This window comes from Pantoea anthophila (genome assembly GCF_006494375.1).
GTDB classification, from domain to species: Bacteria; Pseudomonadota; Gammaproteobacteria; order Enterobacterales; family Enterobacteriaceae; genus Pantoea; species Pantoea anthophila.
The window spans coordinates 1-56,429 of sequence record NZ_VHIZ01000026.1; the positions used below are offsets into that span (position 1 = coordinate 1).

55 protein-coding genes (1 of these 55 running past the window's edge) are annotated in these 56,429 nt (G+C 56.8%); 21 read left to right on the top strand and 34 right to left on the bottom strand.

What is annotated here, in order from left to right; genetic code table 11:
* Positions 1–218: 218 nt before the first annotated feature.
* Both FJW00_RS04580 and FJW00_RS22710 read right to left on the bottom strand, forming a co-directional pair.
* Entirely contained in the window at positions 219–698 is a 480-nt protein-coding gene (locus FJW00_RS04580; protein ID WP_140923160.1) for an OB-fold protein, read from the bottom strand.
* A 674-nt stretch (positions 699–1,372) separates the two neighbouring features.
* Entirely contained in the window at positions 1,373–1,522 is a 150-nt protein-coding gene (locus FJW00_RS22710; RefSeq protein WP_140923161.1) for a helix-turn-helix domain-containing protein, read from the bottom strand.
* 159 nt (positions 1,523–1,681) lie between these two features.
* On the opposite strand from FJW00_RS22710, the gene FJW00_RS22520 reads away from it, so the two are divergent.
* A complete protein-coding gene (locus FJW00_RS22520; protein WP_258317015.1) occupies positions 1,682–1,909 on the top strand; it encodes a hypothetical protein in 228 nt (75 codons plus the stop codon).
* 423 nt (positions 1,910–2,332) lie between these two features.
* Here the strand turns inward: FJW00_RS22520 and FJW00_RS04600 are convergent, their stop codons facing one another.
* Genes FJW00_RS04600 through copC form a run of 3 tightly spaced genes read right to left on the bottom strand, consistent with a single transcriptional unit; the run spans position 2,333 to position 3,967 of the window.
* Positions 2,333–2,680, bottom strand: coding sequence for a YebY family protein (locus FJW00_RS04600; RefSeq protein ID WP_009089760.1), 348 nt, complete (start codon positions 2,678–2,680; stop codon positions 2,333–2,335).
* Positions 2,681–2,708: 28 nt separating this feature from the next.
* Positions 2,709–3,584 carry a copper homeostasis membrane protein CopD gene (gene copD / locus FJW00_RS04605; protein WP_140923162.1) on the bottom strand — a complete coding sequence of 292 codons (876 nt, stop codon included), beginning with the start codon at positions 3,582–3,584 and terminating at the stop codon, positions 2,709–2,711.
* Positions 3,585–3,589: 5 nt separating this feature from the next.
* Complete coding sequence (gene copC / locus FJW00_RS04610) at positions 3,590–3,967, bottom strand: copper homeostasis periplasmic binding protein CopC (protein WP_140923163.1); 378 nt, start codon at positions 3,965–3,967, stop codon at positions 3,590–3,592.
* 151 nt (positions 3,968–4,118) lie between these two features.
* Between copC and FJW00_RS04615 the strand changes: the two genes are divergently transcribed.
* Together FJW00_RS04615 and exoX are read left to right on the top strand one after the other, a co-directional pair.
* On the top strand, positions 4,119–4,352 hold the full coding sequence (locus tag FJW00_RS04615) for a DNA polymerase III subunit theta (RefSeq protein WP_046101977.1): 234 nt from the start codon (positions 4,119–4,121) through the stop codon (positions 4,350–4,352).
* A complete protein-coding gene (exoX, locus tag FJW00_RS04620) occupies positions 4,349–5,020 on the top strand; it encodes an exodeoxyribonuclease X (protein WP_181161900.1) in 672 nt (223 codons plus the stop codon). The genes FJW00_RS04615 and exoX overlap by 4 nt, the downstream gene beginning before the upstream one ends.
* Here exoX and FJW00_RS04625 read toward each other — a convergent pair.
* Positions 5,014–7,077: a prolyl oligopeptidase family serine peptidase gene (locus tag FJW00_RS04625; protein WP_009089752.1), complete on the bottom strand. Its 2,064-nt coding sequence runs from the start codon at positions 7,075–7,077 to the stop codon at positions 5,014–5,016. The genes exoX and FJW00_RS04625 overlap by 7 nt on opposite strands.
* Before the next feature lie 116 nt (positions 7,078–7,193).
* Complete coding sequence (locus tag FJW00_RS04630) at positions 7,194–7,850, bottom strand: tellurite resistance TerB family protein (protein WP_058957325.1); 657 nt, start codon at positions 7,848–7,850, stop codon at positions 7,194–7,196.
* 167 nt (positions 7,851–8,017) lie between these two features.
* Between FJW00_RS04630 and purT the strand changes: the two genes are divergently transcribed.
* On the top strand, positions 8,018–9,196 hold the full coding sequence (gene purT / locus FJW00_RS04635; protein WP_046101980.1) for a formate-dependent phosphoribosylglycinamide formyltransferase: 1,179 nt from the start codon (positions 8,018–8,020) through the stop codon (positions 9,194–9,196).
* A gap of 34 nt (positions 9,197–9,230) precedes the next feature.
* Here purT and FJW00_RS04640 read toward each other — a convergent pair whose 3' ends face one another.
* Positions 9,231–9,869 (bottom strand): bifunctional 4-hydroxy-2-oxoglutarate aldolase/2-dehydro-3-deoxy-phosphogluconate aldolase, encoded by a 639-nt coding sequence (locus tag FJW00_RS04640; protein ID WP_009089747.1) that lies wholly within the window; start codon positions 9,867–9,869, stop codon positions 9,231–9,233.
* A gap of 212 nt (positions 9,870–10,081) precedes the next feature.
* A complete protein-coding gene (zwf, locus tag FJW00_RS04645; RefSeq protein WP_009089746.1) occupies positions 10,082–11,557 on the bottom strand; it encodes a glucose-6-phosphate dehydrogenase in 1,476 nt (491 codons plus the stop codon).
* A 364-nt stretch (positions 11,558–11,921) separates the two neighbouring features.
* On the opposite strand from zwf, the gene FJW00_RS04650 reads away from it, so the two are divergent.
* From FJW00_RS04650 to FJW00_RS04660, 3 genes are all read left to right on the top strand, one after another.
* Positions 11,922–12,800, top strand: coding sequence for a MurR/RpiR family transcriptional regulator (locus FJW00_RS04650; protein WP_181405350.1), 879 nt, complete (start codon positions 11,922–11,924; stop codon positions 12,798–12,800).
* Positions 12,801–12,907: 107 nt separating this feature from the next.
* On the top strand, positions 12,908–14,350 hold the full coding sequence (gene pyk, locus FJW00_RS04655) for a pyruvate kinase (protein ID WP_009089741.1): 1,443 nt from the start codon (positions 12,908–12,910) through the stop codon (positions 14,348–14,350).
* A gap of 84 nt (positions 14,351–14,434) precedes the next feature.
* Positions 14,435–15,667, top strand: a complete 1,233-nt coding sequence (locus FJW00_RS04660; RefSeq protein WP_140923165.1) for an MFS transporter — start codon at positions 14,435–14,437, stop codon at positions 15,665–15,667.
* 27 nt (positions 15,668–15,694) lie between these two features.
* Here FJW00_RS04660 and lpxM read toward each other — a convergent pair whose 3' ends face one another.
* From lpxM to znuA, 3 genes are all read right to left on the bottom strand, one after another.
* Complete coding sequence (gene lpxM / locus FJW00_RS04665) at positions 15,695–16,669, bottom strand: lauroyl-Kdo(2)-lipid IV(A) myristoyltransferase (RefSeq protein ID WP_111207757.1); 975 nt, start codon at positions 16,667–16,669, stop codon at positions 15,695–15,697.
* Between the two features lie 125 nt (positions 16,670–16,794).
* On the bottom strand, positions 16,795–18,126 hold the full coding sequence (gene mepM / locus FJW00_RS04670) for a murein DD-endopeptidase MepM (RefSeq protein ID WP_046101985.1): 1,332 nt from the start codon (positions 18,124–18,126) through the stop codon (positions 16,795–16,797).
* Between the two features lie 13 nt (positions 18,127–18,139).
* Complete coding sequence (gene znuA / locus FJW00_RS04675) at positions 18,140–19,087, bottom strand: zinc ABC transporter substrate-binding protein ZnuA (protein ID WP_111207756.1); 948 nt, start codon at positions 19,085–19,087, stop codon at positions 18,140–18,142.
* Positions 19,088–19,164: 77 nt separating this feature from the next.
* On the opposite strand from znuA, the gene znuC reads away from it, so the two are divergent.
* Positions 19,165–19,920 (top strand): zinc ABC transporter ATP-binding protein ZnuC, encoded by a 756-nt coding sequence (gene znuC, locus FJW00_RS04680; RefSeq protein ID WP_140923166.1) that lies wholly within the window; start codon positions 19,165–19,167, stop codon positions 19,918–19,920.
* The gene (gene znuB / locus FJW00_RS04685; RefSeq protein ID WP_140923167.1) at positions 19,917–20,702 is read left to right on the top strand and encodes a zinc ABC transporter permease subunit ZnuB; all 786 of its coding nucleotides are present in this window, start codon (positions 19,917–19,919) and stop codon (positions 20,700–20,702) included. Before znuC ends, znuB begins: the two co-directional genes overlap by 4 nt.
* Here the strand turns inward: znuB and ruvB are convergent.
* From ruvB to aspS, 6 genes are all read right to left on the bottom strand, one after another.
* Positions 20,699–21,703, bottom strand: coding sequence for a Holliday junction branch migration DNA helicase RuvB (gene ruvB, locus FJW00_RS04690; RefSeq protein WP_009089728.1), 1,005 nt, complete (start codon positions 21,701–21,703; stop codon positions 20,699–20,701). The two genes, znuB and ruvB, sit on opposite strands and share 4 nt — an antisense overlap.
* An 8-nt stretch (positions 21,704–21,711) precedes the next feature.
* Positions 21,712–22,326 carry a Holliday junction branch migration protein RuvA gene (ruvA, locus tag FJW00_RS04695; RefSeq protein ID WP_046101988.1) on the bottom strand — a complete coding sequence of 205 codons (615 nt, stop codon included), beginning with the start codon at positions 22,324–22,326 and terminating at the stop codon, positions 21,712–21,714.
* Between the two features lie 95 nt (positions 22,327–22,421).
* Positions 22,422–22,949, bottom strand: a complete 528-nt coding sequence (gene ruvC / locus FJW00_RS04700) for a crossover junction endodeoxyribonuclease RuvC (protein ID WP_009089725.1) — start codon at positions 22,947–22,949, stop codon at positions 22,422–22,424.
* A 37-nt stretch (positions 22,950–22,986) separates the two neighbouring features.
* Positions 22,987–23,730 carry a YebC/PmpR family DNA-binding transcriptional regulator gene (locus tag FJW00_RS04705; RefSeq protein WP_009089723.1) on the bottom strand — a complete coding sequence of 248 codons (744 nt, stop codon included), beginning with the start codon at positions 23,728–23,730 and terminating at the stop codon, positions 22,987–22,989.
* Between the two features lie 278 nt (positions 23,731–24,008).
* Positions 24,009–24,440 carry a dihydroneopterin triphosphate diphosphatase gene (gene nudB, locus FJW00_RS04710; protein ID WP_140923168.1) on the bottom strand — a complete coding sequence of 144 codons (432 nt, stop codon included), beginning with the start codon at positions 24,438–24,440 and terminating at the stop codon, positions 24,009–24,011.
* On the bottom strand, positions 24,440–26,218 hold the full coding sequence (aspS, locus tag FJW00_RS04715; protein ID WP_140923169.1) for an aspartate--tRNA ligase: 1,779 nt from the start codon (positions 26,216–26,218) through the stop codon (positions 24,440–24,442). The genes nudB and aspS overlap by 1 nt, the downstream gene beginning before the upstream one ends.
* Positions 26,219–26,429: 211 nt before the next feature.
* Between aspS and FJW00_RS04720 the strand changes: the two genes are divergently transcribed.
* From FJW00_RS04720 to cmoB, 4 genes are all read left to right on the top strand, one after another.
* Entirely contained in the window at positions 26,430–27,251 is an 822-nt protein-coding gene (locus FJW00_RS04720; protein ID WP_009089716.1) for a DUF72 domain-containing protein, read from the top strand.
* Between the two features lie 70 nt (positions 27,252–27,321).
* Positions 27,322–27,717, top strand: a complete 396-nt coding sequence (locus tag FJW00_RS04725) for an MAPEG family protein (RefSeq protein WP_009089714.1) — start codon at positions 27,322–27,324, stop codon at positions 27,715–27,717.
* Between the two features lie 81 nt (positions 27,718–27,798).
* Positions 27,799–28,527, top strand: a complete 729-nt coding sequence (cmoA, locus tag FJW00_RS04730) for a carboxy-S-adenosyl-L-methionine synthase CmoA (protein WP_009089712.1) — start codon at positions 27,799–27,801, stop codon at positions 28,525–28,527.
* Positions 28,524–29,492 (top strand): tRNA 5-methoxyuridine(34)/uridine 5-oxyacetic acid(34) synthase CmoB, encoded by a 969-nt coding sequence (gene cmoB, locus FJW00_RS04735; RefSeq protein ID WP_058957334.1) that lies wholly within the window; start codon positions 28,524–28,526, stop codon positions 29,490–29,492. Before cmoA ends, cmoB begins: the two co-directional genes overlap by 4 nt.
* 4 nt (positions 29,493–29,496) lie before the next feature.
* On the opposite strand, the gene FJW00_RS04740 is transcribed toward cmoB, so the two are convergent.
* A complete protein-coding gene (locus FJW00_RS04740) occupies positions 29,497–30,120 on the bottom strand; it encodes a LysE family translocator (RefSeq protein ID WP_140923170.1) in 624 nt (207 codons plus the stop codon).
* A gap of 145 nt (positions 30,121–30,265) precedes the next feature.
* Here FJW00_RS04740 and FJW00_RS04745 point away from each other — a divergent pair, with 145 nt between their 5' ends.
* Positions 30,266–31,363 (top strand): glycerol dehydrogenase, encoded by a 1,098-nt coding sequence (locus FJW00_RS04745; protein WP_046101995.1) that lies wholly within the window; start codon positions 30,266–30,268, stop codon positions 31,361–31,363.
* Between the two features lie 30 nt (positions 31,364–31,393).
* Here FJW00_RS04745 and FJW00_RS04750 read toward each other — a convergent pair whose 3' ends face one another.
* The gene (locus FJW00_RS04750) at positions 31,394–32,242 is read right to left on the bottom strand and encodes a hypothetical protein (RefSeq protein WP_140923171.1); all 849 of its coding nucleotides are present in this window, start codon (positions 32,240–32,242) and stop codon (positions 31,394–31,396) included.
* A 1,338-nt stretch (positions 32,243–33,580) separates the two neighbouring features.
* A complete protein-coding gene (gene cutC, locus FJW00_RS04760; RefSeq protein WP_111207748.1) occupies positions 33,581–34,333 on the bottom strand; it encodes a copper homeostasis protein CutC in 753 nt (250 codons plus the stop codon).
* Positions 34,334–34,418: 85 nt separating this feature from the next.
* Between cutC and FJW00_RS04765 the strand changes: the two genes are divergently transcribed.
* Entirely contained in the window at positions 34,419–35,564 is a 1,146-nt protein-coding gene (locus tag FJW00_RS04765; RefSeq protein ID WP_140028657.1) for a MalY/PatB family protein, read from the top strand.
* Here FJW00_RS04765 and FJW00_RS04770 read toward each other — a convergent pair.
* Positions 35,561–36,121 carry a VOC family protein gene (locus FJW00_RS04770; RefSeq protein ID WP_140923173.1) on the bottom strand — a complete coding sequence of 187 codons (561 nt, stop codon included), beginning with the start codon at positions 36,119–36,121 and terminating at the stop codon, positions 35,561–35,563. The genes FJW00_RS04765 and FJW00_RS04770 overlap by 4 nt on opposite strands.
* Positions 36,122–36,434: 313 nt before the next feature.
* Here FJW00_RS04770 and FJW00_RS22525 point away from each other — a divergent pair, with 313 nt between their 5' ends.
* From FJW00_RS22525 to FJW00_RS04795, 6 genes are all read left to right on the top strand, one after another.
* Positions 36,435–36,557, top strand: coding sequence for a hypothetical protein (locus tag FJW00_RS22525; RefSeq protein ID WP_009089698.1), 123 nt, complete (start codon positions 36,435–36,437; stop codon positions 36,555–36,557).
* A gap of 211 nt (positions 36,558–36,768) precedes the next feature.
* Positions 36,769–38,499 (top strand): arginine--tRNA ligase, encoded by a 1,731-nt coding sequence (gene argS, locus FJW00_RS04775; RefSeq protein ID WP_140923174.1) that lies wholly within the window; start codon positions 36,769–36,771, stop codon positions 38,497–38,499.
* An 83-nt stretch (positions 38,500–38,582) separates the two neighbouring features.
* On the top strand, positions 38,583–39,500 hold the full coding sequence (locus FJW00_RS04780) for a LysR family transcriptional regulator (protein WP_140923175.1): 918 nt from the start codon (positions 38,583–38,585) through the stop codon (positions 39,498–39,500).
* Between the two features lie 232 nt (positions 39,501–39,732).
* The gene (locus FJW00_RS04785; RefSeq protein WP_140923176.1) at positions 39,733–40,731 is read left to right on the top strand and encodes an aldo/keto reductase; all 999 of its coding nucleotides are present in this window, start codon (positions 39,733–39,735) and stop codon (positions 40,729–40,731) included.
* A gap of 51 nt (positions 40,732–40,782) precedes the next feature.
* Complete coding sequence (locus FJW00_RS04790) at positions 40,783–41,118, top strand: type II toxin-antitoxin system RelE/ParE family toxin (RefSeq protein ID WP_072052719.1); 336 nt, start codon at positions 40,783–40,785, stop codon at positions 41,116–41,118.
* An 84-nt stretch (positions 41,119–41,202) separates the two neighbouring features.
* Positions 41,203–41,535 (top strand): HigA family addiction module antitoxin, encoded by a 333-nt coding sequence (locus FJW00_RS04795; RefSeq protein ID WP_046102057.1) that lies wholly within the window; start codon positions 41,203–41,205, stop codon positions 41,533–41,535.
* A 130-nt stretch (positions 41,536–41,665) separates the two neighbouring features.
* On the opposite strand, the gene flhE is transcribed toward FJW00_RS04795, so the two are convergent.
* From flhE to cheA, 12 genes are all read right to left on the bottom strand, one after another.
* The gene (gene flhE, locus FJW00_RS04800; RefSeq protein ID WP_140923177.1) at positions 41,666–42,058 is read right to left on the bottom strand and encodes a flagellar protein FlhE; all 393 of its coding nucleotides are present in this window, start codon (positions 42,056–42,058) and stop codon (positions 41,666–41,668) included.
* Positions 42,058–44,157 (bottom strand): flagellar biosynthesis protein FlhA, encoded by a 2,100-nt coding sequence (gene flhA, locus FJW00_RS04805; protein ID WP_046102007.1) that lies wholly within the window; start codon positions 44,155–44,157, stop codon positions 42,058–42,060. The genes flhE and flhA overlap by 1 nt, the downstream gene beginning before the upstream one ends.
* Positions 44,150–45,301, bottom strand: a complete 1,152-nt coding sequence (gene flhB, locus FJW00_RS04810; RefSeq protein WP_046102008.1) for a flagellar biosynthesis protein FlhB — start codon at positions 45,299–45,301, stop codon at positions 44,150–44,152. Before flhB ends, flhA begins: the two co-directional genes overlap by 8 nt.
* A gap of 191 nt (positions 45,302–45,492) precedes the next feature.
* Positions 45,493–46,134: a protein phosphatase CheZ gene (gene cheZ / locus FJW00_RS04815; RefSeq protein WP_009089682.1), complete on the bottom strand. Its 642-nt coding sequence runs from the start codon at positions 46,132–46,134 to the stop codon at positions 45,493–45,495.
* A 9-nt stretch (positions 46,135–46,143) separates the two neighbouring features.
* On the bottom strand, positions 46,144–46,533 hold the full coding sequence (cheY, locus tag FJW00_RS04820) for a chemotaxis response regulator CheY (protein WP_003849158.1): 390 nt from the start codon (positions 46,531–46,533) through the stop codon (positions 46,144–46,146).
* A gap of 39 nt (positions 46,534–46,572) precedes the next feature.
* Positions 46,573–47,622: a protein-glutamate methylesterase/protein-glutamine glutaminase gene (locus tag FJW00_RS04825; protein ID WP_140923178.1), complete on the bottom strand. Its 1,050-nt coding sequence runs from the start codon at positions 47,620–47,622 to the stop codon at positions 46,573–46,575.
* Positions 47,622–48,494 (bottom strand): protein-glutamate O-methyltransferase CheR, encoded by an 873-nt coding sequence (gene cheR / locus FJW00_RS04830; RefSeq protein WP_009089677.1) that lies wholly within the window; start codon positions 48,492–48,494, stop codon positions 47,622–47,624. Before cheR ends, FJW00_RS04825 begins: the two co-directional genes overlap by 1 nt.
* 78 nt (positions 48,495–48,572) lie before the next feature.
* On the bottom strand, positions 48,573–50,249 hold the full coding sequence (locus FJW00_RS04835) for a methyl-accepting chemotaxis protein (protein WP_046102009.1): 1,677 nt from the start codon (positions 50,247–50,249) through the stop codon (positions 48,573–48,575).
* A 104-nt stretch (positions 50,250–50,353) separates the two neighbouring features.
* Positions 50,354–51,916: a methyl-accepting chemotaxis protein gene (locus FJW00_RS04840; protein WP_140923179.1), complete on the bottom strand. Its 1,563-nt coding sequence runs from the start codon at positions 51,914–51,916 to the stop codon at positions 50,354–50,356.
* A 243-nt stretch (positions 51,917–52,159) separates the two neighbouring features.
* Positions 52,160–53,833, bottom strand: coding sequence for a methyl-accepting chemotaxis protein (locus FJW00_RS04845; RefSeq protein WP_140923180.1), 1,674 nt, complete (start codon positions 53,831–53,833; stop codon positions 52,160–52,162).
* 162 nt (positions 53,834–53,995) lie between these two features.
* Positions 53,996–54,490 carry a chemotaxis protein CheW gene (cheW, locus tag FJW00_RS04850; protein WP_009089670.1) on the bottom strand — a complete coding sequence of 165 codons (495 nt, stop codon included), beginning with the start codon at positions 54,488–54,490 and terminating at the stop codon, positions 53,996–53,998.
* 23 nt (positions 54,491–54,513) lie between these two features.
* Positions 54,514–56,429, bottom strand: partial view of a chemotaxis protein CheA gene (gene cheA, locus FJW00_RS04855; RefSeq protein ID WP_181161907.1) — the 3' portion only. The gene runs 67 nt beyond the window's last position; only the last 1,916 of its 1,983 coding nucleotides appear in the window; its start codon lies off the right edge, out of view — the gene reads right to left on this strand; the stop codon is at positions 54,514–54,516.

Here is a 56,429-nt window from a genome sequence, read left to right on the forward strand (position 1 = left end):
CCTTTGCTCAGCATTAAAAAAAATACATCCAATTATAAATAAGACGGAGAATAGAATTAAGTTGAAATATAACCTTTGTCGTGTATCGAGTTTTTTGTAAAAGTTAATCACTTTGCATAAAGCTCTTTTAACGCTGCTATCTTCGGACATAACTACTCCATGTCAATTTTATATCAATTAAAAATAGGCGCCATTTAAATAATTAGCGCCTATCTATATTAGTTGAATGAGCAGTTTCGACCTGAAGGTGCTCCGATGATGCGAGACATTTTTTCACAAACGATCACTACCTGCTTGCCTTTTTTTAAAGCTATTGCAGCAGATTTTTGCGAGTCCTTCATTTCAAGTCGTGCGGGCATAAATTCATTATCAGTCTTCAAGCTGATAATAATTGAATCTGTAAAATCTTTGTCGATAGACTGCACAATGCCAGTCATTGCAACAAGTTTACCTTTCAACTGTTCATCAACTGCGACTTCATTTTCTTCATAATCATTGAATAATTTACGAGCTGTCGTCTGATAAATAGGTTTTTGCGGAGGGCTAGTCTTAGCTGGAGGATTTTGTGACACCGATTGTGGTTGATTAGACTCAGTAGAACTTGATGTAGTGTTTCCATCTTCGTTCTTACCCGCGAAGTAACCAATTACCATCAACCCAACAAAAATGTAAAGTATCCACTTCAGTATCTTCTTCATTACTATATCCTTATATCTAAAAATTATTTTTAACGTTTGCACAACTACCCCAAGAGGAGTTACTTCATTAACATTGCATTCAAAGCTTGATGCCTTGCCAACAATGTTAATTTTATTTCCGGGAGCTCTATCGACATAGTAAACATCTAAACCACCGTCAATATCAACAACCTATCTTCCGTTACTAATATTTTCACATCCCAAATCCACAAGCCAAGATTTAGATATTGACTCGATGAATACTGGACCGATTATCTAACCCGAAATGAACGACTTATTGAAATGATAGAATACATTTTCTGTCAGTTTCCCAGCAGACAATTTTATTTTTAAAAACTTTTCTAATTTGAGAGTACTCAGAATTAATGTTTGAGTCACTACGCCTCGGTTCACGTTTTCCCGTAGCCAACCACTCTAAAGAAACGTCCGTGACAATCGCTCAAGTTACAGCCTGATCACCAGGAAATAATTTCGACGCATCCAAATACTAACCGTACCTGATGAAATTTCTCAAAGCTCGCAGAGTTGTTATTGAACGGTATAGCCATAAGCATCAAAAATCTGGCACAATACGGGCCAAGCGCCATTAGCTACAACCTCAAAATAGAGTATTGCTCTTATGGAGGTTTATATTAAATTACAAAGTTTGCATTTGCAAGTTTTCCAAATGCTAATCAACGCAAATCAGCACCAGTATCAATTGCACACTTTATGGTGGCATTACCCGGAACGCTGTCTTTTTGTGTCGAGCCACTTATATTATTTAATGGGATATCAAGAGCAACGGCCAAGTCTTTCTGAGTGTTGATGCCATAAGAATACATCAGCCTTTCGAGAATCTGAGCGCTACTCCCTTCTGTTCAATCATAAAAGAACACCCATAAGTAATGAACAATCATTTATCAAGTCGTATTCACGATCTAAGGCATACTCGCACCACATGAAACACCATAGAAAAAACAACCGCAAGGAGATACTTCGTTATGCATACTGAAAATGCAAACAGTCAGTACGCATTTAATTTAGTGCAATCTCAAGGTTTTATTGCCAATGTCGCAGCGATTTTGATGCCAGCCATCAGCGAAGCAGTAAACGACGCTATAAAGAAGGCTGTCACGCTGACCACATCTCCAACAATGCCCAAACAGGACTTCGCTGCAGCTAACGCATTTGCCTGTCAGTGCTTGAAAAATGGATTGCTAAAGGTGTAGTGCTCCTAGCCCCTATCCCCTCTTTCGCCTACATGCACTTCGCGCACGACCATCTTGAAGATGCGATTCGCTGCAATCCGCTGGCGTTAATGGCAAAAAAATGGCGACACAGAGTGCAGCTGAGTAGAAGAGAATAAAACAGGATGGCGTTTAACTTTTTGGTTTTAATCCAGGATATTGTTTTTAAATACCAGCCAAAAAAAGACCGAATACGATTCCTATATTCGGTCCAGGGAAATGGCTCTCGAGGAGCCGTGCGCTAAAAGTTGGCATTTATGAAGGCGATAACGCCTTGCAACTTAAGATTAGAACAGCGCGGAGGAATTGCCAGCTGAGGCACGGCACAGGGCCATAAACAGGATCAGTTTGTGATCGCAACGGCAAAAAACAGTCGGGCGCAGCGTGATGCTGCACCCGGCAGGCTTACTTACCGCACAGCGCCTGAGTGCGCTCAACAATCGGCTGCAGGCTCATCATCTGGCCCGGATGCGCTTTATCCTCGCTCTGGATCACGCTGATCGGCTGCGCTTTCACCTGATTGCTTTTAAACAGCGCATCCGCTTTGTCGTTCAGCGGGTATTGCATCAGCGTGCTCGGGTTGATGGCAAACATGGCACCGTCTTTCTCGCAGGTCAGCATCACCTCTTCACGATTAAACGGCCACTTATCTTTACCGATCTCAAAGCGGCTGACGGTAATGATTTGTGCCGCCAGCGCCTGGCCGCATACAGATAATAACAGGATTGCGGGGACCACTTTCTTCAGCAACATAACTGCCCTTTTCTCTCTTAAATCACATTCAGGCTGGCGACAGCGTGGCAAACACGCTGACCAGCCCAACCACGCCACACGCCAGCAGCAGTTCGAGCTGTGTCATGCGGATAAATTTTTGCTGGGTGCCGCTACCCGCGACGCGGAAACGCGGCACCAGCCAGTAACGGTTAATCAGCGCCACTCCCACCATCAGGGCCACCAGCAGCACTTTCCCCAGCAACAACAGACTATAGCGGGATGCGTGCCATGTCAGCGGCCAGCCCAGGATCATCAGGCTGTTCACCCCGCCGGTCAGCAGCGTTAACGCGACCGCCAGATGACCGTAGCGCGAAAAGCGCATCATGGTGCGGATCGCATCGGTGCGGCGATCGATCTGGCGCGCTTCACGCATCAGCAGCAGAAGCGGAACAAGTCCCCCCACCCAGAACGCTGCCGCAATCAGGTGCAGCGCATGGTTGATCTGATGCAGCAGGCCAGGCCAGCCTTCCCGCATCGCGGCATGCCCCGTCAGGGCCATACCGGCCAGTTGCAGCACGCCTGCCAGCAGTAAGGCCTGCTGGCGCAGTTGCGCGGTCAGTAACAACGCCGACACGGCGAGCACGCTGAACACGATTTCCCACTGCCACACCGCACCGAAATGGGTGCCCAGCACCGCCAGCCAGATGTCAGGCTGAAGCAGATTGGCGCTGTCGCCACTCATCAGCACATTCTGGCAGGCCAGCATCGCCAGCGCGCTGAGCAGGGCCAGCCACGCACTTCCGTTTACCAGCGGATTAAGTCGCCGCGCCAGTTGTGGACGATAACGTTCTGGTGCCAGCAGCGCGCTGTAGCAGGCGCTGGCGGTCAGCAGCATCACGGCAGCAAAATGGAGCGCACGCAGCGCTGGCCAGAGGGTTATCACGACGCTTACTTCACGCTGAAGCGGTAGCTTCCTGCGGTTTTGTGTCCATCCACCGACAGGACTTGCCAGTTAACCTGATAGCGCCCCGCTTTCAGTGGCTGAGGCAGGCTGACAATCAGCCGATCTTTGTGGCCGGACGCTACGCGCGCCTTCTCCGTCGCAACAGGCTTCTGATGATCGTCAAGCAGCGTAACGCCGCTGAACGCGGGTTCAATCTCTTCAGTGAAAGTCAGCGTCAGCGCATCGGTAGCGGTTGTTACTTCTGCTTTGGCCGCCGGCGTGGAGGCGCGAAGATGGGCATGCGCAGCTGCCAGCGAGCTGAATGCCATCGCACCGGCTGCCACCAGCGTAATAACCATGCGGGAAATGTGTTTTTTCTGCATCAGATCATCCTTTTAGCCGCCGCCAGGGCGATAAACGAGGCAAAAGGATACGCTGCTGCATTTGCACTGTCGAGGCCAGCAATGCGATCCTTAATCCTTGATTCAGACCGGCGAAAACATTACTTTTGCCCCCTGTCATCAGGAGAATATTATGAGCCATAACCTTGCCCTGCTGTCCCAGGACGAGAAAGATAAGTTAAACGTCGATTTAGCGGCTGCGGGCGTGGCGTTTAAAGAGCGCTATAACATGCCGGTGGTTGCTGAGATGGTGGCGCAGGAGCAGCCCGAAGCGCTGCGTGACTGGTTTCGTCAGCGTCTGATGCATTACCGTCAGGCGTCACTGAGCCTGTCACGCCTTCCTTACGAACCGAAGATGAAGCAATGATGTTTCGTGTCATAGATACCGAAACCTGCGGCCTGCAGGGTGGCGTGGTGGAAGTGGCCTCCGTCGATGTGGTCGATGGCCAGATTGTGAATCCGATGAGCGATCTCATCCTGCCTGATCGTCCCATCAGCCGTCAGGCGATGGCCGTGCACCGCATCACCGAAGCGATGGTGGCCGGAAAACCGACCATCGAAGAGGCGATTCCGCGCTACTACGGCAGTGCCTTCTATGTGGCACATAACGCCAGCTTTGACCGCCGGATGCTGCCGGAGATGTTTGGCGAATGGATCTGCACCATGCAGCTGGCGCGTCAGCTCTGGCCGGGCATCAAATATGGCAACCAGGCCCTGCGTCATTCCCTGAAGCTGGATGTTACCCCTCCAGCCGATCTGCATGCGCACCGCGCGCTCTATGACTGCTATGTGACGGCGGCCCTGCTGATCCGCATTATGGAGACTTCGGGCTGGAACGCCTCCGAGATGATTGTGCGCTCACAACCGGCGGCCCAGCGCGACGACATTCTGCCATTCGGCAAATACCGTGGTCAGGCGATTGCGGTGGTGGCGCGCAAGGATCCGGGCTATCTGAAGTGGATGCTGGATAACGTCAGCGATCTGCGCCCGCCACTGCGGCAGGCGCTGCGTAAATACCTGACCGAGCCTCAGTAATCCTCTGCCGGGGGCAGGGTGCCCTGCGCCAGCCCCAGCAGGAAGGCATACTCCATCGCGATCCCTTCATAGGCTTTAAAGCGCCCCGATTTGCCGCCATGTCCGGCATCCATATCGGTGCAGAGCAGCAGCAGATTATTATCGGTTTTCATCGACCTCAGTTTCGCTACCCATTTGGCCGGTTCCCAGTACTGAACCTGCGAATCGTGCAGGCCGGTGGTGACCAGCAGATGCGGATAGGCTTTTGCCTCAATGTTGTCATAGGGGCTGTACTGGCGGATGTAGCGGTAGTACTCCGGATCGCCGGGATTGCCCCACTCATCATATTCGCCGGTCGTCAGCGGGATCGACTCATCGAGCATGGTGGTGACAACATCCACAAAAGGAACCTGCGCCACAACGCCATGGAAGCGCTGCGGTGCCATGTTGATCACCCCGCCCATCAGTAAGCCCCCTGCGCTGCCGCCCATGGCGTAGAGACGTTCCGGATGCCCTATCCCGCGCGCCACCAGCGCATTGGTCACGTCGATGAAATCCGTGAAGCTGTTCATTTTGTTCAGCAGGCGACCGCCGTCATACCACTGCTGCCCCAGCTCCCCGCCGCCGCGCACCTGAATCAGGGCAAACACAAAGCCGCGATCCAGCAGGCTCAGACGGCTGACGCTGAAATCGGCATCCATGCTGCTGCCATAGGCGCCGTAGCCATAGACCAGCATAGGATTCTGGCCGGGCTGGTAGTGTCTGCGATGATAGACCAGCGACACCGGCACTTCGGTGCCATCGCTGACTTTTATCCAGTGGTGCTCGCTTTTGTAATCGTCGGCGTTGAACCCTTTGACCGCGCTCTGCTTCAGGATGCGGCGCTCACCCGTGTCCATATCCAGCTCAAACAGCGTGGTCGGTGTGGTCATTGAGGAGTAGCCGTAGCGCAGTTTGCTGGTGCGCGGCGTCGGATTGTAAGCCAGCCAGGTGACGTAAGTGGGATCGTCAAAGGCGATGCCACTGGTTTCGCCGCTGGCCCAGTTAATCTGGCGCAGGCTGGTCAGGCCGCGCTGCCGCTCTTCAACCACCAGCCAGTCGCGGAACAGCTGGAAATCTTCCATCACCACGTTTTCACGCGCCGGGATGAGAGTCTCCCAGCGGGATTCATCCAGATAACGGCTGCGATAGAGCCCGAAGTTTTCGCCTTCCCGGTTAGACCGGATAAAGAACTGATGCTCGTAGTGATCGATGCTGTATTCATGATCGCGGCGGCGCGGCAGAAACACATGCGGCTGCGCATCGGGGAAATCAGCATCGATCAGCTGAATCTCGCTGGTGTTGGTGCTGTAGAGCGCAATCATGATGAACTGCTTTGAGGTGGTCTTGTGGACGCTCAGATGATAGGTGTCATCCTGCTCTTCATAAACCAGCTGATCATCAGACTGCGGCGATCCCAGCTCGTGTCGCCAGACCTGATAAGAGAGCAGCGTCTGCGGGTGTTTCCGCACGTAGTAGAGCGTGCGGGAGTCGTTACCCCAGGCGAAGCTGGAGGAGGCGTTGCTCAGCACTTCAGGATACCAGCTGCCGCTCTCAAGGTTGCGGAAGCGGATGCCATACTGGCGGCGCGAGAGAAAGTCCTCGGCCAGCGCCATCACGCGGTTGTCGGGGCTGATATGCAGCGCGCCCATGGTGTAAAAGTCGCTGTGTGACGCGCGCTGGTTGGCATCCAGCAGCAGGGTCCACTCCGCCGACTCCTCGCTCGCCGCAGGCTGCCGGTAATAGGCCGGATACTCATTGCCGCTCTGATAGCGACTCTGATAGCGGTAGCCGTTTTTGACATAGGGCACTGAGTGATCTTCCGGTGGCAGCCGGTCGATGATCTCTTTTAATACCCGGTCCTGCAGCGGCTGCTGCGACGACATGACTTTTTTGCCGTAATTATTTTCGGCACGCAGGTAATCAAGCACTTCACTGTTTTCGCGCTTATCGTCGCGCAGCCAGTAATAGTTGTCGACGCGCGTCTCGCCATGCAGCGTCATTTCATGAGGAATTTTTTTTGCAATGGGAGCTTTCATCCATCCGTCTCCGTGAACGTCATGATCTGTAAGCGTAACACTTAAGTGGCGGGAAGCCAGGGGACAGCGAGGAAGCGGCGGCAGGCGGGGCCTCTTCTGAGGCCCGCCAGGAGAAGTTAACTGGCCGGAAGACGGGCTTTTTCGGCCTGGATATCCTGCTGAATGCCGTCGCGGACATCCTGAGGGATTTTCAGCGCGTCACCCAGCGCAGAGAGGTAGCTGCGTTCCATGAAATGATCGACGTCAATGGCGGCGCAGCTGAGGAAATAGAGCTCCAGCGCCTCTTCCTCGTTCTTCACGTCAGCGGCCAGCCACTGCGGATCCAGCGGGCGATTCATCGCTTTCTGGATCAGCTTTTCCGCATCCTGACCGTAGCCGGACTGATGAATATTCTGCTCAATAGCGGCACGCTCCTGATCGTCGATGTGTCCGTCGCTTTTGGCGGCAAACACCAGCGCCGTGACCAGACGCTCAGCGCGCAGATCGACCGGTGTCTGCGACACGCCGAAGTCCGGTTCATTCTGATGCGCGTCGCTGATCCGCTGTTTGTATTTGTTCCACAGTACCGCACCCGCCGCCGCCCCGCCGCCGATAATCAGCGCCTGGCCGCCATATTTCGTCAGCAGTTTGCGGGAAGACTTACTGCTGATCAGCATTGCGGCCAGCCCCCCCAGCGCGCCTGGTGCCAGCATATCGCTCAGGCCTCCGCCCGATTTACCGTCACCGCCCTTCTTCGCCAGTACCGACTGAATCTGTTGCAACCAGTTGTTCATCATCCGCTCCTGTTCACGATGTCAGCCTGCTATCCTGGCGAAAGGGTTGTCAGGAAACGTCAGAGCGGGAAAAGTAAGGCAAATGGCGGCGTTGTATGGACGAAGGGTGAGAACGCAAACGTTTTCGTTTATACTTGCGCGCCAATTTTGACTGCTTAGGTGAATGTATGACAACTCTCGGAACGGCGCTGCGTCCGGCGGCAACACGTGTGATGCTTTTGGGTTCGGGTGAACTGGGTAAAGAGGTGGCGCTGGAGTGTCAGCGTCTGGGTGTGGAAGTGATTGCGGTCGATCGCTACCCGGATGCCCCGGCCATGCACGTGGCGCATCGCAGCCATGTGATCAACATGCTGGATGGTGCGGCCCTGGCTGCGTTAATCGCGCAGGAGAAACCTGACTTTGTGGTGCCGGAAATTGAGGCTATCGCCACGGATACCCTGGTTGAGCTGGAGCAGCAGGGCCAGCGCGTGGTCCCTACAGCCCGTGCCGCACGGCTGACCATGAACCGTGAAGGGATTCGTCGCCTCGCTGCGGAAGAGTTATCCCTGCCGACCTCACGCTATCGCTTTGCCGACAGCAAAGCGCGCTTTGACGAAGCCGCCGCAGAGATTGGCTTTCCGTGCATCGTAAAACCGGTCATGAGCTCCTCCGGCAAAGGCCAGAGCTTTATCCGTGACGCCAGCCAGCTCGACAGCGCCTGGGACTATGCGCAGCAGGGTGGCCGCGCCGGAGCCGGTCGCGTCATCGTAGAGGGCGTGGTTAACTTCGACTTTGAAATCACCCTGCTCACCATCAGTGCCGTTGACGGCATCCATTTCTGTGCGCCGATTGGTCATCGTCAGGAAGATGGCGACTACCGCGAATCCTGGCAGCCGCAGCAGATGAGTGATGTGGCGCTGCAGCGGGCACAGGAGGTTGCCGCGCAGGTGGTCAAGGCGCTGGGTGGCTATGGTCTGTTCGGCGTCGAGCTGTTTGTCTGTGGCGATGAGGTGGTGTTCAGTGAAGTGTCACCGCGTCCCCATGATACCGGCATGGTCACGCTGATTTCGCAGGATCTGTCAGAGTTTGCGCTGCACGTGCGGGCGTTCCTGGGTCTGCCGGTTGGCGCAATTCGTCAGTATGGTCCGTCCGCCTCGGCCGTTATCCTGCCGCAACTGACCAGCCAGAATGTGCAGTTCGTCAACGTCGAAGCGGCGCTGGGTGCCGGTCTGCAATTGCGCCTGTTCGGTAAGCCGGAGATCAGCGGTCAGCGTCGTTTAGGCGTGGCGCTGGCGAGCGGTGAGACGACGGATGAGGCAATTTCGCGTGCCGTTGCCAGCGCAGCAGCGGTGACGGTTCAGGGGTAACAGCGTGCGGTGAGCAGACGCTCACCGCTTCAGCTTACTTCGCGCCTTCAACGGCTTCACGCGCCAGGCGGGTGATGCGATCCCAGTCGCCCGCTTCCAGTGCATCATTCGGCACCAGCCAGGAGCCGCCGATGCAGAGCACGCTTTTCAGCGCCAGATAGTCACGGTAGTTTGCCGGAGAGATCCCGCCAGTCGGGCAGAAACGGACCTGCGGGAAAGGCCCGCCAATGGCCTGCAGCGCTTTGACACCGCCATTCGCCTCGGCCGGGAAAAACTTAAATTCGCGCAGACCGTAGTCCATTCCGGTCATGAGTTCAGAGACGGTGCTGATACCCGGAATCAGGGGAACCGGCCCTTCCACCGCGGCCTTCAGCAGTGATTCCGTAATCCCCGGACTGATAACAAACTGCGCACCGGCATCGGTCACCTGCTGAAGCTGCTGCGGATTGATGACGGTTCCCGCCCCCACAATCGCCTCCGGCACCTCTTTGATCATCGCACGCAACGCCTCCATCGCGACGGGCGTGCGCAGCGTCACTTCCAGCACCCGGACACCGCCCGCCACCAGCGCTTTTGCCATCGGCACGGCATGTTCCAGCTTATTCACGACGATGACCGGCACCACAGGTCCGGTGGTCAGAATCTGTTCAGCACTCATCTTCCAGTTTTTCATCAGTTCCCCTTGATTAATAACACCGGGATAGCAGCCCGGTCACGGAGCCTCGGCTCCTGCCCTGTAATGATGACACTACCATACATGATCGGCTTCCGGAGCGTCCATTACCCTGCTCTCATTTTGAAACGGCAGTTCAGTTTTATCTGCCTGCGCCAGTCGGATGACGGGCAAAAAAAAAGCCCGCGTTGCGGGCTTCTTCATGACGACGATTATTCGAACTCGTTCCAGGAACGGCCATCGCGGGTAATCATCGCGACGGAGGCCACCGGACCCCAGGTGCCAGCCTGATACGGTTTAGACGAGTCACCATCCGCAGCCCAGGCGTTGATGATGGAGTCGACATAGGTCCATGCCGCTTCAACTTCATCGCGACGCACAAACAGCGCCTGAATCCCGCGCATGCTCTCCAGCAGCAGACGCTCATAAGCATCGGCCAGGTGCGACTGGTTAAACGTCTCAGAGTAGCTCAGATCCAGCTTGGTGGTCTGCAGCTTATGCTTGTGGTCGAGACCTGGCACTTTGTTCAGGATTTCGATATCCACCCCTTCGTCCGGCTGCAGACGAATGGTCAGCTTGTTCTGCGGCAGCTCTGAGTAAGAGTCTTTAAAGAGGTTCATCTCAGGGTTTTTGAAATAGACCACGACTTCAGAACATTTGGTTGGCAGACGCTTACCGGTACGCAGGTAGAACGGAACACCCGCCCAGCGCCAGTTGTCGATATCGACGCGAATCGCCACGAAAGTCTCGGTCGCGCTCGATTTGTTGGCACCCTCTTCCTCCAGATAGCCGGGGACTTTTTTACCCTGTACAAAGCCGGAGGTGTACTGACCGCGCACGGTTTTCTCACGCACGTTGGTCTGGTCGATGCGGCGCAGCGAGCGCAGCACTTTAACTTTCTCATCGCGGATGCTGTCTGCGCTGAGATCGGACGGCGGCGACATGGCGATCATGGTCAGGATCTGCAACAGATGGTTCTGGATCATGTCACGCATCTGGCCCGCTTTGTCGAAGTAACCCCAGCGACCTTCGATACCCACCTCTTCGGCCACGGTGATCTGCACGTGGTCAATGGTACGATTGTCCCAGTTGTTCACGAAGATGGAGTTCGCGAAGCGCAGCGCCAGCAGGTTAAGCACCGTCTCTTTGCCCAGATAGTGGTCAATACGGAACACCTGGCTCTCATCGAAGTATTCGCCAACGCTGTCGTTGATCTCCTGTGAGGTTTCCAGTGAAGTGCCAAGCGGCTTCTCCATCACAACACGCGCCGGTTTGGCGTTCAGTTTCGCCGTGCCCAGTCCCTGACAGATGGCACCGAAGGTGCTCGGCGGCATGGCGAAATAGTTGATGGTGGTGCGGTTTTTCTGATCGAGCATCTTGCCCAGTTTAGGGAAGTGCGTGGTGTCGTTGACATCGAGGTTGCAGAAGTCGAGACGGTTGCTGAGTTTATCCCACAGCGCTTCGTCAACTTTCTCCTTCATGAAGGTTTCCAGCGCTTCACGTACCACTTTGGTGTATTCCGCTTTGTCCCACTCAGCACGTCCGACACCAATAATGCGGGTTTCCTCATGGATCTGACCCGCTTTCTCTAACTGGTACAGTGAAGGCAACAGTTTACGGCGTGCAAGATCGCCTTTGGCACCGAAAATCACCAGATCGCATGCCTGGGCTGTTTGTGTTACCGCCATTTTCCTCTCCTCGTTGCAGGATAGTCCGGTGGTGATGCATCCTCTGCCACCGGGTCCAGGTTATTATTTTCTTTCCGCACAATGTACTTTTTTCCCTGCGCCAGGTAAACCAACTCGCCGGGCTAACCGCATTAACTCTGTACCGGATAAGCAAAACCGGTGTGATGACGCGTGCGGATTGTCGGTTTTTTCTGTATCCGGGGGTGTCAGTGAAATTTGCCCGGGGTCAAAGTATCCCAAAAAAAACGCAAATCGGCTTGTCCGTCACTGCGCCCGCCCCCCGCTGACGCGATATAGTCTCTGTTAATCAGCTCTGACGACAGGGATTTCTGAAATTGCTAAAAATGATAATGGTCATCAGCTTATGAACATGCTGGAAAAAATTGAGGTGCAGCTCGCTTCGCTGAGTAAAGCGGAACAGAAAGTCGCCCGGCAGATTCTGGCGGCGCCGCAGGCGGCGATGCACGCCAGCATTGCCACTCTGGCACGCGAAGCCTGCGTCAGTGAGCCCACGGTCAACCGCTTCTGCCACCGTTTAGGCGCACGCGGTTTTCCCGACTTTAAACTGCAGCTGGCGCAAAGCCTGGTGCAGGGCAGCAACTGGGTGAGCCGGGGTGTGGAGGAGGATGACAGTGTGGAGAACTACAGCCACAAAATCTTTGACTCCGCGCTGGCAGGTCTGCAGCGGGTTCGGGATCAGCTGGAGAGTTCGCGGCTGCAGCAGGCGGTCACTCAGCTTGTGCAGGCCGATAAAGTCGCCTTTTTCGGTCTGGGCGCCTCCGCTGTGGTGGCCCATGACGCCTTTACCAAATTCCTGCGCTTTAATATTCCTGTCATCTGGTCTGACGATATTGTGATCCAGCGCATGAGTTGCATAAATAGTCGAGCCGGTGACGTTTTTGTTCTCATTTCACATACTGGGCGCACAAAAAATATGGTAGAACTGGCTCGCCTGGCCCGTGTAAACGGTTCCACCGTTATTGCCATCACCTCTCCCGATTCACCCCTTGCCGATGAAGCCGCCATCGCTTTAGTGCTTGATGTCCCGGAAGATACTGATGTCTATTTGCCGATGGTGTCGCGCCTGGCGCAGTTGACCGTGATCGATGTGTTAGCGACCGGCTTTACCCTTGAACGGGGTGCGCCGTTCCGCGAAAACCTGAAGCGCGTGAAAGAGGCGCTGAAAGCGTCGCGTTACGAAAAGCAGTCTCCAGGGAAAGAGGATGCACCGCAAAAAAATTAACATCACATTTACAATGTGAGTCGTATCACACGCTGTCGATCATATAGAATAGATAACCATGCTGTGTCCACTGATCCGGACACGCTTAAATGTTTACGGAGTCCCCGATGTCAAGACGTCTCAGAAGAACCAAAATCGTTACTACCCTCGGCCCGGCCACCGATCGCGACAACAATCTTGAAAAAATCATCGCGGCGGGCGCGAACGTTGTACGACTCAATTTCTCTCACGGCACGCCAGAAGATCACCAGCTTCGTGCAGATAAAGTGCGTGAGATTGCCGCTAAACTGGGCCGCCACGTTGCGATCCTTGGCGACCTCCAGGGGCCAAAAATCCGTGTTTCGACCTTTAAAGAAGGCAAAGTTTTCCTGAATATCGGCGACCGCTTCCTGCTGGATGCCACCCTGGGTAAAGGGGAAGGCGACAAAGAGCGGGTGGGCATCGACTATAAAGGCCTGCCGGAAGATGTGGTGCCAGGCGATATCCTGCTGCTGGATGATGGCCGCGTGCAGCTCAAAGTGCTGGAAGTTCAGGGCATGAAAGTCTTTACCGAAGTCACCGTGGGTGGCCCGCTGTCGAACAATAAAGGCATCAACAAGCTGGGCGGCGGCCTGTCGGCGGAAGCGCTGACTGAAAAAGATAAGGCGGACATTATTACCGCCGCCAGAATCAAGGTCGATTATCTGGCCGTCTCCTTCCCGCGCTGTGGCGAGGATATGAACCTGGCGCGTCGTCTGGCGCGTGAAGCCGGTTGTGATGCCCGTCTGGTCGCGAAAGTGGAGCGTGCTGAGGCGGTCGCCAGCCAGGAAGCGATGGATGACATCATTCTCGCCTCTGACGTGGTGATGGTGGCCCGTGGCGACCTGGGCGTCGAAATTGGCGACCCGGAACTGGTCGGCATTCAGAAGGCGTTGATTCGCCGCGCCCGCCAGCTTAACCGCACCATCATCACCGCGACACAGATGATGGAGTCGATGATCACCAATCCGATGCCGACCCGTGCCGAAGTCATGGACGTGGCGAACGCCGTACTGGATGGCACCGACGCCGTGATGCTCTCCGCGGAGACCGCCGCAGGCCAGTATCCGGCTGAAACCGTCTCGGCGATGGCGAAAGTCTGCCTGGGCGCGGAAAAGATCCCGAGCGTTAACGTCTCCAAACACCGTCTGGACGTGCAGTTCGATAACATCGAAGAAGCGATTGCGATGTCATCCATGTACGCCGCGAACCATCTGCAGGGCGTAACCGCGATCATCACCATGACCGAGTCGGGCCGTACGCCGTTGATGACCTCGCGCATCACCTCAGGCCTGCCGATTTTTGCCATGTCACGCCATGAGCGCACGCTGAACCTCACCGCGCTCTATCGCGGCGTCACCCCGGTCTACTTCGACAGCAACAACGACGGTGTGGCTGCGGCACACGATGCCGTCAATCTGCTGCGTGACAAAGGTTTCCTGGTATCCGGCGATCTGGTCATCGTGACGCAGGGTGATGTGATGGGTGCCACCGGCACGACCAATACCAGCCGCGTGCTGCGCGTGGATTAATTAAGCCCGGATTGACATTGTCAGTGTAGAATCAGTAACGCGACTGCCAGCCAGTCGCGTTTTCTTTTCTGACAAGGAGGCCAGATGGCCCGTTTTCACCCCATCAGCCAGCTGACCGGCCGGATTCTGCTTTTCCCTCTGGCATTAGTGCTGTTTGAGTTTGCCACCTATATTGCTCACGACATGATCCAGCCGGGCATGCTGATCGTCACCAGCGAATTTGCTGTCGGCCCGGAGTGGGTCTCCACCTCACTGACCGCCTACCTGATTGGCGGCGTGGTACTGCAATGGCTGCTTGGTCCGCTCTCTGATAAGTTTGGCCGCCGCCCGGTGATGCTCGCCGGCATCCTGTTTTTTGCCATCGCCTGTATCCTGACCAACTGGGTCAGCTCCATTGAGGAATTTGTCAGCCTGCGCTTTATTCAGGGCATCAGCCTCTGCTTTATTGGTGCAGTGGGTTATGCCGCGATTCAGGAAGCCTTTGATGAGGCGCTGGCGGTGCGCATGATGGCGCTGATGGCCAACGTGGCGCTGCTGGCTCCCCTGGCCGGCCCGCTGGCTGGTGCAGCCTGGCTGACCGTCGGCAGCTGGCGCAGCATGTTCTGGCTGTTTGCCGCCTGCAGCCTGGTGGCGTTCGCGGTGCTGTGGCGGGTCATGCCCGAAACTGCGGGCGACCGCAGTCACTCTATCGCCCTGCCCAGTCTGGCGCGCAACTATGGCCGGCTGATGAAGGATCGGCTGGTGATGTCCGGTTCTTTTGCCATCGGCATGGTCTTTATCCCGATCCTCACCTGGGTTGCCCTCTCGCCGGTGATCCTGATGCATGACGAAGGTCTGTCGCGGATGCAGTATGCCCTGCTGCAGCTTCCGGTCTTTATGGCGATGATCGCCGGTAACCTGACGTTGAGTAAGCTGGCGGGACGCGTGCCGATTGAGCAGCCGGTGAAGTTTGCTGCCTGGCCGATTCTGATCGGTCTGAGCCTGGCGCTGGTGGCGAGCCTGCTGAACAGCCATGGCTATCTGCTGATTACGGCCGGTCTCAGCCTCTACGCTTTTGGTGCAGGCATGGTGAACGCCGGGCTCTACCGCCTGACGCTGTACGCCAGCAATGAGGGTAAAGGCAGCGTGGCGGCGATGCTGGGGATGATCAGTATTCTGACGCTGGCGGTGGGGATTGAGCTGGCGAAGAGTGGCTACTTCAGCGGTGGCACACTCTGGTTCTGCCTGATCAACTTTATCAGTGGCGTACTGTGGTTTGGTCTGGTGATCCTGTTTATGCGCGAGCGAAAGCGTCGCAGCAAACTGGACGCGTTATAAAAAAAGGCCGCTTGCGCGGCCTTCAGACTATTTGCGTGGATAGAGCTCTTTGCGCGAGTAGGGTTCGATGTCACCCTCTTTGCGGGTCTTCAGCAGCTTGAGGATCCACGTGTACTGCTCAGGATGCGGGCGGACAAAAATTTCCACCTCTTCATTCATCCGGCGAGCCAGCTGATGATCATCCGCTTCAAGCAGATCATCCATCGGCGGACGCACATAGATTTCAAGAATATGCCGCTCACTGTTATAGACCGGGAACAGCGGCACCACGCGAGCGCGACACACTTTCATCAGTCGGCCGACTGCGGGCAGCGTTGCTTTGTAGGTCGCGAAGAAGTCAACAAACTCGCTGTGCTCGGCGCCATGGTCCTGATCGGGCAGATAGTAGCCCCAGTAGCCCTGGCGCACCGAACTGATAAACGGCTTAATGCCATCATTTCGGGCATGCATCCGGCCACCGAAACGACGACGCGCGGTGTTCCAGGCATAATCGAGCAGCGGATCGCTCTGATTATGGAACATCGCCGCCATCTTCTGCCCTTCTGACGCCAGCAGCATGGCCGGAATATCTACCGCCCAGCCGTGAGGCACCAGGAAAATCACATTCTCCTGCGCGGCTTTCATCTGGTCGATAATTTCACGACCATGCCATTCGACACGCTGACGAATGCGGGCCGGATCGCGCAGCACCAGCTCGGTCATCATCGTCATCGCCTGCGGTGCAGTCGCAAACATTTCGTCCACCAGCGTGGCGCGTTGCGCTTCGCTGAGTTCCGGCAGGCAGTAATAGAGGTTAATCAGCGCACGACGACGCGCACCCTTTGCCAGCTTACCGGCGAACCGGCCTAAGCGGCTTAACAGCGGATCGCGCACTTTTGGCGGTAAATAAGCCAGGCCGGCCAGTGCGCCAATCGCCAGCCAGCTGCCCCAGTATTTCGGTTTGAGAAAAGATCGTTCAAAAACGGGAATGAATTCAGTGTTATTTTTTTTACGGGTTTCCATGCACTCGCCTCAAGCAATGACCGGCTAATGATAGTGGCGGCAAACAAATTTGCAATCATCACGGTCCGGATAACAAAAAACCGACGGGGAAACCGTCGGTTTTTATGCAACCTGATGAAAATCGCTTACTTAAGGCCCAGCTGCGGCAGCCAGGATTTCACCTGTGCCAGGTACTCGCTGCGCTCTTTACCGGTCAGGCCTTCCATGCGCGGCAGTTTCGCCGTTAATGGATTGACCGCCTGATTATTGATCCAGATTTCAAAATGCAGGTGCGGCCCGGTTGAACGTCCGGTATTACCGGACAAGCCGATACGGTCACCGCGCTTCACTTTCTGACCCGGCTTCACCAGCACTTTCTTCATGTGCATATAGCGCGTCATATACTGACGGCCATGACGAATGGCAACATAGTTACCGGCGGCACCGCCATTTTTCGCCACGACGATCTCGCCATCTCCGACAGCCAGTACCGGCGTGCCGATCGGCAGTGCAAAGTCGACGCCCTTGTGCGGCGCAATACGCCCCGTCACAGGGTTCAGACGGCGCGGATTAAAGTTAGAGGAGACACGATACTGCTTAACCGTCGGGAAGCGCATAAAGCCGCGCGCCAGGCCGGAGCCGCTGCGATCGTAGAACTTGCCATCTTCGGCACGGAACGCGTAATAGTCTTTGCCCCCGCTGCGCAGGCGCACGCCCAGCAACTGGCTCTGTGCACTTTTACCGTCCAGCATTTCGCGCGACATGAGAACGCTGAACTGATCACCGGCACGCAGCTTGCGGAAGTCCATCTGCCACTGCATCGCTTTGATGACGGCGCTTGCTTCAGCGCCGCTCAGTCCGGCCCGCATGGCACTGGCAGCAAAACTGCCACGCACTTCGCCCTGCATGACACTGTTGCGCCATTCGCCCTTCTGCATCTCCGCTTCCATCTTAAAGCCACCCTTCGGGGTGCGCTCATAGGTGCGGGTTTCACGACGGGAGATTTCCCAGCTCAGGGTTTTCAGACCGCCATCATCATCCAGCGTCCAGCTCAGCTGCTGACCCACCTGCAGATTTCGCAGGTCGCGGTCGCTCACCACCAGCGCATTGATGTCAGCGATATCGATGCCATACTGATTCAGGGCGCTGCTCAGCGTATCGCCGGAAGAGACGGTGTAGTCATGCACGCCTGCCGTATCCGGCACGTCGGTGTCGACATCATCTGCAGGCAGCTCTTCGTCCGGTTCCGGTGTGCTCTGATCGATAGGCTCACTGGCTTCTGGCAGCAGCGTACGAAGTTCACTTTTGTCCAGCTCGATCGTTTTGACGATAGGCGTCACGTCATCGGTGGGATGGTAAACATAAGGCCGCCAGACAGCGACGGCCAGAGTGACTACAGTTAAAGAACCCAGCATTACGCGGTGGGGGCGCGGCAAATTATTAAATGCGAGGGCGACAGAGCGGGCTATCTGCTGCACTTTTACCTATTCCTCATGCTCCTTTCAGGCAGCTTTCATACTGGCCCGACAGCTGTGAGAGGAATTTCACATAGCTGTCTTTTGCCAGACTGATGTCTGTCCCCAGCGGGTCGAGCGTGCCTTTATGCACCTGCGTTCCGCGGGCAACAGCATCGATGACTGCTGGCCTGAATTGTGGCTCAGCAAAGACGCAGACCGCCTTTTGCTCAACCAACTGTGTTCGTATCTGGTGTAAACGCTGTGCGCCCGGCTGAATTTCAGGATTCACGGTAAAATGCCCGGCAGGCGAGAGACCGTAGTGCTTTTCAAAGTACGTGTAAGCGTCGTGAAAAACGAAATATCCTTTATTTCTGACCGGAGCAAGTTGTGCGCTAACGCGTTTGTCCGTGTCTGCCAACGCTACCTCAAACTGCTGGAGGTTGGCGTCAAGTTTGGCTTTATCTTGCGGCATAAGTTCCAATAATTTTCCATGGATTGCAACCGCGGTCTTGCGCGCAATCTCTGGCGACAACCACAGGTGCATATTAAACTCACCGTGATGATGGTGATGGGCGTCGGCATCCTGTTCTTCAGAATTTTCCGCTGCGTGTTCATCTTCATCTTCACCGCCGCTAATCAATAACGGTTTTACGCCGTCGATGTCGACCATAGCGAGATTTTTTTTGGCCGGAAGTTCAGATGCAGACTTTGCCATAAACGCTTCCATTTCAGGGCCAACCCAGACGACTAAGTCCGCGTTTTTTAAGCGTTTTGCATCAGAGGGGCGCAGGGCATAATCGTGTTCAGAGGCACCATCTGGCAGCAGGACATCAACCGGGGTAACACCATCGGCAATGGCTGCGGCGATAAAACCGACCGGTTTTAATGAGGCGACGACGTTGGCCTCTGCAGGAAGGGTTAACGAAGCTGAAACAGCGAGGGCCGATAAGGCGAAAATTGCGCCTTTTTTATTATGTAACATATTGCGTCATTCCATCGTGACCATGAAGTGGAATGTGATATTATAACATTCGAAATTCTGTGCAACCTGTAAATACTATGACCTCACTTGTCACACTTGATAACGTTTCGATAAAATTTAACCAGCGCAACGTGTTATCGGGCGTCAGCCTGGCGTTGCAGCCTGGCCGTATTCTCACCCTGCTCGGGCCTAACGGCGCCGGTAAGTCTACGCTCGTCCGTGTGGTGCTGGGTTTGCTCGCCCCCACCAGCGGGACGGTTCAGCGCCATGCCGATCTGCGTATTGGCTATGTGCCACAGAAATTGCATATCGATCCGACGCTGCCGGTGACCGTCGAACGCTTTATGCGTCTGACCCGCGGCAGTAAACAGGCGGAGATCCTCCCCGCTCTGAAACGCGTGCAGGCGGGCCACTTACTCAACGCGCCGCTGCAAAAACTCTCGGGCGGCGAAACGCAGCGTGTGCTGCTGGCGCGCGCCCTGCTCAACCAGCCTCAGCTGCTGGTGCTGGACGAGCCGACGCAGGGGGTGGATGTCAACGGTCAGGTCGCCCTCTATGATCTGATCAATCAGCTGCGCGTTGAACTGAACTGCGGCGTGATGATGGTCTCTCACGACCTTCACCTGGTAATGGCCAAAACCGATGAAGTGCTCTGCCTGAATCACCACATCTGTTGTTCCGGTACCCCCGAAGCGGTGTCACAGCATCCCGAATTTATCGCCATGTTTGGTCCGCGCGGTGCGCAGGAGCTGGCGATCTACCGTCACCATCATAATCACCGTCACGACCTTCAGGGACGTATCGTTTTACGCAAAGGACAGGGTTCATCATGATTGAGTTGTTATTACCGGGCTGGATAGGCGGCGTGATGTTAGCGCTGGCTGCCGGCCCGCTGGGTTCGTTTGTCGTCTGGCGCAAGATGTCCTACTTCGGTGACACTCTGGCACACGCCTCCCTGCTCGGCGTCGCGTTTGGCCTGCTGTTTAACGTTAATCCTTACTATGCGGTCATTCTGGTGACGGTCTGCCTGGCGCTGGGTCTGGTCTGGCTGGAACGGCGCCCCCATCTGGCAATCGACACGCTGCTGGGGATCATGGCGCACAGCGCGCTGTCGCTGGGTCTGGTGGTCGTCAGCCTGATGAAGAATGTGCGCGTCGATCTGATGGCCTATCTGTTCGGCGATCTGCTGGCGGTGACGCCAGACGATCTCTGGATGATGGGCGGTGGCGTGGTGGTTGTGCTGCTGGTGATGGCATGGCAGTGGCGATCGCTGCTGTCGATGACCATCAGCCCGGAGCTGGCGCAGGTGGATGGCGTCAATATTCAGCGCACCCGGCTGATCCTGATGCTGATCACCGCACTGACCATCGGTGTCGCGATGAAGTTCGTGGGGGCGCTGATTATCACGTCGCTGCTGATCATACCGGCGGCGACCGCCCGGCGTTTTGTTCGTTCGCCGGAAGGCATGGCAGCCGTCGCGGTGGTGATCGGGGGCATCGCTGTGACCGGCGGGCTGACCTTCTCCGCGTTCTATGATACGCCAGCCGGCCCTTCAGTGGTGCTGTGCGCCGCCATCCTGTTTATCTTCAGCATGGTGCGCAAGCCCGCCGTTTAATCTTCGCGCGTAATGCCGAAGTGACGATAAGCATGCTGCGTGGCGAGACGGCCACGCGGTGTGCGCTGAATGAAGCCCTGCTGAATCAGGAAGGGTTCAATCACATCTTCGATGGTTTCGCGCTCTTCACCGATGGCCGCCGCCAGGTTGTCCAGTCCGACCGGCCCACCCATAAACTTATCGATAATGGCCAGCAGCAGTTTGCGGTCCATATAGTCAAAACCTTCACTGTCCACATTGAGCATATCAAGCGCACTGCAGGAGACTTCACCGCTCATCTCACCGTTGGCCCGGACTTCGGCGAAGTCACGAACCCGGCGCAGCAGACGGTTGGCGATACGCGGCGTGCCGCGGGCGCGGCGGGCGATCTCTAACGCACCGTCGTCACTCAGCGCCAGACCGAGACAGGCGGCGCTGCGGCCCACGATATGCTGCAGATCCTTAACCTGATAGAACTCCAGCCGCTGAACAATGCCAAAGCGGTCGCGCAGTGGCGAGGTCAGTGAGCCGGCACGGGTGGTGGCACCAATCAGGGTAAACGGCGGCAGGTCGAGCTTAATCGAACGGGCTGCCGGGCCTTCACCAATCATGATATCCAGCTGATAATCTTCCATCGCCGGATAGAGCACCTCTTCCACGACCGGCGAGAGGCGGTGGATTTCATCAATGAACAGCACGTCGTGCGGCTCAAGGTTGGTCAGCATCGCCGCCAGATCCCCGGCTTTTTCCAGTACCGGGCCCGAGGTGGTGCGCAGGTTAACGCCCATCTCGTTAGCGACGATGTTCGCCAGGGTGGTTTTACCCAGCCCCGGCGGACCGAAGATTAACAGATGATCAAGTGCATCACCGCGCAGCTGCGCGGCCTTGATGAAAATCTCCATCTGCTCACGCACCTGTGGCTGTCCGACATACTCATTCAGCAGCTTTGGCCGGATGGCGCGATCGATAATCTCTTCTTCGTTAACGCTGGCAGCGGAGACCAGACGGTCGGCTTCTATCATCACTTACCTCAAATGGCGGCGCGTAGCGCTTCGCGGATCAGGGTTTCACAATCCGCATCCGGTCGACCGACTTTACTGATCATACGGCTCGCTTCCTGCGGTTTATAACCCAGTGATACCAGCGCTGCAACCGCTTCCGCTTCCGCATCGTTGGTTTCCGCTTCCGGCCCTGGTGTGGTGAGTGTAAAGGCTGAATCACCGCCAAACAGGTCGCCGTGCATCCCTTTAAAGCGGTCCTTCATCTCCACCACCAGACGCTCGGCGGTCTTTTTACCCACGCCGGGCAGTTTCACCAGCGACGCGATCTCCTCTTTTTCCACCGCGGTCACAAACTGCTGCGCCGACATGCCGGAGAGAATCGCCAGCGCCAGTTTCGGCCCGACGCCATTCACTTTGATCAGTTCGCGGAACAGCGTGCGCTCCTGCTTGCTGTTAAAACCAAACAGCAGCTGGGCATCTTCGCGCACCACAAAGTGGGTAAAAATCACCGCTTCGTGCTGAAGTTCAGGCAGCTCATAAAAACAGGTCATAGGCATGTAAATTTCATAGCCGACGCCGTGTGCCTCAAGCAGCACCAGTGGCGGCTGCTTTTCCAGAATGTTGCCCCGTAAACGACCTATCACCTGAATGCTTCCTTAACTTACGAATGTGGCGGATTTTATAACATAAAAAAGGCTGGATGAATATCCAGCCTGAGAGTGAGACGGTGCCGCGGCCCTTAACCGGATCGCAATCGTCCGCGCGTGAGTACCAGCTTGCTGTCACTCATCCGCGTCGCATTCTGTGCCACGTGACAGTGCGTAATCGCAATGGCCAGGGCATCAGCGGCATCCGCCTGCGGGTTTGCCGGTAACTTCAGCAGGGTCCGCACCATGTGCTGCACCTGGCTTTTTTCGGCGCTGCCGATCCCAACCACCGTCTGCTTAACCTGACGGGCGGCATATTCAAACACCGGCAGGTCGTGGTTGACCGCAGCAACAATCGCCGCACCGCGAGCCTGACCCAGCTTCAGCGCCGAGTCAGCATTCTTTGCCATAAACACCTGTTCAATGGCGAAGTAATCGGGTGCGAACTGGGTGATGATTTCGCAGACGCCCGCATAAATCAGCTTCAGGCGGGCGGGAAGCTCGGCGGTGTTGGTGCGGATACAGCCGCTGCCCAGGTAGGTGAGCTGGCGGCCAGTCTGACGAATAACCCCATAACCGGTGATGCGTGAGCCGGGATCGATACCCAGGATAATCGACATTACGCCTCTCCGGTTGAAGCGGTGATGGCCAACGCCATTACAGCGTTTCCGCCACCTCGTCGGAGATTTCACCGTTGTGATAAACCTCCTGCACATCGTCGCAGTCTTCCAGCATGTCGATCAGACGCAGCAGTTTCGGTGCGGTTTCCGCATCCATTTCCGCTTTGGTGGTCGGGATCATCGACACTTCTGCGGTATCCGCTTTCAGGCCGACGGCTTCCAGTGCATCACGCACGCTGCCCATCTCTTCCCATGCGGTGAAGACATCAATCGCGCCATCGTCGTAGCTGACCACATCTTCAGCACCCGCTTCCAGCGCCGCTTCCATGACCGCATCTTCATCCTGGCCTGGCGCATAGGAGATGACGCCTTTTTTGTTAAACAGGTAGGCCACGGAGCCGTCAGTTCCCAGGTTGCCGCCGGTTTTGGTGAAGGCGTGACGCACTTCGCCAACGGTACGGTTGCGGTTGTCACTGAGGCATTCAATCATAATGGCGGAGCCACCCGGACCGTAACCTTCATAGATGATGGTTTCCATGTTGGCGTTGTCATCGCCGCCCACACCGCGCGCGATGGCGCGATCCATGGTGTCACGCGTCATGTTGTTAGACAGTGCTTTATCCATCGCCGCACGCAGACGGGGGTTAGATCCCGGATCGCCGCCGCCCAGCTTGGCTGCCGTCACCAGTTCACGAATGATTTTGGTGAAGATTTTGCCGCGCTTCGCGTCCTGCGCCGCCTTACGGTGTTTGGTGTTAGCCCACTTACTGTGTCCTGCCATTTTCTCTTCTCTCCGATCTTTTACAGGGTGCGGGCGATCTGGCTGCGATCCTGTCCTCCGGCGTAGCTCAGACAGGTCGTAACCTGTCAGCCCGTGACGGGCGAGCCTGCGCGTCATCCTCGCGGTCAACCTGCCGCGGGTGCCCTCTTGCTGGCGGGGAACATTGTCGCGGCGGCGATGACGCCCGACTGTTTAATAGTGTGGTGTCGTTGTGTTAACACTCACCCGATTCAACTTATCATCTCTCCGTCGCCGGAATAGCGGGCGGCGACAGGTTTTCAGGCGAACTCTTCGATTGCCTGGCGGTTACTCCATGAACGGGTCAATGCTGCCGCCTCCGCCGCTGTCAGCCAGCGAAAGGCCAGATGCTCGGTCAGCCTCACATCGCGCTCCGCTGGCAGTTGCAGGCGAAACCAGTGCTCGTGATTATGGGTGACATCCGGTGCATAGCGATGGCGGAAATGGGGAAAGATTTCAAAGTCGATTTGACGCTGACAATCTTCCATCTCCAGACGCTCAGCCAGCACATCAATACCGACCTCTTCATTCACTTCGCGACAGGCGGTCGCCAGCGGAGACTCACCCGGCTCCAGGCTGCCGGTGACCGACTGCCAGAACGCGGGATCGTCACGCCGCTGCAGCATCAACACCCGGCCAGTATCACGCGCCGAAATCACTACCAGCACTGAAACCGGGTGTTTATAGCCCATTATTTATTCTCGAGCTTTTCTTTTTTAACCACCTGAATGCCCAGCTCCAGCAGGGAAGCCGGGTTCGCTTCGCTTGGCGCTTCGGTCATCATACAGGCGGCTGCCGTGGTTTTCGGGAAGGCGATTACGTCACGGATGTTGTCGGTGCCGGTCAGCAGCATGGTCAGACGGTCCAGACCAAATGCCAGGCCCGCATGCGGCGGCGTACCGAACTTCAGCGCGTCCAGCAGGAAGCCAAACTTCTCACGCTGCTCGTGCTCTTCAATACCCAGAATGCTGAACACCGTCTGCTGCATGTTGCCGTTGTGGATACGCACAGAACCGCCGCCCACTTCGTAACCGTTGATCACCATGTCGTAGGCGTTCGCCACGGCACGGGTCGGATCGGTCGCCAGCTCTTCGGCGCTCATCTCTTTTGGCGCCGTGAACGGATGGTGCATCGCGGCCAGACCGCCCTCCTCGTCCTCTTCGAACATCGGGAAGTCGATTACCCACAGCGGTGCCCAGGCGTTCTCGTCGGTGAGGTTCAGCTCGCGACCGACTTTCAGGCGCAGGGCACCCAGTGCGTCAGCCACTACTTTAGCGCGGTCAGCACCAAAGAAGATGATGTCGCCATCCTGCGCGCCGGTACGGCTCAGGATGCCCTCAACGATCTCCGCATTCAGGAATTTGGCAACCGGGCTCTGCACGCCCTCCAGTCCATCGGCACGGACATTGACCTTCATCCACGCCAGGCCTTTCGCGCCGTAAATCTCGACAAACTTGCCATACTCATCAATCTGCTTACGGCTCAGCTGTGCACCGGTCGGCACGCGCAGCGCGGCGACGCGGCCTTTTTCATCGTTGGCCGGGCCAGAGAAGACCTGGAATTCGACGTTTTTCAGCAGGTCGCCTACGTCCACCAGCTCCATCGGGTTACGGAGGTCTGGCTTGTCGGAGCCGTAGCGGTGCATCGCTTCCGCAAAGGTCATCTGCGGGAACTCACCGAGATCCACACCCTTGACGTCCAGCCACAGGTTGCGAATCAGACGCTCCATGGTTTCACGCACCTGTGGCGCGGTCATGAACGAGGTTTCAACATCGATCTGGGTAAATTCAGGCTGACGATCGGCACGTAAATCTTCATCGCGGAAGCATTTCACGATCTGATAGTAGCGGTCAAAACCGGACATCATCAGCAGCTGTTTGAACAGCTGCGGTGACTGCGGCAGCGCATAGAATTTACCTTTGTGAACCCGGCTTGGCACCAGATAGTCACGCGCACCTTCAGGTGTCGCTTTGGTCAGCATCGGGGTTTCAATATCCAGGAAGCCTTCGTCATCCATAAAACGACGCACAAAGCTGGTGATGCGGGCGCGGGTTTTCAGACGAGCCACCATCTCCGGGCGACGCAGATCCAGATAGCGATACTTCAGGCGCGCTTCTTCGCTGTTGGTCTGATTAGAGTCCAGCGGCAGGGGTTCAGAGCGGTTGATGATGGTCAGTTCCTGGGCGAACACTTCCACTTCACCGGTTGCCATGTCGCTGTTTTTGTTCTTCTCATCACGCGCACGCACGGTTCCGGTAATCTGGATGCAGAATTCGTTACGCAGTTCAGAAGCCAGCTTAAACGCGTCCTGACGATCGGGATCGAAGAACACCTGTACGATGCCTTCACGGTCGCGCATGTCGATAAAAATCAGACTGCCCAGATCGCGACGGCGGTTTACCCAGCCGCAAAGCGTGACTTGCTGACCCACATGAGACAGATTGAGCTGTCCGCAATATTCTGTACGCATAACACTATCCTTTTAACTTCGCCGCTGCAGCTGACAGCATCCGGCCGCGTTACCTGATGCGATGCTGTCGCAAAAATGGCGGCCATTATAATGGAAAAAGCCAGGCAGGATAAACATATCCGCGCCAAAGCACCGATTTCCTCTGTGCATTTGCCCCCCTGCCTGAGCCTGACAGATAATAGGGTATCTTAACCGGCCGCGAGGAGCGCGCGTGACACTGCGTATTGGCCTGCCCCAGTGGCAGCACTCACACTGGAAACGCTGGGGCATTGAAAGCCTGGCGGACTATGCCCGCTATTTCCATTGTGTGGAGGGAAACACCACGCTGTATGCGCTGCCGAATGCCGAAACGGTGATGCGCTGGCGCGACATGACGCATGAGGCATTTCGCTTCTGCTTTAAGTTTCCCAACACCATCAGCCATCAGGCGGCGCTGCAGCACAGCGACGATCTGCTGACCGATTTTCTGCGCCTGATGGAGCCGCTGGCCGATCGCATCGGTCAGTACTGGCTGCAGCTGCCGGCCAGCTTCTCCCCGCCGCAGCTCGATGACCTGTGGCGTTTTCTCGACAGCCTGCCACGCCGTTTTCACTACGGGGTGGAGGTGCGCCATCCTGCGTTCTTTGCCAAAGGCGAGGCGGAGCGGGCGCTGAACCGCGGCCTGCTGGCACGCGGCATCAATCGCGTGATGCTCGACAGCCGTCCGGTGCATGCTTCCACGTCACAGAGTCCGGCCGCGCTGGCCGCCCGCGCGCAGAAGCCGCGGGTGCCGCCCCACGCGCTGCGCACCGGTTCACAGCCAATGGTGCGCTTTATCGGCAGCGACAGCGTGGAAGAGAGCGTGCCGCTGTTTCAGATCTGGCGCAGCAAACTGGCCGAGTGGCAGCAGCAGGGTGACGCCATGCTGTTTCTGCACACGCCCGATATGGGCCAGGTTTTTCCACTGGTGCAGGCGCTGTGGCCGCAGCTGCAACAGATCGATCCGGCCATCGGTGACGGGCCAGACTGGCCGCAGCAGGCATCACTGTTTTAAACGCCATACGGGACAGCGTGCCGAACGCTGGATAGAATAGCCCCTCTTCTGAATGCGTACCGGAGTGACAATGATAAGCGCGTTATACGTGGTACTGGGTGCCTTACTGATCATGAAATTCACGCTGGACGTCGTGCGTTTCCGCCGTTTTTATCGCGTGGCGTATGGCGACGGCGGCTATCACGACCTGAAAATGGCGATTCGCATTCACGGTAACGCCATTGAAACCATTCCCCTGGCGCTGCTGCTGCTGGTCGTGATGGAGATGAACGGCGCCGATATCTGGATGGTGCACCTCACCGCACTGCTGTTTTTCATCGGCCGCTTTCTGCACGCCTGGGGATTACGCAACAGCGCAATGACCGGTCGCAAATATGGCATGATGCTGACGCTGTTTTCCCTCTGCGGCATGGTTATTTTTAACCTGATCTATCTACCCTGGGATCTGGTGCTGTCGCTCCATTAAGCGGGGCGGGGTTAAGGGGTGCAGCCTGCCCCACTTTCTGCCAGAATAGCGCCCTTTCCGTCGTCTCTTCGGATTTTCGATATGTCTGACCGCGATCAACTCTTCTCAGCGCCCATTGCAAAACTGGGCGACTGGACTTTTGACGAGCGCGTGGCTGAAGTCTTTCCTGACATGATTCAGCGCTCGGTGCCTGGCTACTCCAACATCATTTCGATGATTGGCATGCTGGCAGAACGTTTTGTTACCCCGCAGAGCCGGGTGTATGACCTGGGCTGCTCACTGGGCGCAGCCACCCTGTCGGTGCGCCGCAACATTCATGTGCCGGGTTGTGAGATCATCGCGGTGGATAACTCGCCCGCGATGGTGGAGCGCTGCCGTCGTCATCTGGATGCCTTCCGCGCCGATACGCCGGTGACGGTGCTGGAAGCGGATATCCGTGATATTGAGATTGAGAACGCCTCGCTGGTGGTGCTCAACTTCACGTTACAGTTTCTGGAGCCGCCTGCACGGCTGGCGCTGCTGACGAAAATCTGGCAGGGACTGAAACCGGGTGGCGCGCTGGTGCTGTCTGAGAAGTTCAGTTTTGAAGATGCGGAAGTCGGTGAGCTGTTATTTAACATGCATCACGACTTCAAGCGCGCCAACGGGTACAGTGAACTGGAAATCAGCCAGAAGCGCAGCATGCTGGAAAACGTGATGCTGACCGACAGCGTTGAAGCCCACAAAGCCCGCCTGAAGCAGGCCGGTTTCCCGCACGCCGAACTCTGGTTCCAGTGCTTTAATTTTGGTTCACTGGTGGCGTTGAAATGATCGACTTTGGCCGTTTTTATCAGCAAATTGCGGTAGGCCCGCTGGCGAAGTGGCTGGAAGTATTACCGGCTCAAATCAGCGAATGGCAGCGGGAAAACCTGCACGGTCACTTCCGCGACTGGTACAAGTCGCTGGAGTATCTGCCGCTGCTCGCGCCCCAGAAGCTGGACCTGCTGCACAGCGTCACCGCCGACCGTGATGACATCAGCGATCGCCATCGTCAGGGCATTGAAAAATTACTGCGTAACCTGATGCCGTGGCGCAAAGGGCCTTACTCCCTCTATGGCACGCACATCAACACCGAGTGGCGATCTGACTGGAAGTGGGAGCGCGTGTTGCCACACATCTCCCCCCTGGCGGGCCGCACCGTGCTGGATGTGGGCTGTGGCAGCGGCTATCACATGTGGCGCATGATTGGTGCCGGTGCGCATCTGGTGGTCGGCATCGATCCGATGCAGCTCTTCCTGGTGCAGTTTGAAGCCGTCCGCAAGCTGCTCAATGACGATCGCCGGGCGCACATGCTGCCGCTGGGGATCGAGCAGTTACCGGCACTGCAGGCGTTTGATACCGTCTTCTCTATGGGCGTGCTCTATCATCGTCGCTCCCCGCTGGATCACCTGTTACAGCTCAAAAACCAGCTGGTCAGCGGCGGCGAACTGGTGCTGGAAACGCTGGTGATTGAGGGCGATGTGAATCAGGTTCTGGTGCCCGGCGAGCGCTATGCCCAGATGCGCAACGTCTTCTTTATTCCGTCAGCCGAGGCCCTGAAGAGCTGGCTGGAAAAAAGCGGGTTTGTGGATGTGCGGATCGTTGATTTTGCCCGCACCACTACGGAAGAGCAGCGCCGGACCGACTGGATGACCAGCGAATCCCTGGCAGAGTTTCTCGACCCCGATGACGCCAGCAAAACGATTGAGGGCTACCCCGCTCCCCTGCGTGCCGTGCTGGTCGCCACTAAACCCTGACGTCTCAGCGGCGGGACAAGGCCAGTTTCGCCGCAAATCCAATAAACACGCAGCCGGTCAAACGATCCATCACCTTCAGCACCGCAGGTTTTTGCAGATGACCGGCGAAAAAGTGGCTGCCGCCAATCAGCACCGCATTCCAGACCAGCCCCAGCAGCATGTGAGCCAGCGCCATCAGGCTGCACCAGAGCGCCACTGACGCTCCGGCCGGAATGAACTGAGGCAGAAAGGTGACGTAAAAGACCCCCACTTTCGGATTCAGCAGGTTGCCCATCAATCCCCGACTGAAGCAGGCCAGATAGCCCTGCTGCCGAACCGCGGGCTGAGCTACAGCAGGCGACTGCTGGCGCGGGGTGACCAGCAACCTGACGCCGAGATAGCAGAGCCAGGCCGCGCCGAGCCATTTCAGCAGGTTATAGGCGATCTCAGACGCCATCAGCAGCGCCCCCAGCCCCAGCCCGACGGCGATCCCCCAGAGCAGACAACCCAGCGTCACACCCAGCGCTGTCGCCCAGGCGCGCTGCCAGCCCTGCGCGATGGCCGTTCGCAGCACCAGCGCGGTGTCAAACCCAGGCGTGATCGTCAGAATGGTTATCGCAAACAGAAATGAAAAGAGCGTGGCGCTCATGATAATTCTCCATTGTTTCTTCCGGTTAGGGGTGTTCAGGCAGCTTAACAGCCCTGACAGCGTAATGTGCGGGATCACCTGCCACCCCGGGCGGATTGTGCCAGGCTGGATCGGGTCGGGCTATTCATATTAAGGAGACGTGATTATGAGTAAATTTATTTTTTCATCACCCCGTAAATATGTGCAGGGCGCAGGTGTACTGGACGAGCTGGGAACGTTGCTGACTGAACTGGGCGATCAGGCTTTTCTGGTGGCGGATGAGGTTGTCTGGAAACTGATTGGTGAACGGACGCAACAGACGTTGCAGTCCGCGGGAGTGAAATTCAGCTGGCAGCAATTTAACGGCGAGGCCTCCAGCAATGAGATCACCCGTCTCAGTGCGCTGGCGAAGCGCCAGGGTTGTAACGTGATTGTCGGGCTGGGCGGCGGCAAAACGCTGGACACGGTTAAGGCAGTGGCGGACGAACTTCAGCAGCCGGTAGCCATCGTGCCGACCATTGCCTCTACCGATGCCCCCTGCAGCGCCCTGTCGGTCATCTACTCTGACAGTGGTGTCTTTGAGAGCTATCGCTTCTACAGCAAAAACCCTGATTTGGTGCTGGTGGATACGGCTGTCTGCGCCAGTGCGCCTGCGCGACTCTTTGCCTCTGGCATTGCCGATGGGCTGGCCACCTGGGTTGAAGCGCAGGCCGTGGCGCGTTCCCATGCGAAATCCATGGTCAACGGCGATCCGACCCTTGCCGGACTGGCGATTGCCCGTGCCTGCGAAGAAACACTGCTCAAGTGGGGTTACAGCGCCTATATCGCCGTGAGCGAAAAACGGGTCACGCCCGCCGTGGAAGCGGTGGTTGAGGCGAATACGCTGCTCTCAGGCCTGGGCTTTGAAAACGGCGGGCTGGCAGCCGCTCACGCCATTCACAATGGTTTTACCGCCATTGATGGTGACATTCATCATCTGACCCACGGCGAAAAAGTTGCCTATGGCACACTGACGCAGATGGTGCTGGAGCAGCGTCCGGACGAGGAAATTGCGCGCTACATCCGTTTCTATCGCTCTATCAACATGCCGACCACGCTCCGCGAGATGCATCTTGAAAATGAAAGCTGGGAGAATCTGGTGAAAGTGGGCGCTCTGGCCAACAGTGAGGGGGATACGCTGAAAAACCTGAATCCTCATCTGTCACCTGAAGATATTGCCAACGCCCTGCTGGCGCTGGATGCCTTTAGTCAGACAGTGAAATAAGCCGCCAACGGGCGATGATCCGATCGCCCGTTACTCCTCCGCCGCAGGCTGATCCCAGTACTCATATTTATAGGCAGAACTGAGGTGGCGTTCGATGGTGCCGCGCGTGAAGATTTCGGTCTCATGCAGGTAGCTCAGGGTGCAGTTACCGACCTCATCCCATGACTGGCACTCGTCCACCGAGCGGATCGTGCTTAGCGGCGTGCTGGCCGTGCCGTTCAGACGCACTTCACGCCATTGCGGATCGTAGGTGTAGTTGTCCGTGCTGCGGGCGGAAGTGGTGCGTGTCACCAGTCCCTTTGGATTCCAGTGATAGTGAAACTCGCCGTTGGTCGTCGGGTCGCTGCCGCGCGCCACGCTCTTCTCCAGGCGCAACTGGTGATCATAGCGATAGGTCGTGTCGGTAAAACCGCTTTTTCCCATGCTGATAAATTTATCAGAGGCGCTGGTGATATTGCCATGCTCCCCTTTTTGCCAGTTGATCGTCCCCTGTCGGTTGTCGACCACGACTTCTTTGCCCTCTTTCAGCACTTTCACCATCCAGGCATATTCCGCCACCCAGCCGCCCTGCACTCTGGCAATGTGCTGCTCCATACTGAGGATAACGTTGCGCTCATTTTTGTCATAGCTGACGTCAGCCACGGTCAGATCGCCGCAGGCGTCAAACTGGCCCAGCACCCGCTTTTGAGAATTCACATCCTTACCAAATTCCCCTGCAATCACCTGCTTTACCGCGCCTTTGGCATTGCCGCCGAGCAGAATCAGGTTATTGCTGTTGGTGATGGTTGTGCTCTGCGGACGGCATGCGCTGGCCGCCACGCTGTCACTGCACAGCGCAGTCAGCAACAGGATGAGAGCGGCACTCTGATTGCGATTCATAGGGTCAGTTCCGGGCAACGTTGCTGTAAGTGTAAACCCTGCCGTGAAAAACAGCGGCAACCGGTGACGAATTGAAGCTGCCGCCCGGAGTTATGCCTCAAGCGGTGCGGTGATGTAAGCGTAACGGATAGCGCGGCGGTTTGCGTGGCTCTCTGCGGTAAAAGTCCCGGATGGCAGTGAATAATTTATCTGAACGACGGCTGCGCATTGTGCGGGTGGTCTACCCGGCTGATCGGCTGTAAGGGATATGAAAACACGCTGATGCGGCGGCACGTATTTTCCTCGTCCGGATTCAGCAGGGAAAGCGAGGGAGCCATTCCGTATCAAGCTGGATAGCAAGTATTGGGCTGAAATCCGTCAGACAGTTATTTTCAGGCTGTCGCTAGAATGGCCTCTGGCAGGGCTCAACACTTTTGCGTTGCTTAATGGAATTATTTATATTTACTCCAGCTTTTTATCCATACCGGTACTGCCGTCTGTCTGTATTACTCATCATGTCGGGTTTATAACGAACGGAGAAAGGAATCATGGCGCGTAATATTGCCCCCGGATATTGTGTTGTGAATACTTCTGGTGCCGGGTGGTTGCCTGTGCTGCAGTGGGTTCGCTAGTCGGCGGGGCCGCTGCAAGTGCAGCAAACGATTATTTTATGGATATGTGGTTAAAATAATATGGAAAATAGGCTTTTTTATCTCGCTATGGGCTGTGCCCTTGTGCCTTTCTTTATTACCATTATACAGTTCGTGATCTTTTCCATTAACAAAGAGAAATATGAATCTTTGTTATCTTTTTACCATGATGCCAGGTTTGAATTACCACCCCTTTACAGGTTTTATGGGTCTATGGGTTTTTTGGGGTCGTTTGGCATGTCCTATTTCTTCTCAAGACTCAGAAAAGGAAAAAAGGTCATTTTTCAGCCCAGACAACACGTTGCTATTACCGAGCATCTGAAAGGCATGAACTACAACCTCACTGTATGGATTGATAATTACTATTACCTTTCACTTTCATCGCTGTTTTTGTATGCCGTTTTTTTAATAATTTCTTTAGTGAAAGCTATCATCACACAATTTTGAAACCCGCCTTTATCAGACGCAAAGAGAGCCAGAAATTCGTACGCGTAATACATAGTCCTGGCCTTACTTGTACAGACTATTCAGTCAGAGACAGGTAGTGCGTTTTAAAGAAACCTCAGGCTTTTACAAAACCTGAGCCGACGCTGATTTGATCCTGAACCTTAATTTCAGACAAAAAGAACCCCAGCAAGCATACTGGGGTTTGGTACTTGCAAACACCACGTCAATGATCGGCGTGCTGCGCGGCAAAATCTGTTGTAGCTCAGGCGACCCGGACGCTGCTCATCTGCATCACGCTTTTCATCGCCTCAACCACATCGCCGTCGACGCAGTAGCGGCTGAACTCGTCGGTTTCGGCTTCTGAACACATGGAAACACCCGCTTTGCGGTAGCGCATCGGCGAGGCCATCAGGCGACTGGCCGAGCTGTGAACTTCGCGAATGCCCATATCGAGAAACTTTTGCAGGTTGCTGAGACGTACCCCGGCACCCGCCATAATAGTAGGACCCGTGCTGGTCTCATTAAGTTCCCGGAGTAATGCAATTCCGTTTTCGGCGCTCTGCTGCTGCCCGGAGGTCAGAATCCGTGCCACCCCCAGATCGGTTAATGTTTCCAGGGCGCGCTTAGGGCTGTGACAGAGATCGAAGGCCCGATGAAAGGTGACGCTCAGGCCATCACACAGCGCCATAATCTGACGCATCTGCCCCTGATGGATGTGGGCATCTTCATCCAGCATACCAATCACCAGCCCCGGGAAACCGAGTTCACGGATCAGCGTCACGTCCGATTTCATCGCTTCAAATTCACGTGCGGTGTAACAAAAATCGCCACCGCGTGGCCGGACAATAGGATGAACCGGAATCGATACCGCCTGACGGGCCGCCTTCAGCATCCCCGCAGACGGGGTCAGACCGCCTTCGCGCGGGGCGGCACAGAGTTCAACCCGATCGGCACCCGCCTGTTGTGCGGTCACGGCGCAGTCCACGCCATAGCAGCAAATTTCCAGTGTGGTCATTCTCTTCTCCTTTACATGACTCTGGTTCAAGGCAGATTCATCAGTTAGTCTGGCTGCTGGAATGAGTTTACCGGGAAAGTTAACTATGGCATTCAATTTTGACCAACGGATAGACCGCCGTCACAGCGATAGTCTCAAATGGAACAAATATGCGGACCAGGACATTCTGCCGTTGTGGGTCGCGGATACCGATTTCCGATCGCCGGATTGCATCATCAACGCGATAAAAGCCCGTGCCGAACATGGGATTTTTGGTTACGGCGACACGCCCGTTGAGTTTATCGACAGCGCGATCGCCTGGCTTGCCTCACGCTATCAGTGGCACGTAAATCCGGAGTGGATTGTGGTACTGCCCGGCGTGGTGAGCGGGCTGAACCTGGCTGTCCGTGCCTTTACGGCCTCAGACGAACGCACGATAGCGCCGACCCCGATTTATCCCCCGTTTCGCGGGGCGTCAAAGCTGGCGGAGCGTGCTCAGCTGAATCTGCCGCTGACCCTGAGCGCGGGACGCTGGCTGCTGGATATGACGGCAGCTGAGGGTGAGATGACGGGCAGCGAGCGGCTGCTAATGCTCTGCAATCCGCAGAATCCGGGCGGCACCGTCTATCGCCGGGATGAACTGCTGGCGCAGCTCGCCTTTGCGCAGAAGCACGATTTGGTTGTTTGCTCTGACGAGATCCACAGCGATCTGCTGCTGGAGCCGGGTGTTCAGCACATCCCGTTTGCCAGCCTGAGCGAAGACGCCGCGCAGCGCAGCGTAACCCTGATGTCGCCGTCCAAAACCTTTAATATTGCCGGGCTTGGCGCATCCATCGCCATTATTCCGAACCCCGAACTGCGCGCGCGTTTTACGCGGTTGCGGCGCGGCATTGTGCCTGACGTTGATATTCTGGCGATTACGGCAGCGGCGGCGGCGTGGCGCGAGGGTGAATCCTGGCTGGAAGCGCAGAACCTCTACCTGCGCAGCAACCGCGACTGGCTGGTGTCGCAGGTCAATAAAATGACCGGTCTGTCACTCGCCGCGCCGGAAGCCACCTACCTGGCCTGGATCGACGCCAGTGAACTGGGCGTCGCCAGCCCGGCGCTCTACTTCGAAAAACACGGTCTGGGCTTAACCGCAGGCCGGGAATTTGGCAATGACCAGTTTGTCCGGCTCAATTTCGGCTGCACGCGCGCGCTGCTTGACGAGGCGGTCGCCCGCCTGAAACGCGCGGTCGCCGCCCGGATTTAGTTTTGCTCGCTGGCGACAATCTCTTCCAGTCGCCACGGATGAAACTTGATTGTCGTCTGTCCATCCGTCACCGCCAGCGTCGGATTGGGCAGGCGCTCATTCTCTCCCTTCGGCGCGCTGGTTTTAAACGAAATGCCCGGCTGCGTCAGTGCCGCGTCAGAGAGCAAGGCCATTGCGCGCATGCCCAGCGACTCAGGATCGCCGCGTAACACGACCTCAACGTGTTCCCAGCCTTCATGGCGATAGCGCTTTTCACCCGGCCACGGCAGTTCCACCACATCAATCTGACACCCTGCCACGATTAAGGGTTGATCGAGCTTAAACAGACAAATCGGTCGCCCGTTGATGACGGCGGAGGAAAATTCTGTGCCCAGCTGCTGCAGACCCTGCTGCCAGCGTGCCGCCGTGGTGTCCTGATGACAGCGCACCGCAATATGGTCGATTTCGTGATCGCAAAGAGACAAACCCAGGCGCTGCGCAAAGTTTTGCAACGATTCTTCAAAACGCTCTAAATCTGACTTTAAATCATCCAATTCTGCCGGAAAAGTATGCTTCACAACCCTTATTCCTCTCTCTTTATTTAACTTTTGTGACCAGTCTGCTTTATTGTGCGCCGGGAGTTAAGCGTAATAAATGATAAGATTCATCTTATTTGACCGGAAATTTAACGCAAAACCGCATAATAACATCTTTCATTTCGGATTTATCTCCTGTTTAGGACCATGAGTTCCTTGATGAAGTTATATTAAATATATGATTAAATTAGACTTCTTTATTACAATAAGATAACTCTCATTTCAACCTCAATCAATTGCAGCCCTCCCTGCCTTCCTATAAATTTGACCTAACACAACCAAAAGGAATGGCTCTATGTCTATGCTCATCGTTGTCGCTGTCCTGATCGCACTGATGGGATTTGCAATTTCCCGCCACTGGAAGGTGCGTGAAGATAAAAGCGTTAAGAACCCCCGCCGTCATCTGAGACGTCGTTAATGCCTCCGGGAAACATCTTCTCTGGCTCTGTTTCCCCGCTTCATCCAGCTACTGACGCCCACTGACATTTCACGTATACTTTCCCCCTCATTTTTTTCCGTTTTGTCTGCCTCATCCGTTTCTGCCCGTCCGTGACGCGATGCTGTCAGGCAAGATGATGACAGTCCGGCTTAGCAGGCTCGGGCGTTGTTCAGCTTATGAAGGTAACTCGGTGAATATTCAGGCACTTCTTTCCGCAAAAGTCAGTCAGGCAATGGTTTTAGCCGGCGCACCCGCCGATTGCGAACCGCAGGTTCGTCAGTCCGCCAGGGTCCAGTTTGGAGACTATCAGGCCAACGGTATTATGGCCGTGGCGAAAAAGCTGGGACAGGCTCCGCGACAATTAGCGGAAGCGGTGATCCAGCATCTCGACCTGACCGGCATCGCCAGCAAAGTCGAAATCGCCGGACCGGGCTTCATCAATATTTTCCTTGATCACGCCTGGCTGGCGAAGCATGCCCGTGAAGCCCTGAGTCTGCCGCGTCTGGGCGTGCAGCTGGCTGAGCCTCAGACGATCGTGGTCGACTACTCTGCGCCTAACGTCGCCAAAGAGATGCACGTGGGCCACGTCCGTTCCACCATCATTGGTGATGCCGCCGTTCGTACGCTGGAGTTTCTCGGCCATCGGGTGATCCGTGCGAACCACGTCGGCGACTGGGGCACTCAGTTCGGCATGCTGATCGCGTTCCTGGAAAAGCAGCAGAACGAGAATCACGCAGAGATGGCGCTGGCCGATCTCGAAGCCTTCTACCGTGAAGCCAAGCGCACCTATGACGAAGATCCTGAGTTTGCCGTGCGCGCACGCAGCTACGTGGTGAAATTACAGGGTGGCGATCCTTACTGCCGTGAGATGTGGAAGAAGCTGGTCGACATCACGATGAGTCAGAACCAGAAGATTTATGACCGCATGAACGTCACCCTGACCCGCGACGATGTGATGGGTGAGAGTCTTTACAACGATATGCTGCCTGGCATCGTGGCTGACCTGAAACAGAAAGGGTTAGCCGTCGAGAGTGAAGGCGCGACCGTGGTGTTCCTGGATGAGTTCCAGAACAAAGAAGGTGAGCCGATGGGCGTCATCATCCAGAAGAAGGATGGTGGCTACCTCTACACCACGACCGATATCGCCTGTGCGAAATATCGTTATGAGACCCTGAAAGCTGACCGTGTTCTTTACTACATTGACTCCCGTCAGCATCAGCACCTGGTGCAGGCCTGGACTATCGTGCGTAAAGCCGGTTATGTTCCGGAGTCGGTGCCGCTCGAACACCATGCCTTTGGCATGATGCTGGGCAAAGATGGCCGTCCGTTCAAAACCCGCAGCGGTGGCACCATCAAGCTTTCCGACCTTCTGGATGAAGCTTATCAGCGTGCTTACACGCTGGTGCGCGAGAAGAACCCGGAGATGAGCGAAGCGGAAGTCAAAACGCTGGCGGAAGTGGTCGGGATCAGCGCGGTGAAATATGCTGACCTTTCCAAGAGCCGCACCACCGACTACATCTTCGACTGGGACAACATGCTGGCCTTCGAGGGTAACACGGCGCCTTACATGCAGTATGCCTACACCCGCGTACTCTCGGTGTTCCGCAAGGCGGGTATTGATGCCGATTCGCTGGATGCAGAGATTGTCATCAGCGAAGAGCGCGAAGCCCAACTGGCGACCCGCCTGCTGCAGTTCGAAGAGATCATCACTCAGGTTGCCCGTGACGGCACTCCCCATGTGATGTGTGCCTATCTCTACGATCTGGCCGGTCTTTTCTCCGGCTTCTACGAGCACTGCCCGATCCTGACGGCAGAGTCAGAGTCAACCCGCCTGAGCCGGCTGCAGCTGGCTGCGCTGACTGCGAAGACGCTGAAGCAGGGTCTGGATACGCTGGGCATCGACACCGTCGAGCGCATGTAATCGTCGCGACGGAGAGGGCCTTCCCTCTCCGTCGCTGACCGCTCCTGCCCTATTCCCCCTTCTCTGAGTGGCAGAACGATCTCATGTCTGTAGCAGCGCATCTCATCAGCCGTCACCTCCCTGCGGTAAAGCAGTTGCAATGCTTTCTGGCGGTCGCGCATGAGCTCAACTTTCGCCGGGCCGCCGAACGCCTCAGAATGACGCAGCCTCCCCTGACCCGCCAGATTCAGAGTCTGGAAGATCTGCTGGGGCAGCCCCTCTTCAGCCGGACGCCCCATGAGGTGACGCTCACCGAAGCCGGGCAGGCCCTGGTTGCTAAAGCGGAAGCGATCCTCATCGCCCTCGAAGCCTTAACCCAGGATGCGGGCGCTGTTGCCTTGCGCCTGCGTATCGGCGTAACCCGAACGCTGAACTTTGAAGCTATCACGCCGCTTAACCAGCAGCTCGTGGCACTTCATGCCAGTGAAGAGATGGAGATGCCCAGCCTGACCTCCGCGCAGCTGATGCAGAACCTGGCCCGTAACACGCTCGATTTAATCCTCACCGGAGAAAAAGGCGCGGAGGCTGATGAGGCCGTCCATTACGCCTGGGTTTACCGCGAGCCGCTGCTGGTCGTCCTGCCCGCCTCTCATCCTGCCGCACGGGCGGAACAGGTTTCGCCTGAGGCCGTGGCTGACCTGCCCCTGTTCTGGTTCGCGCGCAGTGCTAATCCGCTGTTCTACGACAAATGTGAGCGCTACTTTGCTACGCTCAGCGTAGCGCTGAAACGGCAGCGGGAGCCGGAAGATTCACTGCTGATGCTGTCGCATATCGCCAGAGGCAAGGGTTTCGCCCTGATGCCCCGGTCAAAATGTACCTTCAATCAGGCCGGACTCTGCTACCGGCCGCTGAGCGAACGCGCGGCCCGGCACCTGGCAATTGATGTTTATGCCGCTATCCGTGCCGATGAAAAAAACGAGGCGGTTCTCGCAGCGCTGGAAAAATTATCCCCTCAAAAGTAAGCCATCCCTTAAAAACAGCCGCACTTCATCGGCGAAAATATATTTACGCTGCTCTCAAAAAGAAGCGTTAATTTCCCATTCCCGCCGTTTTCAGTTGTGCAATTAATAACCTCTCCCGCCACTTATCCGGTTAATTATTCACCTGCCTGATACCTTTCTGGTATTGCCAGAACAGCAATTCATGGCTGTCGGCATGAGTGAAACAATGGCGGCTCACTCACGAGGAGAGACAATGAAAACACGCACGTTATCTCAGGGGCTGGAGGTCAGCGCGATCGGTTATGGTGCAATGGGGCTGAGCGAATTTTATGGTCAGACCGACGACCGCCACTCACTGCAGCTGCTTAACCAGCTACGCGAAACCGGCATCACCTTTATCGACACCGCCGATCTTTATGGCCGCGGCCACAACGAGCAGTTGATCGGTCAGTTTCTTGCCGGGCTGAGCCAGGCTGACCGGCAGACGTTTACCGTCGCTACCAAATGTGGCATCGCCCGGCCAGCGGATGAGGCCTATGCCCGCACCATCAATAATGAGCCGGACTACATTATCCGCAGCTGCCACGCGTCGCTGAAACGGCTGGGCGTTGAGCGCATCGACCTGTTCTATCTGCATCGTATCAGTCCGGCGACACCGATTGAGGAGAGCATGGCGTGCCTCAGCAGTCTGGTGCAGCAGGGCAAGATTGCACAGATTGGATTGTGCGAAGCCTCCGCCGCCACGCTGAAGCGGGCGCATGCCGTGCATCCTCTGGCGGCATTACAGACGGAGTATTCACTCTGGACGCGGGACATTGAGGCGGCGATCCTGCCAATGGTGAAACAGCTCGGCATCGGACTGGTGCCCTACTCGCCGCTGGGCAGAGGTTTTCTTACCGGTAAATACCGTAACAACAGCGATTTTACTGAAGGCGACTTCCGCAAAAATAATGACCGCTTCCAGCAACAAAATCTCAACCACAATCTCAGCCTTGTTAACGCGATCGCGCCGCTGGCTGAGAAATATCACGCCACCAGCGGGCAGATTGCGCTGGCGTGGTTACTGGCTCAGTATGAAAAAGTGGTGCCGATCCCGGGCACGAAGCAGCTCGTCTGGCTTCATGAAAATGCCGGGGCCGCAGAGATTGAACTGGAAGAGGCCGATGTCCGGCTGCTGAATGGCCTGCATCAGCAGATCGAAGTCAAAGGTGGCCGCTACTCTGAAGAGGGAATGAAGGGGGTAAATGGCTGACCCTGATTAGCACTTGCGCACTGTGCAACGGTGCGCTAAGCTGATTTCAACATGATACAGGGAGGTCATGATGTGGCAACGTTAAGGAACATCGACAGTTTCAGGGATGAATGGCTCAGGGACTTTTTTTTATATGGGAAACATTCCGGAAAAATCCCGATGACACTCTCATCAGCCCTGGCCAGAAAGCTCGATATTATTAATGCCGCGGTAAATTATCAGGATCTGAGATCACCACCAGGCAATCGTTATGAGGAGCTGAACCCACCCCTGAAAGGATATGCAGCAATCAGAGTCAATGAGCAATACCGGCTGATTTTCAAATGGATCGACGGTAAGGCTGTTGATCTCTATCTGGACCCGCATAGCTACAAAAGACACAAATGATAATCACCAGACATCCTGATGTCGGACGCTGCCACCTTGCCGGCAGCATTATCAGACGCTGAAAGAGATGAAGAGAGCAACGATATGAATCAGGCGACCCGAAAACCGACTACTGTTGGCGACGTGTTACTTTACGAATACCTGGAGCCAGCTGGCCTGAAAATCCTTGATTTAGCAGAGATGCTGAAGGTACACCGTAACACCGTCAGCGCTCTGGTGAACAATAACAGGAAGCTGACACCGGATATGGCTTTCAGACTGGCTGCGGCCTTTGAGACCAGTGTGGAGTTCTGGCTTAACCTGCAGAACAGTGTTGATGTCTGGGAAGTGATGCACGATGCACGCGCTCAGGAGGAGATCAGTCGCGTAACCCCGCTGAAGACGTTTCTGGCGCAGAAAGAGAATCAGGTGGCGTGAAAGTGAAGAACGTCGCCCTGACGGCGCGTTTACAGGCAAATCTTTCAACGGACACCAGGGCCGCGCTGAGCGCGCCCTGATATCACATCTCCCGGATCTCAGGCTTCTTTCAGGCTCTCCGGTAACCGCCCTACTCGTAGTTGACCATCACTTCGCTGCTGACCACCCGCAAACCTGGCGGCAGCGCCCCGCTTCCGGCAAAACCAAACACCATATGCAGCGGTTCATCGGCACTCAGATGGGCCAGCCCGCGCGTCACCCCGCTGGCCCCCTCCAGCGTTGCGCAGCGCTCCACGCCGCAGAGCCGCACCTCCAGACCGGAAGGCGCCGGCCGGCTCAGCTCATAACGCCAGCTGATTACGCTGACCTCACCGCCCACACCGGTGGGGGGCGTCAGCGGCTGCGACCGCATCCAGCTGCCCCGGTTTGCCAGCGGTGGCCCGCTGGCACTGCCACTCCAGGCCCCGCCGGCCGCCTGTGCCATCAGCGGCAGCAGCAACAACAGAGCGATTGGCCAGCGCATTATTTGCCTCCGATAGTGGCGGTCATGCGGATCTGGCGGTTGTCGCTCAGCTCCAGATTTGAAATTACCACCAGCTGTGGCAGGTTGCGGCGCAGGAAACGCGCCAGCAGCGCACGCAGCGGATGATTGACCAGCAGCACCGGTGGTGCGCCCAGCATCTCCTGACGCTGCAACGCCGCCTGTGCCTGGCTTAACAGCCGATCGGCCAGCCCCGGCTCCAGCCCGCCGCCACCCTGCAGGGCCTGCAGCAACAGCCGCTCCAGCGTCGAGTCCAGCCCGATCACCTGCACCTCATCATTACCCGGGAACCACTGCTGGGTAATCGCACGGCCCAGCGCTACACGAACGACGCTGGTCAGCTCCTGCGGATCGCTCTGCACCGGCGCGTGCTCCGCCAGCGTTTCAATGATGGTACGCATATCGCGAATCGACACCCGCTCAACCAGCAGGTTCTGCAACACTTTATGCAGTGTCGTCAGCGTGATCACACCCGGCACCAGATCCTCGGTCAGCTTCGGCATCTCCTGCGTCACCCGATCCAGCAACTGCTGCGCTTCCTGACGACCAAACAGCTCGCTGGCGTACTGACCAATCAGGTGATTCAGGTGGGTCGCGACGACGGTACTGGCTTCCACTACGGTAAAGCCCTGAATCTGCGCCTGCTCTTTCAGCGCGCTGTCAATCCAGACCGCCGCCAGGCCAAAGGCGGGATCAACCGTGGCTTCACCCGGCAGCGAGCCAGCCGCCGTGCCTGGGTTGATCGCCATCCAGCGACCAGGGTACGCATCCCCGCTGCCAATCTCCACCCCTTTCATCAGAATGCGGTAGCGTGCAGGCGGCAGCTCCATATTGTCGCGAATGTGCACGACCGGCGGCAGGAAACCGACATCCTGAGCGACCTTCTTACGGATACTGCGGATACGCCCCAGCAGCTCGCCATTTTGCTGATGATCGACCATCGGAATCAGGCGGTAGCCCACTTCCATGCCCAGCGTGTCTTCCAGCTGCACATCGGTCCAGGAGGCTTCCGTGGTGGCAGGCGTGTCCGCCGCCGCTTTGTTACTGATGCTGCCTGCACTGTCCACTTTCTTCTTCGGCTGCATTTCGCGGCCGCGCAGCCACCAGGCGAGACCCAGTAAGGCCGCGGTAAACAGCAGGAAGACAAAGTTAGGCATGCCCGGCACCAGGCCCAGCAGACCGATTACCCCGGCGCTGAGCATCAGCACGCGCGGATCTTTGAACAGCTGGGTGACCATCTGCTCACCCACATCCTGATCGGTGGCGACGCGCGTCACGATAACACCGGCCGCGGTGGAGATAACCAGCGCCGGGATCTGAGCGACCAGACCATCACCGATGGTCAGCAGGGTATAGGTCTCTGCGGCATGACCCACATCCATACCGTGCTGCACCACGCCGACCAGCAGGCCGCCGATGACGTTAATCACCATGATCATGATGCCTGCGATGGCATCCCCGCGAACGAACTTACTGGCACCGTCCATCGAGCCATAAAAGTCCGCTTCCTGGGTCACTTCCGCACGGCGACGCTTGGCCTCATCTTCGCCAATCAGACCGGCGTTGAGGTCGGCATCGATTGCCATCTGCTTACCGGGCATCCCGTCCAGCACAAAGCGCGCGCCAACTTCCGCGATACGCCCGGCACCCTTGGTAATAACCATGAAGTTGATGATGACGAGGATGATAAACACCACAATACCGATGGCGAAGTTCCCGCCCACCAGGAAGTGGCCGAACGCTTCCACCACCTGCCCCGCCGCCGCGGCCCCCGTGTGTCCTTCCATCAGGATGATACGGGTCGACGCGACGTTGAGCGCCAGGCGCAGCAGCGTAGAGAAGAGCAGGATGGTCGGGAATGCCGCAAACTCCAGGGTCCGCTGGGTGAACATCGACACCAGCAGGATCATGATTGACAGCGCAATGTTAAAGGTAAACAGCAGATCGAGGATGAATGGCGGTAAAGGCAGCACCATCATCGACAGGATCATCAGGATCAGCACCGGACCTGCCAGCACCTGCCACTGCATCTCTTTAAAGTTGCCCGGTAAACGTAGTTTTGCGGCCAGGTTGTTAGCCATCGTTTTTGCTCTCTCCTGCAAAGTCCATCTCTGCCGGAACCGGCAGGTTTTTTGGTTTGGCTGGGATCAGGCCGCCTTCACGCTTCCAGCGGCGTGACTGCCAGACCCATGCCAGTACCTCTGCCACGGCAGCATAAAGCGCGCCGGGGATGTGCTGACCAATCTCAGTGTGTCGATACAAGGCACGCGCCAGCGGCGGTGCTTCCAGAACCGGGATACGGTGCTCCGCGCCCAGTTCACGAATTCTCAGGGCTATCTCGCCTGCGCCTTTGGCGACGACTTTTGGCGCACTCATCTTCTTCTCGTTGTACTGCAGCGCCACCGAGTAGTGCGTCGGGTTGGTGACGATCACGTCAGCTTTCGGCACATCCGCCATCATGCGGCGGCGCGCGGCGGCACGCATCTGCTGGCGGATACGCCCCTTAACGTGCGGGTCACCCTCCTGCTGCTTATGCTCGTCGCGGATCTCCTGCATCGACATCTTCAGCTTTTTGAAGTGGCTGTAGAGCTGCCAGAAGACGTCATACCCCACCATCGGCACCAGCCCCAGCATCACCAGCGAACAGCAGACGGCGATCATCTCCATGCCATGGATCAGCGCGTTAATCGGGGCTTCGCTGATCAGCCGCAGCATCTCCGGCCAGTGGCTCCAGATGTACCACCAGCCCACGGCACCGACGAGAATGGTTTTGAGCACGCCTTTAAACAGTTCGGTCCAGGCCTGAGCGGCAAACATCCGCTTGAAACCGGCCATCGGACTCAGTTTTTTCAGGTCGAACTTGATCGATTTGCCGCTGAACACGATACCGCCCAGCAGCATGGGGGCGGCAATCGCCACCAGCACCAGCCCGCCCATCAGGGGCAGCAGCGCCATCAGCGCCTGCGTGATCAGTCCGCCGATGTGGCTGACAATGATTTTGTCATCTCTGACCATGCCATGATCAAAGCGGAGGCCGGTGGCCACCATCGCGGCCAGCCGGTGCGCCATCATGTTGCCGCCTACCCACAGGATCATGATGCCGGCCAGCAGCATCAGTAATGACGTCAGTTCGCGCGAACGCGGAATCTGGCCCTCTTCACGCGCTTTCTCAAGTCGGTGGGCCGTGGGCGATTCTGTTTTGTCTTCGTCGCTTTCTTCAGCCACGACAAACCTCAGCTGGCAGGAATTCTGAGCATAGGATGCCAAATCTGGCTTAAGTCAAAGCGGAGATAAGATGGGGAAAAAGGGCGTTCTTTCGGGGATGAATCTGGCAATGGGGAACGGGGCCACCGGAGGGTGACCCTGTTTCAGGGGAGTACAGCGCTGTTGCCCGCCCGCAGGCGGACAACATCGGGTCAGAACCCTAAGCTGTCCAGCAGGTCATCAACCTGATCCTGGTTCGCCACCACGCCCGGTGCATCGGCGTGGATCTGCGGCCCGTTCAGCAGGCTGGTGCCCTCCTGGCGCTTCTCTGCGCTGACTTCCGGCATGTTCTCCAGCAGCACCATCAACAGCTGGCGCTCAATCTCCTGGATGACATCCATCATGCGCTTGATTACCTGACCGGTCAGATCCTGGAAATCCTGCGCCATCATGATGGCCAGCAGCTGTTTGTTGGTGAAGGAGGTATGCTCTGGCACAGCGTCGAGGAATGCGCGCGTATCCGTCACCAACTCCCGCGCATCACCCAGTTCAATCGGGTTCTCAAACCACTCATCCCAACGCCCTTTCAGCTGAGTTGCCCCGGCTTCCATTTTATCCTGATGTGGCTGAGCTGCTTCAACACAGTTCAGCGCACGGTCGGCGGCCTGCGCCGTCATCTGCACCACGTAATCCAGACGGTCGCGGGCATCAGGAATAGCTTCAGCGGCATCGGCGATGGCTTTATCCAGCCCCAGCTCGCGCAGGCTGTCGCGCAGCATGCGGGTCAGAGACCCGATGCGACTGATGATGTCGTGTGCCGAGGCATCCATAGTTGGTTTCGGAAGGTCGCTCATCACATCTCCTTACATGCCCAGTTTTTCAAAAATTTTACCCAGCTTCTCTTCCAGGGTAGCGGCGGTGAAAGGCTTCACCACATATCCGCTGGCGCCTGCCTGAGCAGCAGCAATAATGTTCTCTTTCTTCGCTTCTGCGGTCACCATCAACACCGGCAGCGTGCTCATCGCCGCGTCGGCACGAATGGTCTGCAGCAGCTGCAGGCCATCCATGTTTGGCATGTTCCAGTCAGAAATGACGAAGTCAAAACCGCCTGCTTTCAGTTTGCCAAGGGCATCCACACCATCTTCTGCTTCTTCTACGTTATTGAAGCCCAGCTCTTTCAGCAGGTTACGGACAATACGACGCATCGTATTGAAGTCGTCTACTACCAAAAAGCGCATGTTTTTATCAGCCATATCTACTCCTGAGTTGTCTCGCCCGGCAGGACGGGCCTGTTAAATACGCAATGCCTGTCCGGCGCTAATTTTCGCCAGCATGTGCTGGCTGATGTTGCTTAAATCCACGACTTCATTCACACCGCCTGTGGTAATTGCCTCACGCGGCATGCCAAATACCACACAGCTGGCCTCGCTCTGGGCGATGGTCCAGGCTCCCGCCCGGTTCATCTCCAGCATCCCGGCGGCGCCGTCGTTGCCCATACCGGTGAGGATCACCCCCACCGCATTTCGTCCGGCGTTGATCGCCACCGATTTGAACAGCACATCCACCGACGGTTTGTGCCGGTTAACCGGCGGGCCGTCATTGAGCTTCACAACATAGTTGGCACCGCTTCGGGCCAGCTCCATATGCATCGCGCCTGGCGCGATATAGGCGTGACCCGGCAGAATACGCTCGCCATCTTCCGCCTCTTTCACCGTGATCTGACACAGCTTGTTCAGACGCTCGGCAAAGGAGCGGGTAAAGCCTGGCGGCATGTGCTGGGTAATCAGCAATGCCGGGCTGGTCGCCGGTAACGGCTGCAGCACATGACGGATCGCCTCGGTGCCGCCGGTAGAGGAGCCAATCGCAATCAGTTTCTCACTACTCAGCAGCGGCCCTGCTTTCAGCGTCACCGGGGCCGGCATCGCGGCGCGGTTATGCAGACGGGCACGGGCCGCGGCGCGGATCTTGTCGCCAATCATCTGGCTGTAAGCCAGCATCCCTTCGCGGATGCCGAGCTGGGGCTTGGTGACGAAATCGACCGCCCCCAGTTCCAGCGCCCGCAGCGTAATCTCGGAGCCTTTTCCGGTCAGCGAGGAGACCATCACGACCGGCATCGGGCGTAACCGCATCAGTTTTTCCAGGAAATCGAGGCCATCCATGCGCGGCATTTCCACATCCAGCGTCAGCACCTGCGGATTGAACTGCTTAATCAAATCGCGGGCGACCAGCGGATCCGGCGCCGTAGCGACCATCTCCATATCCGGATGACTGTTGATGATTTCCGTCATCAGTTGCCGCATCAGCGCAGAGTCATCTACGCACATCACGGTGATTTTGCTCATCATCTTTCCTTCGTCAGTCCATAGACGGTTTGTCCGCGCAGCCAGAACTCTTTACTGATCTGACTGAAGTTCTCTGAGTGACCGGCGAACAGAATGCCGCCCGGCTTCAGCAGCGGGACAAACCGACGCAGAATCTTCTCCTGCGTCTCTTTATCGAAATAGATCATCACATTGCGACAGAAAATGGCGTCAAACGGCCCCGGCAGCGCCCACTCGTTAGCCAGCAGGTTAAGCTGGGCGAACGTGACCAGGCCACTGAGCTCAGGGCGCGCCCGCACCATGCCTGCATGCGGCCCGGTTCCGCGCAGGAAGAAGCGCTGCATCTGCGCCGGTGACAGCGTGCGTAACTCTTCCTGGCGATAGACGCCGGAGACCGCTTTTTCCAGTACCTGGGTGTCGATATCGCTGGCGTGAACCTGAAATTTGCCGGGTCCGGTCCCCAGCGTTTCGGCCAGCGTCATGGCGATCGAATAGGGTTCTTCGCCGGTTGACGCCGCGGTGCTCCAGACGCTGAAATTGCCCTGACGCTTACGTGCATGCTCCGCCAGAATCGGGAAGTGATGCGCTTCACGGAAGAACGCGGTCAGGTTGGTTGTCAGGGCGTTAATAAACGCCTGCCACTCGGCACTGTTCGGGTCGGACTCCAGCAGCGCCAGGTAGCGACCAAAATCGTCGATGTTCAGCGTGCGCAGACGACGAACCAGACGGTTGTAAACCATCTCACGCTTGTGATCGGCCAGTACGATACCGGCACGCTGATAGATCAGCTGGCTGATACGGCGAAAATGCGCATCGGAGAGCGGCAGGCGCTGCACCATCTGTGACAGCAGCGTTGTCGTCTCATTTTGATCTAATATCGTCGATTTTTTCATCTCTGCACCTGGCCCGAACTGAATACATTAACTCTGCTGCGATGTCCGGCCGCGAAACGGCGGCCGGACGACGGGCGATTAAAAGGTTTCCCAGTTGTCGTCACTGCGCGCAGCAGACTGACGGCCAACGGCTAACGGCGCATCAAGCTGTAGGGTTTTTGTCGCCGTTGTCTTGTTAACGGCCTGAGCGACAAATTCTTTACCAATATTGAACACTGAAACCGCCTGTTTTAAGTGACTTGCCTGATCTTCGAGCGCCGCAGCGGCTGCCGCTGACTCTTCGACCAGTGAGGCGTTCTGCTGGGTCACGCGATCCATCTCGGTGACCGCCAGGCCAACCTGGTCGATACCGCGGCTCTGCTCGTCTGACGCAGAGGCGATTTCACCCATGATGTCGGTCACGCGGGTTACCGCGCTGACGATGTTGCTCATGGTGTCACCGGCGCTTTCTACCAGCACCGAGCCGGTGTTCACGCGACTCACGGAATCTTCAATCAGGCCTTTGATCTCTCTTGCGGCCTGGGCGCTGCGCTGCGCCAGGCTGCGCACTTCACCGGCCACCACGGCAAAACCGCGCCCCTGTTCACCCGCACGGGCGGCTTCAACCGCCGCGTTCAGCGCCAGAATGTTGGTCTGGAAGGCGATACCGTCGATGACGCTGGTGATATCGGCAATTTTCTTCGAGCTGCCCGCAATCTCTTTCATGGTGGTGACCACGCCATCCACCACTTTGCCGCCCTGCTGCGCGGTTTCCGAGGCGGTCAGCGCCAGCTTGGACGCCTGACGGGCGTTTTCGGCGTTCTGCTTCACGGTGGCCGTCAGCTGCTCCATACTGGCCGCGGTCTGCTCCAGAGAGGCCGCCTGCTCTTCCGTACGCGAAGAGAGATCGTTGTTGCCGATAGCGATTTCGCTGGCACCGGTGTAGATGGCGTCAGAGCCATCACGCACGGTACGTACGGTACGTACCAGCTCCTGCTGCATGTGCTGCAGAGAGGTCAGTAACTCACCGATTTCGTTTCGCACGCTAATCTCTATCGGCTGAGTCAGATCGCCACGTGCAATGTGCTGGATATGTTCCATGCTCTGACGCAGCGGACGGATCAGCACCGAGCGCATCACATTCCAGACCAGGATAATCATCAGCAGCGTGACCGCCAGCGTGGCCACCACGATGGTGATAGAACGGGTATAGGCCTGCTGGTTAGCTTCGACACCCTGCTTCGCCAGGACCTGGTTGTACTCAAGCCAGGCGGTGTAATCTTTCTGGAACTTGTCCTGATAGCTCTGGGTGGGCTGATCGACAAAGCCTTTGAAGTTGCCGGTGGTGAAGAAGACCATCAGCTCCGCCAGCGCATCGTGATAGGCCTTGTAGTTCGCCTGCAGTGCCAGGACGTTTTCGGCCGTTTTGCCCTTCTCCGACAGGTTATCGTTGAAGATCTGATAGTTGATTTCCGCCTGTTTCAGCTCTTCACCCGCCAGTGCCACCAGCTCTTTCACGCTGGCACCCGATCCCGCCATCTGCGCATCCTGCAGAAAACGAATACCGGCGCGGTTGAGGGTGTTGCGCGCCTGAACAAGCGAAACCCATGAGGTGCCCATAGCCTGCTGCAGCGTATTCAGACGCTGGTTGTAGGCAAAGTTATCTTTATCTGAACTGACAGTTTTGAAGAACATTCCGCCGGAAAACAGCTGCAGCAGCGCAAACAGCGCCAGCACACACAGCAGGCCGGAAACAACGCGTACTCGACTAAACATAAACACCTCATTGGTTGCGATTCGTTTTGTTTATCGGCGCAACGTGAGGGAACTTTATGGATGGCGACGGCTTTACGCCGTCACCAGAGTCAAAGGAAGGAAAATCAGGCGCGGGAGATTTTGAAAACGGAGACCGCCTGCATCAGTACGCTGGCCTGCTGCTCCAGTGCGGCGGCCGCGGCGGCCGACTCCTCAACCAGCGAGGCGTTCTGCTGCGTGACGCGATCCATCTCCGTCACCGCCTGTCCGACCTGCTCAATACCGCGGCTCTGCTCATCCGATGCTGAGGCGATTTCGCCCATGATGTCGGTGACGCGGGTGACCGCCCCGACGATCTCGCTCATGGTGCTGCCGGCGCTTTCCACCTGCAGTGAACCACTGTTGACGCGCGACACGGAATCTTCGATCAGGCCTTTAATCTCTTTGGCGGCCTGTGCGCTGCGCTGCGCCAGGCTGCGGACTTCACCGGCCACGACCGCAAAACCGCGACCCTGTTCACCGGCTCGCGCCGCTTCCACGGCGGCGTTCAGCGCCAGGATGTTCGTCTGGAAGGCGATGCCATCGATAACGCTGATGATGTCAGCAATTTTCTTCGAGCTGCCTGCGATCTCTTTCATGGTGCTGACGACACCATCGACCACTTTTCCGCCCTGCTGCGCGGTTTCCGAGGCGGTCAGCGCCAGCTGAGAGGCCTGGCGGGCGTTGTCCGCATTCTGCTTCACGGTGGCGGTCAGCTGTTCCATGCTGGCTGCGGTCTGCTCCAGCGAGGCGGCCTGCTCTTCGGTGCGGGCCGACAGATCGTTGTTACCGGCCGCGATTTCGCTGGCGCCGGTAAAGATGGCATCAGAGCCGTCGCGCACATTGCCGACCGTCATCACCAGTGACTGCTGCATCTCATGGATGCCTGCAGCCAGCTGGCTCATCTCGTTGCGGCCATCAACCACAATCGGCTGTGTCAGATCGCCAGACGCGATAGCACGGATCTGGGTCAGCAGCTGGTGCAGCGGCTGAATCAGCACCTGACGCAGGCCAAACCAGCAGGCGACGATCACGGCAATGACCGTAACGCCAATCGCGCCCAGCAGCCACATCATCTGGGTGAAGGCACGCTGGTTCTGCGCCATGCCCTGATCGGAAAGCTCAGTCTGACGTTCACGCCATGCGCTGTAACTCTCCTGCATGGCAACCTGCTTCTGCTCGATGTTCTGTTTGAACATCCCTTCCAGATCGCGGGCCTGCAGGCTCGCCACCATCCCCTTCAGCCCTTTTTCATATTGCGCATAATCCGCTTCGAGTCTGTCACGCAGCGCCACTTCCAGGCCCGGCGTGGCAGGCAGATCGTAGTAGACTTTGAAGTGACGATCGGCTTCCGCTAACTGACTGTTAGCGCGGTTCATCAGATCATCCAGCTGACCGCCGTTCATCTGCGCCGCCATGCTGGTCTGCAACCGCAGCATGGCACGGTTGAGCGTGGTGCGGCTGTTGTTCAGAGAGATATAGGCATCCGTCATCGAGGTGACGTTGCGGTTAGAGACCTGCGACAGTGCAAAAGCCGCTTTGTCATTATTCAGAGCGGACCAGAAAAGGCTGCCAGACATTAACTGGAGCGCGCCAAAGATAACCAGTACGGCGATTAAACTGGTCACCACTTTTATTTTTTTTAACATCTCGTTCCCCTGCAGGTTGATTAAGGTGCAGCGGCTATATCGGCGTGATTACGGGATTAATTAACGCTTTTCGGCACCTGAAGACCGAAAATGGCTTTTGTAATTATTTTTATCAGCGCGGGGCTATCAGTTTGACTTTAGTCAGAAAAATCATGGAGGGCGCTGCGCAGCCCGCAGGATGCGCAGCGTTAAATCGCACGGATCGCCAGTGCGTTTCACTGGCGTGTGGCGTTCTGTCAGCGGTCAGAAGGTTTCCCAGTGGGTGTCACTGACCGGTGCCGTCAGGGCTTTGCGTGAGACCGGCAGCGCGGTCACGGGGGCGGCGATCGGCACATGCTTCGTCAGGGTCTGTGGGGCAGCGTCGCGTCTGATTTTAAACAGCGATACGGACTGGCTTAACCGGCTGGCCTGATCTTCCAGCGAGGCCGCCGCGGCCGCAGACTCCTCTACCAGCGAGGCGTTCTGCTGGGTGACACGATCCATTTCGGTGACCGCCTCCCCCACCTGATCAATTCCCCGACTCTGCTCATCAGAGGCCGAGGCGATTTCGCCCATGATGTCGGTGACGCGGGTCACCGCGCTGACGATATCGTTCATGGTTTCACCGGCGGTGCCGACCAGCTGTGAGCCAATGCTGACCCGGTTGACCGAGTCGTCGATCAGCCCTTTGATCTCTTTGGCCGCCTGGGCGCTGCGCTGCGCCAGGTTGCGCACTTCCCCTGCCACCACCGCAAATCCGCGTCCCTGTTCACCGGCGCGGGCCGCTTCCACGGCGGCGTTCAGCGCCAGAATGTTGGTCTGGAAAGCGATGCCATCAATCACGCTGGTGATGTCGGCAATCTTCTTCGAGCTGCCGGCGATTTCACTCATGGTTTTCACCACGCCATCCACCACGCTGCCGCCTTTTTCTGCGGTTTGCGACGCACTGAGCGCCAGCTGTGACGCCTGACGGGCGTTTTCGGCGTTCTGTTTCACGGTGGCAGTCAGCTGCTCCATGCTGGCTGCGGTCTGCTCCAGTGAGGCGGCCTGCTGTTCCGTCCGGGCGGAGAGATCATTATTCCCGGCGGAGATCTCACTGGCACCGGTGAAAATCGCATCTGAGCCATCGCGCACCTGGCTGACGGTACGCACCAGCGACTGCTGCATCTCATGCAGACTGGCGGCAAGCTGCGTCATCTCGTTGCGCCCTTCCACGACGATGGTATGGGTTAAATCACCCCCGGCGATATGCCGGATGTGATCGATGCTCTCGTTCAGCGGCGTCAGAACGATTTTACGCAGTCCGGACCAGCAGAGCAGAATCACCGCCAGCACGGCGACCAGAATCGTGCCCAGGATCCACATCATCCGGCTGTAGGCCGCGCTGTTCGCCTCTGCGCCCAGCGAAGCCAGGCGATTCTGATCGGCACGCCACTCACGATAGAGGGTTAAAAAGGCACTCTGACTGGGGGCGACCGGAATTTTACCGGCGGCGGTGAGATCGCCCGCCTGCAGCGCCGTCTGCATGGCACCCAGCGCCCCGGCATAATCCGCGTAGCGCTGGTCGAGCTGGCTGTTAAGTTGCTGATTCTGTCCCGGAGTGTCCGGTGTCTCTTTGAACAGCCGGTAAAAGCCCTCTGCCGACTGCTGGAATCCTTTGCTCTCTTCAAACAGCCCCGCGACGTCGGCAGTTTTGCCCTCCAGTTTGCTGGTGGCGAAACGTAACTGAACACGCGTCAGCAGGACCCGGCTCTGATTCAGGCTGAGATAGGCGTCGTTCAGTGCCTCAGTATTTTTGGCCGCCAGCTGGGAGACCGCGAAACTCTGCTTGTCGTGGCTCAGCGCGGAGTAAAAAACAGAACCGGAGATGGCCTGTAAAAGCCCAAACACCAGCAACACCAGCAACAGACTGGTGACAACACGGATTTTCGTTAACATGATTAACCCTGAAAAAAGTAAGTGATTTGAGGTGACGTCTGAAGTATCGGCAGGAGGAGGCAAAAAATCAGAGGGGGAGACGTGTTTATTATCTGAACAGAAAGGGATAATTACCGGTGAGAATGATCACGGGCCGGTTAAGACCGGCCCGTGATAAACACCTTACGCGCGCAGGTTATCGACCAGCGCCATCTCGTCGCTGCTCAGCAGCTTCTCGATGTCGACCAGAATCAGCATACGCTCGCCGAGCGCACCCAGACCGGTCAGGTATTCGGTAGACATGGTGACCGCGAACTCCGGGGAAGGACGGATCTGATCCTGGGTCAGCGACAGCACATCAGAGACGCCGTCAACCACAATGCCGACCACGCGGTTTTCCAGATTCAGCACGATGACCACGGTGTTGTCATTGTACTCCACATCGGGCTGTGCAAACTTCACGCGCAGATCGATGATCGGCACGATAACGCCGCGCAGGTTGGTTACACCACGGATAAAGTCAGGGGTGTTTGCGATACGGGTAACCTGATCGTAACCGCGGATCTCCTGCACTTTAAGGATATCGATGCCGTACTCTTCGTCGCCCAGCGTGAAAACCAGGAACTCCTGACCTACGGTTTCGCCAGCAATTTTTGTCACGGTTGCCATTCCATTCATGTTATTTACCTTTTCGTTTTCAATCAGGCGGCAGCGCCGGCCACACGTTTTTCACGGTTCAGAGATTGCAGGGCGGAGACATCGACAATCAGCGCGACGCTACCGTCACCCAGAATGGTCGCGGCAGAGATGCCCGGCACCTTGCGATAGTTGCTCTCCAGGTTCTTCACCACCACCTGATGCTGACCAATCAGCTGATCGACCAGCAGCGCATAGCGTTTGCCCGCGCTCTGCAGGATCACGACGATGCCCTGCGTAGCTTCCGTTTTCGCGCCCTGCACATCAAAGACGTTCCACAGTTCAACCAGCGGCAGATATTCACCACGCACTTCCAGCACGCACTCGCCACCCGCCAGCGGCTTCAGCTCTTCGGCGCGCGGTTGCAGCGACTCCATCACCGCATTCAGCGGCAGAATGAAGACTTCGTCGGCCACACGAACGGACATGCCGTCGAGGATGGCCAGCGTCAGAGGCAGCAGGATGCGAATGGTGGTGCCTTTGCCCTGCTTCGAGGCGATTTCGACGTGACCGCCCATCTCCTGAATGTTTCGTTTCACCACGTCCATACCGACGCCGCGTCCGGAAACATCTGTCACCTGCTCTGCGGTGGAGAAGCCTGGCGCGAAGATCAGCATGCCGACCTCTTCATCGCTCATGTTCTCGCTGACCGGCAGGCCGGATGAGAGCGCTTTAGCCAGAATACGTTCACGGTTAAGGCCGGCACCATCGTCGGAGACTTCGATACAGATGTTGCCGCCCTGGTGTTCCGCGGAGAGCGTCAGGTTACCGGTCGCAACCTTGCCAGCCGCCACGCGTTTCTCAGGCGTTTCGATACCGTGGTCCAGGCTGTTACGCACCAGGTGCGTTAACGGGTCGATGATGCGCTCAATCAGGCTCTTATCGAGTTCGGTCGAGCTGCCCAGCAGGGTCAGTTCAACCTCTTTGCCGAGCTTGCTGGCCAGGTCACGCACCAGACGCGGGAAGCGGCTAAAGACATATTCCATTGGCATCATACGAATCGACATCACCGATTCCTGCAGATCGCGGGCATTACGCTCCAGCTGACCCATGCTGTTCAGCAGGTCGCCATGCGCGACCGGGTCCAGCTCGCCGGAACGCTGCGCCAGCATGGACTGGGTGATCACCAGCTCGCCCACCAGGTTGATCAGCTGATCAACCTTCTCTACCGCCACGCGGATACTGGTGGATTCGCTTGATTTGGCCGGGGCCGCGGCGCGCTTGCTTTCACGCTTCGCCGGTGCAACCGGCAGTTCGGTGACGCTGGCCGTGTGGACTTCTTCCACCACGGGCGCGGCAACCGCCGCCACCGGTGCGGCAACGGCGTCGTCCGCCTCCGGGAAGCGGATCTGTGCTTCGTCGATGACGAAGCAGAGCACCGCCACGATGTCATCTTTGCCCACGCCATCGATGCAGACATCCAGCGTGGTGCTGCCTTTCTGCACATTGGTCAGGGTGCCGAGATTGCCCATCTCTTCCAGCATCAGATCGACTTCTTTCTCTTTGAGGTCGATCAGCTGAACACGCAGGCCACTGCTGCTGGTGCTGACAGGTTCTTCACTGACAGGCACCACGCTGACCGGCAGTTCTGCCGGCAGACCTTTAGCCTCCAGCGCCAGCTGGCGCAGTGCTTCACAGATATATTTGAAGCTTTCCGCGTTCGGCTCCTGCGCGGTTTTATATGCATCGAGCTGTTCCTGCATAATATCTTTGGTTTCCAAAAACAGGTTGATGATGTCGGTGCTGAGCTGCATCTCGCCGCGACGAGCACCATCCAGAATGTTTTCCAGGATGTGAGTCGTTTCCTGTAATACCGTAAAACCAAAGGTTCCGGCCCCACCCTTAATGGAGTGAGCGGCACGGAAGATGGCGTTGAGCTGTTCAGAATCTGGCTCCTGCGGGTCAAGGCCCAGCAGGTGTT

What these genes read in the sequence shown, in the direction of transcription:
- FJW00_RS04630 (WP_058957325.1), bottom strand. Translation starts at nt 7,850, where the DNA reads ATGAACAACTGGTTGCAACAGATTCAGTCGGTACTGGCGAAGAAGGGC.
- FJW00_RS04845 (WP_140923180.1), bottom strand. Translation starts at nt 53,833, where the DNA reads ATGTTAACGAAAATCCGTGTTGTCACCAGTCTGTTGCTGGTGTTGCTG.
- FJW00_RS04650 (WP_181405350.1), top strand. Translation starts at nt 11,922, where the DNA reads ATGAACATGCTGGAAAAAATTGAGGTGCAGCTCGCTTCGCTGAGTAAA.
- FJW00_RS04785 (WP_140923176.1), top strand. Translation starts at nt 39,733, where the DNA reads ATGAAAACACGCACGTTATCTCAGGGGCTGGAGGTCAGCGCGATCGGT.
- aspS (WP_140923169.1), bottom strand. Translation starts at nt 26,218, where the DNA reads ATGCGTACAGAATATTGCGGACAGCTCAATCTGTCTCATGTGGGTCAG.
- cutC (WP_111207748.1), bottom strand. Translation starts at nt 34,333, where the DNA reads ATGACCACACTGGAAATTTGCTGCTATGGCGTGGACTGCGCCGTGACC.
- exoX (WP_181161900.1), top strand. Translation starts at nt 4,349, where the DNA reads ATGATGTTTCGTGTCATAGATACCGAAACCTGCGGCCTGCAGGGTGGC.
- lpxM (WP_111207757.1), bottom strand. Translation starts at nt 16,669, where the DNA reads ATGGAAACCCGTAAAAAAAATAACACTGAATTCATTCCCGTTTTTGAA.
- zwf (WP_009089746.1), bottom strand. Translation starts at nt 11,557, where the DNA reads ATGGCGGTAACACAAACAGCCCAGGCATGCGATCTGGTGATTTTCGGT.
- cheZ (WP_009089682.1), bottom strand. Translation starts at nt 46,134, where the DNA reads ATGAGCGACCTTCCGAAACCAACTATGGATGCCTCGGCACACGACATC.
- flhE (WP_140923177.1), bottom strand. Translation starts at nt 42,058, where the DNA reads ATGCGCTGGCCAATCGCTCTGTTGTTGCTGCTGCCGCTGATGGCACAG.
- purT (WP_046101980.1), top strand. Translation starts at nt 8,018, where the DNA reads ATGACAACTCTCGGAACGGCGCTGCGTCCGGCGGCAACACGTGTGATG.
- FJW00_RS04840 (WP_140923179.1), bottom strand. Translation starts at nt 51,916, where the DNA reads ATGTTAAAAAAAATAAAAGTGGTGACCAGTTTAATCGCCGTACTGGTT.
- copC (WP_140923163.1), bottom strand. Translation starts at nt 3,967, where the DNA reads ATGCAGAAAAAACACATTTCCCGCATGGTTATTACGCTGGTGGCAGCC.
- FJW00_RS04640 (WP_009089747.1), bottom strand. Translation starts at nt 9,869, where the DNA reads ATGAAAAACTGGAAGATGAGTGCTGAACAGATTCTGACCACCGGACCT.
- FJW00_RS04600 (WP_009089760.1), bottom strand. Translation starts at nt 2,680, where the DNA reads ATGTTGCTGAAGAAAGTGGTCCCCGCAATCCTGTTATTATCTGTATGC.
- FJW00_RS04580 (WP_140923160.1), bottom strand. Translation starts at nt 698, where the DNA reads ATGAAGAAGATACTGAAGTGGATACTTTACATTTTTGTTGGGTTGATG.
- cheR (WP_009089677.1), bottom strand. Translation starts at nt 48,494, where the DNA reads ATGAAAAAATCGACGATATTAGATCAAAATGAGACGACAACGCTGCTG.
- FJW00_RS04790 (WP_072052719.1), top strand. Translation starts at nt 40,783, where the DNA reads ATGATACAGGGAGGTCATGATGTGGCAACGTTAAGGAACATCGACAGT.
- cmoB (WP_058957334.1), top strand. Translation starts at nt 28,524, where the DNA reads ATGATCGACTTTGGCCGTTTTTATCAGCAAATTGCGGTAGGCCCGCTG.
- FJW00_RS04750 (WP_140923171.1), bottom strand. Translation starts at nt 32,242, where the DNA reads ATGAATCGCAATCAGAGTGCCGCTCTCATCCTGTTGCTGACTGCGCTG.
- FJW00_RS04765 (WP_140028657.1), top strand. Translation starts at nt 34,419, where the DNA reads ATGGCATTCAATTTTGACCAACGGATAGACCGCCGTCACAGCGATAGT.
- ruvB (WP_009089728.1), bottom strand. Translation starts at nt 21,703, where the DNA reads ATGATAGAAGCCGACCGTCTGGTCTCCGCTGCCAGCGTTAACGAAGAA.
- FJW00_RS04780 (WP_140923175.1), top strand. Translation starts at nt 38,583, where the DNA reads ATGTCTGTAGCAGCGCATCTCATCAGCCGTCACCTCCCTGCGGTAAAG.
- FJW00_RS22710 (WP_140923161.1), bottom strand. Translation starts at nt 1,522, where the DNA reads ATGTATTCTTATGGCATCAACACTCAGAAAGACTTGGCCGTTGCTCTT.
- FJW00_RS04625 (WP_009089752.1), bottom strand. Translation starts at nt 7,077, where the DNA reads ATGAAAGCTCCCATTGCAAAAAAAATTCCTCATGAAATGACGCTGCAT.
- nudB (WP_140923168.1), bottom strand. Translation starts at nt 24,440, where the DNA reads ATGGGCTATAAACACCCGGTTTCAGTGCTGGTAGTGATTTCGGCGCGT.
- FJW00_RS04660 (WP_140923165.1), top strand. Translation starts at nt 14,435, where the DNA reads ATGGCCCGTTTTCACCCCATCAGCCAGCTGACCGGCCGGATTCTGCTT.
- flhA (WP_046102007.1), bottom strand. Translation starts at nt 44,157, where the DNA reads ATGGCTAACAACCTGGCCGCAAAACTACGTTTACCGGGCAACTTTAAA.
- FJW00_RS04740 (WP_140923170.1), bottom strand. Translation starts at nt 30,120, where the DNA reads ATGAGCGCCACGCTCTTTTCATTTCTGTTTGCGATAACCATTCTGACG.
- FJW00_RS04745 (WP_046101995.1), top strand. Translation starts at nt 30,266, where the DNA reads ATGAGTAAATTTATTTTTTCATCACCCCGTAAATATGTGCAGGGCGCA.
- cmoA (WP_009089712.1), top strand. Translation starts at nt 27,799, where the DNA reads ATGTCTGACCGCGATCAACTCTTCTCAGCGCCCATTGCAAAACTGGGC.
- FJW00_RS04705 (WP_009089723.1), bottom strand. Translation starts at nt 23,730, where the DNA reads ATGGCAGGACACAGTAAGTGGGCTAACACCAAACACCGTAAGGCGGCG.
- znuB (WP_140923167.1), top strand. Translation starts at nt 19,917, where the DNA reads ATGATTGAGTTGTTATTACCGGGCTGGATAGGCGGCGTGATGTTAGCG.
- FJW00_RS04835 (WP_046102009.1), bottom strand. Translation starts at nt 50,249, where the DNA reads ATGTTTAGTCGAGTACGCGTTGTTTCCGGCCTGCTGTGTGTGCTGGCG.
- cheW (WP_009089670.1), bottom strand. Translation starts at nt 54,490, where the DNA reads ATGAATGGAATGGCAACCGTGACAAAAATTGCTGGCGAAACCGTAGGT.
- FJW00_RS04725 (WP_009089714.1), top strand. Translation starts at nt 27,322, where the DNA reads ATGATAAGCGCGTTATACGTGGTACTGGGTGCCTTACTGATCATGAAA.
- ruvC (WP_009089725.1), bottom strand. Translation starts at nt 22,949, where the DNA reads ATGTCGATTATCCTGGGTATCGATCCCGGCTCACGCATCACCGGTTAT.
- FJW00_RS04825 (WP_140923178.1), bottom strand. Translation starts at nt 47,622, where the DNA reads ATGAGCAAAATCACCGTGATGTGCGTAGATGACTCTGCGCTGATGCGG.
- FJW00_RS04795 (WP_046102057.1), top strand. Translation starts at nt 41,203, where the DNA reads ATGAATCAGGCGACCCGAAAACCGACTACTGTTGGCGACGTGTTACTT.
- FJW00_RS22520 (WP_258317015.1), top strand. Translation starts at nt 1,682, where the DNA reads ATGCATACTGAAAATGCAAACAGTCAGTACGCATTTAATTTAGTGCAA.
- pyk (WP_009089741.1), top strand. Translation starts at nt 12,908, where the DNA reads ATGTCAAGACGTCTCAGAAGAACCAAAATCGTTACTACCCTCGGCCCG.
- FJW00_RS22525 (WP_009089698.1), top strand. Translation starts at nt 36,435, where the DNA reads ATGTCTATGCTCATCGTTGTCGCTGTCCTGATCGCACTGATGGGATTT.
- cheY (WP_003849158.1), bottom strand. Translation starts at nt 46,533, where the DNA reads ATGGCTGATAAAAACATGCGCTTTTTGGTAGTAGACGACTTCAATACG.
- znuC (WP_140923166.1), top strand. Translation starts at nt 19,165, where the DNA reads ATGACCTCACTTGTCACACTTGATAACGTTTCGATAAAATTTAACCAG.
- FJW00_RS04615 (WP_046101977.1), top strand. Translation starts at nt 4,119, where the DNA reads ATGAGCCATAACCTTGCCCTGCTGTCCCAGGACGAGAAAGATAAGTTA.
- znuA (WP_111207756.1), bottom strand. Translation starts at nt 19,087, where the DNA reads ATGTTACATAATAAAAAAGGCGCAATTTTCGCCTTATCGGCCCTCGCT.